Here is a 57,671-nt window from a genome sequence, read left to right as displayed (position 1 = left end):
CAAAGGAAAAGCCCCACTTGTCAAACCGTTATTCGATCATTATTACTACGGATATTATAAAGACGCCCTACCACATTTAAAGGGCAGCCCCTTCCATGACACAATGCCAATACTCGCTTTACTTGATAACTCTATGTTTACCTATCACAAATCACCTATCGTTGTCATGACAGAATCTTATGCACAGGGGGCAAGCATTGGAGAATTTCGCTCTTTAGGAGAACCTAAACCATTTATTGATTGGCCGAGTCATCAAATAGCAATTGATTTTGATTATAACCGCTTCTTCAAACATTTCATGTCACTTATGACAGGTGAACAATTTTAACATAAAAAAACAGACCGTGATTTCTCACGGTCTGTCGTTTATTTTCTACAATTATCGTTTGATGTTATAGAAAGATTTGATACCATCGTAAACAGCGATTTCGCCTAGTTCGTCTTCGATGCGTAATAATTGGTTGTACTTAGCAATACGGTCAGTACGGCTCATAGAACCAGTTTTGATTTGGCCAGCGTTAGTTGCAACTGCGATGTCAGCGATTGTAGCATCTTCAGTTTCACCAGAACGGTGAGATACAACTGCTGTGTAACCAGCACGTTTAGCCATTTCGATAGCTTCGAAAGTCTCAGTTAAAGTACCGATTTGGTTAACTTTAATTAAGATTGAGTTAGAGATACCTTTTTCGATACCTTCAGCAAGTTTTTGAGTGTTAGTTACGAATAAATCGTCACCAACTAATTGTACTTTATCACCGATACGCTCAGTTAATAATTTGTGACCATCCCAGTCGTTTTCGTCTAAACCATCTTCGATAGAGATGATTGGGAAGTCTTTGCAAAGCTCTTCGTAGAAATCAACCATTTCTGCAGAAGTTAAGCCAGTACGGCCTTCGCCTGCAAGGTCATATTTACCAGTTTCTTTGTTGTAGAACTCAGAAGAAGCAACGTCCATTCCTAAGAATACGTTCTCGCCAGCTTTGTAACCAGCTTTTTCGATAGCTTCGATGATTACTTCTAGAGCTTCACGGTTAGAACCAAGGTTTGGAGCGAATCCACCTTCGTCACCTACTGCAGTGTTAAGACCTTTGTCATGTAATACAGCTTTAAGTGCATGGAATACTTCAGCACCCATACGGATTGATTCTTTGAATGTTGGAGCACCAACTGGTAAGATCATGAACTCTTGGAAGTCAACGTTGTTATCAGCGTGAGAACCACCGTTGATGATGTTCATCATTGGAGTTGGTAATTGTTTTGCATTGAATCCACCAAGGTAACGGTATAATGGAAGACCTACGAAGTCAGCTGCTGCGTGAGCTACTGCCATAGATACACCAAGGATAGCGTTAGCGCCTAGTTTACCTTTGTTTGGAGTGCCATCTAATTCGATCATAGCACGGTCGATACCAGCTTGGTCAGTTACATCGAAACCAGCGATTTCTGGAGCGATAATTTCGTTAACGTTGTTTACTGCGTTAACAACACCTTTACCAAGGTAACGAGATTTGTCACCGTCACGTAATTCTACTGCTTCGTGCTCACCAGTAGATGCACCACTTGGTACGATAGCGCGTCCGAAAGCGCCGCTTTCTGTGTAAACTTCTACTTCTACAGTTGGGTTACCACGAGAGTCAAGGACTTCGCGAGCATAAACATCAATAATTGTTGACATAATAAATTCTCTCCTTTTTATATAAGCAAATTATTTAATAATTGTTTTACCTGTCATTTCTTTCGGTTGTTCCACATTTAAAAGTGTAAGCATTGTTGGAGCGATATCTCCTAAAATACCACCTTCACGAAGCTCTACATCATTTTTTGTAACGATGAAAGGAACCGGGTTAGTTGTATGAGCTGTCATAGGACCGCCATCAGCAGTTAACTCCTGATCAGCATTACCATGGTCAGCAGTAATAAGTGCTACACCATCTTTTGCAAGAATTGCTTCTACAACTTTTCCTAAACATTCGTCAGTTGCTTCTACTGCTTTAATTGTTGGTTCCATCATCCCAGAATGGCCAACCATATCACAGTTCGCAAAGTTAAGAATGATAACATCATGTTTATCATTTTCGATTTCATTTACTAAAGCGTCCGTTACTTCGTAAATGCTCATTTCAGGTTTCAAGTCATACGTTGCAACCTTTGGTGAGTTAATTAAGATACGCTCTTCTCCTGGGAATTCAGCCTCACGACCACCGCTAAAGAAGAATGTAACGTGCGGATACTTTTCAGTTTCCGCGATGCGAAGTTGCTTTAATCCCGCTTGCGCAACAACTTCACCTAAAGTGTTATCAAGGTTCATTGGCTTGAATGCCACGTAACCATCTACAGTTTCACTGAAGTGTGTCATACATACGAATTCTGGAATGTGAGGTACTTTTTCACCACGATCGAACTCACGGAAGTCTTCGTTTGTAAATACACGAGCAATTTGAATTGCACGGTCTGGACGGAAGTTATAGAAGATAACTGCATCATCATCATTGATTGTTGCAACTGGCGTGTTATCTTCGTTAACAATTACAGACGGCAATACGAATTCATCATAGATACCGTTCGCATAAGAGTCTTCTACACACTCTTCTGCTGATTTATAAGTAGGGCCTTCACCATTCACCATAGCACTGTAACATTTTTCTACGCGATCCCAACGCTTGTCACGGTCCATAGAGTAATAACGACCAGAGATAGTCGCGAATTGTCCTACTCCTGTTTCTTTAATTACTTCATTCGTTGCATCGATATAACCTTTTGCTGTTTGTGGTCCAACATCGCGGCCGTCTAAGAATGCATGGATATAAACTTTCTCCACGCCTTCTTTTGCTGCTAAGCGAAGAAGAGCAAACATATGGTTCATGTGACTGTGCACACCACCGTCAGAAAGTAAACCGAATAAATGAAGTGCAGTACCTTTTTCTTTTACGCTTTTAATTGCATTTTGGAAAGTTTCGTTCTTATCGAACTCACCTTCACGAATTGCAACGTTAACGCGTGTTAAGCTTTGATATACTACGCGGCCAGCACCGATATTTAAGTGACCAACCTCAGAGTTACCCATTTGACCTTCTGGAAGACCTACCGCCTCACCACAAGCTGTAAGCGTTGTATGAGGGAATTTGTTCCAGTAACCATCAAAATTAGGTTTCTTAGCTTGTGCTACAGCATTCCCGTAAGTTTCTTCACGAAGTCCGAAACCGTCAAGAATGATTAAAGCTGTTGGCTTTCTCATTTTACCGCCCCCAGAAGACCTAAGAACGAAGCAGGCTCTAAGCTAGCACCGCCAACTAAAGCGCCGTCGATGTCAGATTGTGCCATATACTCTTTAATGTTTTCTGGTTTTACGCTACCGCCGTATTGGATACGAACAGCTTCTGCAGCTTCTGGAGAAACAGCTTCTGCAACAACTTTACGGATGTGCGCACATACTTCGTTTGCGTCTGCAGAAGAAGAAGATTTACCTGTACCGATAGCCCAGATTGGCTCATAAGCGATAACAGTTGCTTTAACTTGCTCTTCTGTTAAACCTGCAAGTGCTTTTGTCACTTGACCTGCTACTAGATCAAATGTTTTTCCGCTTTCGCGCTCTTCTAAAGTCTCACCACAACATACGATTGGTGTTAAACCATGTTCAAATGCTGCGATAGTCTTTTTGTTTACTGATTCGTCTGTTTCAGCAAACATTTCACGACGCTCAGAGTGGCCAAGTACTACATAGCCAACTTTTAAGTCGCTAAGTGCTACTGGGCTAATTTCGCCAGTGAATGCACCATTTTTTTCGAAGTGCATGTTTTGTGCACCTACTTGTAAGTCAGTTCCTTCAGTTGCTGCTACAAGGCGCTCTAAGAATAGAGCTGGAGAGCAAACTACTGCATCAACAGCTGAAGCTGCTGGGATTTGACCTTTAACTTCCTCTACGAAGCTAACTGCTTCAGATAGAGTTTTATTCATTTTCCAGTTACCTGCGATAATTGGTTTACGCATGCTTTGCACCGTCCTTTTTCTTTGGCTGCTACTTATTTGTCGTTAAGACAAACTACACCTGGAAGCTCTTTACCTTCCATGAATTCTAATGACGCACCGCCGCCAGTAGAAATGTGGCTCATTTTATCAGCCATACCGAATTTTTCAACAGCTGCTGCAGAGTCACCACCGCCGATAACAGAGTATGTATCTTCTGCATCTGCTAATGCTTGTCCTACTGCTTTTGTACCTTCTGCGAATGGAGTCATTTCGAATACACCCATTGGTCCATTCCATACAACAAGCTTAGAATTTTTAATTACATCTGCATAAATTTCACGTGTTTTAGGACCGATGTCCACGCCTTCCCAGTTAGAAGGGATAGAGTCGATACCAACGATTTTAGTTGTTGCAGTTTCAGAGAATTCCTCAGTGATTACAACATCAACTGGCATGTAGAAGTTTACGCCTTTTTCTTTTGCAAGTTGCATAAATTCTTTAGCTAGTTCAATCTTGTCGTCTTCACATAGAGATAGACCAATTTCATGACCTAAAGCTTTAACGAATGTGTAAGCAAGTCCGCCACCGATGATTAAGTTATCTACTTTGTCTAATAGATGACGAATTACACCGATTTTATCTTTTACTTTCGCACCACCGATGATAGCTGTAAATGGACGTTCTGGGTTAGAAAGTGCTTTACCAAGTACATCTAACTCTTTTTCCATTAATAGACCAGATACTGCTGGTAGGTAGTCTGCGATACCTGCTGTAGAAGCATGAGCACGGTGAGCTGCACCGAATGCATCGTTTACGAAGATGTCAGCAAGTGCTGCAAATTCTTTCGCAAGTTCTGCATCGTTCTTTTCTTCGCCCGCATAGAAACGTACGTTTTCAAGAACTAATACGTCGCCTTCGTTCATTGCTGCAACCATTTCTTGTGCAACTGGTCCGAATGCTTCGTCCGTTTTTTTAACATCTTTACCAAGAAGCTCGCCTAAACGTGCTGCTACTGGAGTAAGACGTAATTCTTCTACTGCTTGACCTTTTGGACGGCCTAAGTGGCTTGCTAAAATAACTTTCGCACCTTGCTCTACTAAATATTGAATTGTAGGAAGAGCTGCACGGATACGAGTTTCATCTGTAATTTTGCCTTCTTTCATAGGTACGTTGAAATCAACGCGGCAAAATACACGCTTACCTTTTAAATCTACGTCACGAATTGATTTTTTGTTCATTGGATTTCCCTCCGACTACTAGTTAGGATTGACAAAACCCATTCAAAAGCTTAACACATTTGCTTTTAAAACGAAAGAAGAGAGAGAGGGAACAAACCCTCTCCCTCGTTTTGTCATTGATAACTTATATAATTAAGAATTAAAGACCTTTTGAAGTCATGTAAGCTGCTAAGTCTACTACGCGGTTAGAGTAACCAGTTTCGTTATCGTACCAAGAAAGTACTTTAACCATGTTACCTTCCATTACCATTGTAGATAATGCATCGATTGTAGAAGAAGCTGTACATCCGTTATAGTCGATAGATACTAATGGCTCTTCGCTGTATCCAAGGATACCTTTTAATTCGCCTTCAGCTGCTGCTTTGAATGCTGCGTTTACATCTTCAACTGTTACTTCTTTGTCAAGTTCAACAACTAAGTCAACAAGAGAAACGTTAGCAGTTGGAACACGTACAGCGCCACCGTTTAATTTACCTTTAAGTTCTGGTAATACTAATGCTACAGCTTTAGCTGCACCAGTAGATGTTGGGATCATGTTTTCAGCTGCTGCACGAGCACGACGTAAATCTTTGTGTGGTAAGTCTAAGATTTGTTGGTCGTTAGTGTAAGAGTGAATTGTTGTCATCATTCCGCGTTTTACGCCGAATTTTTCGTTTAATACTTTAGCGAATGGAGCTAGACAGTTTGTAGTACAAGAAGCGTTAGATACTACGTTGTGGTTAGCTGCATCGTATTGTTCATGGTTAACACCCATAACTACAGTGATATCTTCGTCAGAAGCTGGAGCTGAGATGATAACTTTCTTAACTGATCCACCTAAGTGTTTTTCAGCGTCTGATTTTTTAGTGAAACGGCCAGTAGATTCTACTACTACTTCTACTCCGTAGTCGCTCCATGGTAATTGAGCTGGGTCACGCTCAGCGATAACTTTAATTTCTTTACCGTTAACAACGATGCTGTTTTCGTTAGCAGATACTTCTGCATTTAAAGTTCCGTGAACTGTGTCATATTTTAAAAGGTGAGCTAATGTTTTAGCATCTGTTAAGTCGTTGATTGCTACTACTTCTACCTCAGAGTTGTTAAGAGCTGCGCGGAATACGTTACGTCCGATACGTCCAAATCCATTAATACCAATTTTAGTCATTTGAATTTCCTCCTTGGGGGATTATATTAAAGGGTAAAACCCTTTGTTAATTGTTTTGCTGCACCTTCATCTGTAATTAGAATTGAAGTGTGCCCTTGCTTTATTACAGCCTGTATTGCTTTTGCCTTTGAAGAACCTCCAGCGACTGCAACAACGTGAGATACATTTTGTAAATCCTCAAGTTGCATACCAACTGTTCTTACTTTATGAACAACATTTCCTTCTTCATTAAAGTAGTAACCGAAAGCTTCGCCAACTGCTTCGCTTGCCTGAATCTTTAACCAATCTGCTTCTGAAGTACTTCTGCGACGTGCCATTGTTAACGCATCACCTATTCCATGAATGACGATATTGGAAGATCGAATCAACTCAAGAACTTCTTTCACGGAAGGCTCTGTCACAATAGACGCATATGCTTCGCTACTAACATGGTCTGGAACATACAATAAGCGATAATTACTCATCGTATTTTGCGCCATCTTGGCACAAATGGTATTGGCTTCTAATTCAACACCTTCTCCAATTCCACCACGTGCTGGGACAAATAGCATATGTAAATCTTTGCAATCAAGTTGCATCATGTCCGCAGCAGCAGCTAGCGTAGTTCCTCCAGCCACAGCAACGATATTATTCGCTGTCAGACGGTCTTTTATACAAGTCACACAAGCACGGCCCATCTCCAGTTTGACCCAAGGTGATTCATCACTATCACCAGGGACAACGAAAACTTCATCCAAGTCTAATGTTTCCTTAAGTTGCTTTTCTAAAACCTTTAACCCGGAAATTTCTTTCATAAAGTCTTCCAAAGCAAGAACTAAAGCTGTTCCTTCTTCTGTCAAAGTCATTCCAGAAGAAGCGACGTGAACTAAGTTTTGTTCTTTCAAAACTTGAACTTCACTTCGCAATACTCGTTCTGTCATACCGAGGCTTGCTGATAAGTTTCTTCTTCCAATCGGCTGCATGAGCCTAATGTATTGAAGAATTTGCATTCTCGTTTGCATAACAGGTAGCAGATCAGGTAATAATTTTTTTGTGTTCTGAATCCATGAGCGCATATCTTTTCTCCTCACTACATCGGTTCATTTTTCCTTCGTGGTCACTTTACGTCCCGTAGTGACATTTTGTGTCCCACATAGGTTAAAAAAATAATCCCTGCTACGTGTATTATTGTAACAGGAGATAGAAACTTATTCAACTCTTAACTGCATTCTTTATATAGTTTATTATGACACCTTTGTGAATGTTACCATATTCTACTTGTTTTCCGTCCATTTCTACAACTGGAATCATTAAGTGATATTTTTCTAAAAGGTCATTATCTTCATATATATCTATTTCCTCGATTTGAAAAGAATATTCACATTGTACTTCCTGTAAAACTTGTTTCGCCTTCACACAAAGGCCACAATCTTTTTTAGTATACAGTACAACTTTCATCTTCTTCACCTATCCGATCGTTTTTCGTAATGACGAAGCTGGGATATGCATTTGTTCTCTATACTTCGCCACTGTTCTTCGAGAAATAACAATTTCATGCTCTTCTTCTAATAATTTTGAAATCTTTTGATCTGAAAGTGGCTTTTTCTTATCCTCTGCCCCAATTAGCGTTTGAATAAATTGTTTTACACGTTTTGTAGAAACTGCTTCATCTTCAGTCGTCGAAACGGCATTGCTAAAGAACGATTTCATCTCAAATAAACCGTGTGGTGTTTGCACATATTTATTTCGCGTCGCACGACTAATTGTTGATTCATGCACACTTAACTCTTCCGCTACCTCTTTTAAAGCGAGAGGTCTTAAATACTCTGGACCTTTCCAGAAGAAATCACGTTGTTTTTCCATAATAATATTCATCACTTGCAGCAGCGTCTGTTTTCTCTGCTTCAAACTGCGCATAATCCACTGCACATGCTGATACTTTTCTGATACGTAAGATGCTACTTCACTTTCACTATTATTAAGAAGCGCACTATATTCAGAATGAATTTCAATTCTCGGCATATTTCTCTCATTCATTTGTAAAACGAGGCGATCGCCATCTTTTTTCACCGCCATATCAGGCACAATATAAAGTGGTTTATCTGAAGAAAACGCAAGACCTGGTTTTGGTTGTAATGACGTTATACAATTTACCGCACTCTGTAATTCCTCATTACTACATTTCAACACTTGAACGAGCTTTCGCCAATCTTTCTTCACAAAATAAGCGAAATGATCTTCTACAACCTCTTCTGCTAATCCATTCCGTCTTTGTAAGCGCTTCAATTGCAAGGTTAAACATTCCTGAATATTACGCGCCCCTACCCCTGCTGGTTCCAGTGATTGGACAAGCTCTACAGAGCGGTCGACTACATGAATATGCGCAGAAAGGAGCTCTGCTAACTCTTCATTCGTTTCTTGTAAATATCCATTTCCATCCATGTTCATAATAATGAAAGAAGCTACTTTTCGCTCTTCTTCATCTATTTTATAATACTGTATTTGATTTAATAAATGTTGCTGAATCGTTGTAGAATCCACACTGTAGATCTCCATCTGATTCTCGACTTGTTTGCTGGTACTTTTACTGTTGTTAGAGCTCCTTTTCTTCTCCCTCTCAAAACCACCTAACTCAATAAGGGGATTCTCTAACGATTGCTCATACAAAAACTCCGATAATTCTTGTACATTATACTGGAGCATTGTAATCGCTTGCCTTAACTCTTGTGTCATTGCCAAACGTAAGCTTTGTTCTTGTAAAAGACTTGCCTTCAAACTAATCTCCCCCTTGTTTCTATTGTACAATAAGTTTGGTAAAAGGAGAATGCTATCACAGACACCCATTCCAAAATATTATTAATTTATATGTATTAATGAGATTTACAACTTACAACCTAAATTTGAATAATATTGAAAGAAAATAATAAACTTAATTATTTGTTACCACATACTAATAGTAACCCTTAATTTTATATATAACAACATTAAATTTATCTCTGTTCAATTCCAAAATAAAAAGAGCAGTTTAGGTATAGTGACACTTCACTATGCCTAACTACTCTTTTACGATTCTTAATTAAGAAAGAAACCTCTTATTTAAAGCTAAGGAACTTTGATTCCTAATTACATAGGAATCATAGAGATAATCGTTCGATTCACTAGACGCTCCTTGAATTCCTCTCATCTCTTCCACAGACAACTCAACTATTTTTTTCACGCTTCTCTCGTTATTACTATCCATCATTTTTTGTTTTCTTTTCGAAAAAAATCCCATAATTTATTCCCCCCTGCAATTAATTATTTTTTAACAATTGAATGAATTTAAGGCTCTTACCACTTCTTAATACACCTTTCGGATAGACCTTCGCTGCAAACATAGCAATTAAGCTAATGCTAGCCAGTAATACAACCATAGATGTAATAATTTCTAAACTCCCAACGGATCCATTAATAATCCTAACTACCATACTAATTGGAGCTGTAAACGGAACATATGATGTCACCCTTGATACTAGCCCTTCAGGGTTATCAAGTACTACTAATAACTCCACCACTAAGCTTCCCATCAATATAAGAGTAATCGGCATCGTTGTTCCGGATAATTCTTCTGGCCTGCTTACCATAGAACCAAACACTGCGAAAAGTGCCGCATAAACGAAGTAACCGAGAACAAAATATAACAAGAAATATGCAGCATGCTCACCTGTAATCATATTTACATCAATATTCACTCCAAAAAACGAATCCGATACCTTGAAAATTCCAGATTTAATATATAGCGCCATACTAAGGAAGAAAATAAATAACTGTGTCAAACTAGCAAGACCGACTCCTAATATCTTCCCAAAGACCATGTGAACAGGCGACACCTTCGTTACCATCACTTCCATAACACGCGACGCCTTCTCTGACGCTACCGCTGTAGCAATCGCATTTCCATACGAAGTAATTGCTAAGTACATAATCGCTACTAATAAATACACCAGTAAGAATGAGCTTGTTTCTTCGTTATTTAAGTTTTGCTTTTTCGCTTGCACGTTCATCGTCAGTGATTTCACAGCCTCTTCTGATAACTGTTGTTTAACTACCGCACTTTGAAAATACTGATTTTGTACAAATACCTGCGCACTTTGAATCAACTTAGGATTATCCACCTTCATAAAGTAATCTAATACTGGTTCAGCACCCGCACCCTCTTTTAATATAAAGAGCGCTTCGACTTTCTTATCTAACAAATCTTGCTTATATTGATTTAATTTTGTTTTATCACCTAAAGACCAATCCCATTCTGGAAGAGCTTTACTAAGATTAGATTGATCCAAAGTAACATTAGGTGCTTCGGAAATAAATACAACTTTTGCTTTTTCTTTCTCTCCAGAAAACTTTTGTACTAAAGTTGGAAAGGAGAATAAGAATATCCCTCCCCCTATTAATAACAATGTCATCCCAATAAATATTTTCGTCCTCACACGATCCCAATACGTTTGCCCTAAAACAATCCAGAAATTCCTCATTACTTATGCACCCGCCTTTTCAACAAAGATTTGATGTAAAGAAGGTTCTTTAATAGAAACATCTCGGATATATTGTTTAGTTTTAATGTCTTCAAGCAGCGAAAATGCATCCTCTCCATCATTAACTTTAATCATGAACGTACGATTAACTTTTTCAAAATTGAAATTTTTATTCTTAAGAATAGGTTCAATATCCCCTTCCGTTTGCAACGTCATATATTTGTATTGATAACTTTTCTTAATATCTGACAAGGCACCCGATAATACAAGTTGACCATTTTTCATAATACAAATTTCCTCACAGAACGTTTCTACACTGTCCATTTGATGACTACAGAAGATAATCGTTTTTCTTTGCGCGATTAACTCGAGCACAACATTTTTTAACATCTCTGCATTTACAGGATCCAATCCACTAAATGGTTCATCTAGTATGATGAATTCCGGATTATGCAATATCGCTGAAATCAATTGAATTTTTTGTTGATTTCCCTTTGACAATTCCTCTGTTTTCTTCTTTAAATGTGGTGTCATTTCTAATTTTTCTAGCCACTGTAACGCATGCCTTTTTGCAAGATTAGCTGGCATTCCTTCTAACTTGCCGAAATACACCAATTGCTCCACTACATTCATTTTCGGGTATAATCCACGCTCTTCTGGTAAATAGCCAATAGATAGGTCTTTCTTTGAAAAAGGGCGATTATTCCATAGAATTTGGCCGCTATCCGGTTTGATTAAATCTAAGATCATACGAATCGTTGTCGTCTTACCAGCACCATTTCGGCCCAGCATCCCTAAAATTCCACCTTCTTCTACACGTATATTTAAATCATTAACGGCCTTATATTCACCAAATGTTTTATTTAATCCTTGAATTTCAAATGCCATCCATAACAGCTCCTTTTAGCTTTTTACGAAATAAATAACCGCCATTCCTAATACAATCCCGCCTATCATCAAAAAAAACTTTTTCATCACTATTGCCTCCTTCAGTTACTTGTTAAGTTGTATCTTTATCATAGACTTCTTTCTGATGCTATTGTCCGCAATCCGTACTGTATTTACCGTAAAAAAGGCGAACCACTCTTATGTGGTTCACCGCAATTTCAACAGATGACATTGATTGTATGAAAACTTCTTAAATGTTATTATAAAAATATTCAGAAATTAAGCGATATACCTACAAAGAGAGGTGTCTAAACCGTTGCAGATACAACGTAACTTCGTTTTCATTTTATGTGTAACTATCCTGTATTTTTGTTTACAAGGCTATATCTTATATAAAATAAACCAACCATATAGTGGAGTTCTTATTTCTAAAACAGACTCAACTACATACACAATAGCAAAAATTAAATCCTCCGGTTGGGCTTTTCAGACGGACTTAAAAGAAGGAGATATAATCTATTCGATAAATAAAGAAAAGCCTCATTTAGGAATACTTCCTGGATATCAAAACCAATCACTAAATGCATCTGAAATACAAATTAAAAAAGACGATATCACCCAAACTTATAAAGGAACACAACATTTTATTGATTCTCGTGACAAAATTATTTCTGTATACTTTCCCTTCCTACTCGCTTTTATTTGTTTAGGGTTATCTATTTTTCTTTATACAAAGAAGCCTTTGAACCGGGAAACATTCTTTTTGATCACGTTTCTATTCATGACTTCCTCAAGTCTTCTAATCGCAGTTGAATCTGGTAAAGGTGATTTTATCGCTCTCATTATTTTAAGTATTGTATTTCAAGGTACACCTATGTCTCTCATTTTATTGTTGAATGAATTATTCAAGAAAAAGCAACTATACGTTATTTCTGTGAGATTTCTAAAAATCGATATTACAATCGGCATTATTTTACTATTACTCTCTAATTTAACGATGTTCATTCCATTTCCAATAGTTAATACCGATGGATTAGAACTAATTTACCTTTCAATAAATATTATCTTTTGTATATATTTTTTAATCCGTGCCTATATCAAATATCACAGTACAGTACATAAACCATTTTTAAAATTAATGCTCACGATTCATTCCATTGCCTTCTTTCCGTTCGTTACACTCTATGCTCTTCCAGATGCAATATTCAGAACACCGATTCTCTCAGCAGATATTGGCGCTATGTTCCTAATCGCTCTACCAATCGGTTATTTTTATTTAGTAGCGACGAAGCAGATTTTTGATATAGAGTTTGTATTTGATCGTTTACGGTATTACGCATTTCTGTCACTAATTCCAACTCTATTAATTGCAATCATTACGAGCTGGAGCATTTATTACAAAGACAATTTTCTCTCTCGACTACTGCAAAGTTTTATTATTATTTTTCCGTTAAATATTCTATTTCTCATATTAAAAGAAAGATTAGATTTTACATTCCGTAATCACCTCTTTCGGACTAAAACAAACTTATACGTAAACATTGAACAGTTTACCGCACAGCTATCATCTATTATGAAAACAGAAGAGTTAGAGAAAAAATTCACTAATGAAATCGTTTCGATGTTGAAACCTTCTTTTATTCAATTTGTTCAATATGATATGAAAGACAACACATATACACTCTGTAACGGATATGGACAAACGAAAGATTTCACACTTTCTAAAAAGAAAAAATGGAGTATGGCAGCATTACTAATTAATGATTTATTAGAGGATGATGGATGCATTGGCATTTACTTATACTCTACTAAACATATAAAACACTACATCTGGATTGGAAGAAAAGTGAATAATATTAAATATAATACGCATGAAAAATCATGGTTCATCACTGTCACGACATACGTCCGTCTTATTTACGAAAACTTGTATACCATTAATGAAATTATTCATTCTCTAGAGCAGGAGAGTTTAGAATCCAAAACAAATTCTGCAAGCTTATCACGCCTACTCTTTCAAATTTCTGAACAAGAAAGGCGCCGACTCGCTTCAGATTTACACGACTCTGCATTACAAGATCAAATCGTATGGTACCGCAAACTAGATTCTTTACTAAAAAACAAATCCGTTCCACTAGAATTAAAAAATGAACTAAAAAAAATCCATTTCGGTATGCACGATGTAATACAACAAATTCGCGACACATGTAATGAATTGCGTCCATCACTTTTATCAGATGCTGGTTTAATTGGTGCATTAAGAGAATTGCTAGCCCAAACACAATTGCGTGTGCAGTTTCAAATTCAATTTGATCATGAATCAATTCAAGAACATCATTACGATTTTGACAAAATTTTATCTTTATATCGTATCATTCAAGAACTACTAACAAACGCAGATAAACATTCCGAGGCAACCATCGTATCGATTTTTTTATGGGAAGAGAATAACTGTATTTTCCTAGACTACCGAGACAACGGCAAAGGTTTTAATATAGACACTCCCTACTCTCCTAATCAGCATATGGGGCTTTCCGGTATAAAAGGAAGGCTTCAATCAATTGGTGGAGAAATACATATAGTATCCGAAGCTAAAAAAGGACTTCAAATAAACATTACAGTTCCGAGGTGGTAAATAATGATTCGAGTATTAATCGTAGATGATCATCAAATTGTAGGCGAAGGAACAAAGAACATGATTGAATTAGAAGAAGATATGCAAGCAGAATATATTTTAAATGAACAGGAAGCACTTATAAAAAGTGACGCTACACCTTTTGACGTATACCTCTTAGATATGAATATGCCCAATTGTAGTGGTATTGAACTCGCCCAGAAAATATTACATATTCAAACAGATGCAAAAATCATTTTATATACAGGTTTTGAATACGTATCCCAATTCAATTTATTAATAAACTCTGGTATCAGCGGCATTATTAGTAAATCAGCTTCTCAACAAGAGCTATTAATGGCAATTCGTGCAGCTGTAAACGGATATACTTTACTTCCTATTTCGTTATTACGTCAACTACGTACAGATGATATAACGACTCAACAACTTGAAAATAAAACCGCTCTTCTTACACAAAAAGAATTAGAAATCTTAGAATCCGTCTCTAAAGGAAGTAGCAATAAACAAATTGCTGATGAACTGTACATGAGTTCAAGAGCTGTAGAATACAACCTAACAAAAATCTTCAAAAAATTAAAAGTAGGATCACGCTCCGAAGCTTTAACAGAAGCAATGAGACAAGGCATTTTGAAAGTACACATATAAAATGAGACTTCCATCAGTTTGTTTTGTTTAACCCTCAAATAATGAGATAAATAAAAAAGTCCTAACCTACAAAACGTAAGTTAGGACTTTTTGACGCGCCCAGAGGGATTCGAACCCCCGGCAGACGTGGTACCGGAAACCACCGCTCTATCCGACTGAGCTATGGGCGCATGATTATAGAAAACACTTCATTTTCTTCTCATAATAATAGCAATAAAATCCATCTAAATCAATAAAAATATCCCCGTAATACCTTATGCATCTTAGCTAAAAGCATATAAAATCTATTCCACCCCTAAATTTTCCAATCATAAATTCACCCCAACTCACAAATTATAATCTTTGAATTGATATTCCAAAGGGGGCTTCATTCAATGACTGTAATTACAAAATTAAAGCAAACTGTTTCTGGATTAAAAAGTGCACAAGCTAGCTTAGAGGGATTCGCTCTTGATACGGATAACCAACAAGCTAAGCAACTTTTCCAAACAGCTGCGCAGCAAACACAAACGATTATCGATTCTTTAAACCCACGCGTTGAAGAAGTCCAACAAGAAGAACCACAATACTCACAGCAATAACGAATCAGTCTTGCTGTGAAATAGAAAAAGGATGATATGCAGTCATCCTTTTTCTATCACATTACATATTGCAATAGAAATGGAATGATAATTATGCGAAAACTCGGCCTCATAACCGCATTATTTGCACTTCTATTTAGCTCTTTTACCGGATGTGATAATAGTCCTTTAGATAAAAAAGTGAAAGAAGAAGCAAAACGAACGGAGAAAGAAAAAGGTCCAAAGTTAACAAAGACGAGTACGGAATCCTTTAATCAATCTATATCACAAGGAGCGAAGAAAAGAGCTCTCGCTATGGATGAAATTATAAAAAGCACAGCAGTGAATTCAAATTTAGATCTCTACATAGCAGTTACACCTGAGCATCACGAAAGGTTTGGATTAAAACCTCTTCGTAAAAAGCTTCAAAAGCAGCTAAGTGATGAGCATCCTACTTTCGATGTTCGTGTCAGTACAGATAAAAAAATCTTTATGTTACTCGAAAAACTCGAAAGAAAAATTAAGGAAAAAGAAGTATCTAAAGATGAAATTAATAAACAATTAAAATTCATTGGTAAAAAAATGGAGTCTAACACTTAACGCTTTTTAAAAGAAAAGGAAGGATTGCAATGTCTAGTAAAGATAAAAACTTAACCCCTGTACAACAGGAGTATAAAAAATTCGAACAAGAACGCGAACCGAAACGACCTGTCTTAAAAAATTGTATAAAAGCCTTTTTCGTCGGTGGTTTTATTTGCTTCATCGGACAACTCATTTCTACTTTTTACATCACATATTTTGATTTCACTGAACGCTCAGCAGGAAATCCGACAGTCGCAACTCTTATTTTCATTTCTATGTTACTAACTGGATTTGGTATATACGATCGTTTTGGACAGTTTGCTGGTGCTGGTACAGCTGTACCTGTTACTGGATTTGGTAACTCTGTTATTGCCGCATGTATTGAGCATCGAACGGAAGGATTTGTCCTTGGCGTTGGCGGCAATATGTTTAAACTAGCTGGTTCTGTTATTTTATTTGGTGTATTTTCCGCTTTCGTCATCGCACTTATTAAAACGATTCTCGTTCAATGGGGAGGGCTATAAATGTTACAAGGACACCGAACGTGGGTATTTGAAAACAAACCAGTCATTATCTCAACAGGGGTTGTCGGTGGACCATTTGAAGCAAAGGGGAACATCCCAGAAGACTTCGATATCCTTCATGAAGATTTATGGCTCGGACAAGATTCCTATGAAAAAGCACATAAAATTTTATTCGAAGAAGCTTGTAGTCGTGCTACTGAAAAAGCAGAACTTCGTAAAGATGATATTCAATTTGTACTTGCAGGAGATTTAATCAATCAAATTACTCCAACAAGCTTTGCTTGCCGGACACTTGGCACTCCTTATCTCGGATTATTCGGGGCTTGTTCTACTTCTATGGAAGGTTTAGCACTTGGGGCAAGTATCGTAAATGCAAAAGGCGCAAAATATTTATTAACTGGTGCATCCAGTCATAATACAGCTGTAGAAAAACAATTCCGCTATCCTACCGAATACGGCGGACAAAAGCCACCTACTGCACAGTGGACAGTAACCGGAGCAGGAGCCGCCATTTTAAGCGATACTGGACATGGTCCAAGAGTAACCTCTGCAACGATTGGGCGAGTTATTGATATGGGATTAACAGACCCTTTTAATATGGGGGGCGCGATGGCTCCAGCTGCAGTTGATACAATCGAAGCCCATTTACGCGAACGACAAATCGATGCCTCTTACTATGACCTAATCGTGACTGGTGATCTTGGCCATGTCGGTCGCGAAATTGCTTACGATTTACTACATAAGCATGGAACCAAAGTAACGAGCGAACAGTTTCAAGATTGCGGAATTATCATTTATAGAGAAGGACAACCTGTCATAGCTGGTGCTAGCGGGCCTGGATGTTCCGCAACAGTCGTATACGGTCATTTATTAAACCGAATGAAAAGAGGAGAGTTCAAAAAAATACTTGTCGTTGCGACAGGCGCTTTACTATCTCCACTTACATTCCAACAAGAAGAAACGATTCCGTGTATCGCTCACGCCGTTTCGATTGAATTTGGAGGTGCAACGCAATGATTTTTTTCTGGGCTTTCGTCATCGGCGGACTCATATGCGTAATCGGACAACTTATGTTTGATGTCGGCAAGTTAACACCAGCTCATACAATGGCAACACTCGTTGTTGCCGGAGCAATATTAGATGGATTCAATTTGTATGAACCATTAATTGACTTCGCTGGGGCCGGGGCAACTGTACCTATTACAAGCTTTGGTAATGCCCTAGTTCATGGTGCAATGGAAGAAGCTGCAAAACATGGCATCGTTGGCGTTATTACTGGCATGTTTAAAGTAACGAGCGCCGGTGTATCAGCAGCTATTATTTTCGGCTTCATTGGAGCATTGTTATTCAAACCGAAAGGATAAGGTGTTCGTATGACAGTTATCGCTAGCGTTAAAACCTGCCTTGCCAGTGTAAGGGGCGCTCAAGCAAGTTTAAGCTCTCTTTCACTAAATTCACAGGATGAAGAATCAAAACGTATATTTCACGAATGTATGTTAGAAATGGACAGCATCATCGCTGATTTACAGAATAGAGTTTCAGTATTAGAACGTGAAGAACCTCAATATAAAGGGTTTTAAGTAGACTGGAGGAAATGACTATGTCTCACCTGCCGGAATGGACACTTGTCATTCTGCGCTCTGTATTCATATTAATTATTTTATTCGCTATTACGAAATGGTTAGGGAAAAGACAAATCTCTCAGCTATCCTTTTTTGAATACATAGCAGGAATGACAATTGGCGATATCGCCGCTCAGATAGCTACAGGGCTTGATCAAAAGTTTTTCCACGGTGTCTTTGCCATACTTATTTTCGCCTCAGTACCCTTCTTTGTCGGAATTCTCTCCCTAAAAAACAAAACGGCTAGAGATTTTTTTGAAGGGAAGTCTACAGTGTTAATAAAAGATGGCAAAGTACTTGAGGATAATTTAAAGAAAGAGAAATATACAAGTGATGAGTTACTTGAACTTCTTAGAGGAAATGGTGCATTCAGTATAGCTGAAGTCGAATTTGCTGTCTTAGAACCGAGTGGAGAATTAAATGTATTATTAAAGAAAGATTCTCAGCCACTTACAGCAAAAGATCTCGGTTTAAAAGTGCCAAATGAAAAAGAACCGCAAACTGTTATTATGGATGGAAATGTACTAGATGAACCTCTTTCAGCAAGCGGACATAACCGCGCTTGGCTACATTCAGAATTAGAAAAACTCGGTGTTGTTATTGAAAATGTCTTTCTCGGTCAAGTGGATTCATACGGACAACTTACTATCGACATTTACAATGACAAACTCCAAATGCCTTCTCCTCAAAACAAACCTTTATTATTAGCATCTTTAAAAAAATGTCATGCTGATCTTGAACTATTTTCCCTAGAAACAAAGTCGAAATCAGCAAGCGAAATGTATAGTAAAAACGCGAAACAAATCGAAAAGATTTTAAATAAAGTAACCTATCTTTTAAAAGACTAATTATCGAAAGAACGCTTCAGTTAAAAGGCGTTCTTTTCTTTTTCCTCCAGTTTTCGTAACGTTTAAATTTATGTAATTCGGTTATGATGTTGAAGATACATAAGCAGGGAATTTCGAAAACATAGCGAATATTTCATGGTACAACTACATATTTTTTTGATTTAAAGTGGTTTCGTTTGACCTTTATTGACCATAATTGTATTATAAGACTAAGAAAGCTTTATAAGGAGGAAATAACAGATGAATTTAATTCCTACAGTAATTGAACAAACAAATCGTGGAGAACGCGCTTACGATATTTACTCTCGACTACTAAAAGACCGCATCATTATGCTTGGTAGTGCAATTGATGACAACGTAGCTAACTCAATCGTTTCCCAGCTTTTATTCTTGGAATCTCAAGATCCAGAAAAAGATATTCACATCTACATCAACAGCCCTGGTGGTTCTATCACAGCGGGTATGGCAATCTATGATACAATGCAGTTTATTAAACCACAAGTATCAACAATCTGTATCGGTATGGCTGCATCTATGGGTGCATTCTTACTTGCAGCAGGTGAAAAAGGAAAACGTTATGCACTTCCAAACAGTGAAGTAATGATTCACCAACCACTTGGTGGAGCACAAGGTCAAGCGACTGAAATCGAAATCGCTGCAAAACGTATCCTATTCTTACGTGAAAAACTAAACCAAATTCTTGCTGACCGCACTGGTCAACCACTTGAAGTACTACAACGCGACACAGACCGCGACAACTTCATGACAGCTGAAAAAGCTTTAGAATACGGTTTAATCGATAAGATCTTTACAAATCGTTAATACTTAAAAGCGAAAGCGGCTCGTTTAGAATCGCAGGGCGATGGAGCCCCTTCATCCGAGGCGCTTTTTGCCTCGAATGAAGGGGCGAAACAACCGGAGATTCTAGCCGCTGGAGCTAGATATAACTAAAAGTGGAAGCGCCCTATAATTGGGCGCTTCTTTTATATATTGTTCCCCGCTCACATACCCCATCCAGTATCCCTCTAAATATATCAACGATTTTTCAATTATATCGAACAAAACTCAAATTATATCAACGATTTTTTTAATATATCAACGGTTCGACACAACATATCGATTTACCGACAATCTCCGACAAGGACAAACCAGCTAAATACCCCTCCCCGCTAATCCGCACAAACAACAAAACAAAAAAACTATCGCATATACGCGATAGCTCTTTATTGTACATATGCAGCTAATGCTTCTAAAGCCTCTTCTGCATCTGAACCTTCTGTTGTAATTGTTATCATGCTTCCAGTTCCAATTGCTAAGCTCATAATCCCCATTATGCTCTTTGCATTTACTGTCTTTCCATCTTTCTCAATAAAGATATCTGCATGAAAGCGATTTGCCTCTTGTACAAACAACGCAGCCGGACGTGCTTGTAAACCGTTTTTTAATGAAACCTGAACTCGTTTTTGAACCACAGCTCCATTTCCCCTTTAACCTCTTATTTTTTTGCTACCGTTTCCCCCGCGCGTAATTTCTCTGCAATTTCATCGATTTTACGCAAACGATGATTAATACCCGATTTACTAATTTTCCCCCCGGATACCATCTCACCTAACTCTTTCAATGTTACATCTTGATAATCTCTTCGTAGTTGCGCAATCTCTTGTAGTTTATCTGGCAATATATCAAGACCAACCGTCTCATCAATATAGCGGATATTTTCAATCTGCCTTAGCGCTGCACCAATTGTTTTATTTAAATTAGCTGTTTCGCAGTTCACTAAACGATTTACGGAATTACGCATATCACGTACGATTCGAATATCTTCAAACCTTAAAAGTGCATTATGAGCACCAATAATATTTAAAAATTCCGTAATTTTCTCCGCTTCTTTCAAATACGTAATGTACCCTTTTCTTCTTTCCAACGTCTTACTATTTAAATCAAATCCGTTCATCAGTTCACATATAGCATCATTATGTTCCTTATATAACGAAAAGATCTCTAAATGATAAGATGATGTTTCTGGGTTATTTACTGAACCACCTGCTAAAAATGCACCGCGTAAATACGATCGTTTACAACACTTCTTCTCAATCAATTCTTGTGATATATTTCGAATAAATGAAAAGTCATCTCGAACGATATGAAGATCGGCTAATATTTCGCGAGACTTTTCAACAAGCCTTACGATATATACATTATTTTTCTTCAATCGCATTTTTTTACGAACAAGTAATTCTACCGTCACGTCATATCCTTTTTTCAAAAGCGTATAAATCCTTCTTGCAATTGCCGCATTTTCCGTTTGAATATCGATAGATAAGCGACGGTTTGAAAAAGAAAGCGATCCGTTCATTCGAAGTAACGCCGATAATTCTGCTTTCTCACAGCATTCTTTCACTTCAAGATTCGTCAACTCTTTCTTTGTTTCTGATGCAAATGACACAGTCAACACCTCCTTATACGATTATTATGGAACAAAATTCTTGTCCTATATGAATGAGGAGCGCCACCTCAAACGAGGCAACGCACATTTATAACAATGAATATAAAATCGAAGCTAACTTTAACGTATCATGCCTTACAACACGATCATCATACTTCGCTAATCCCTCTTGAATAACATCAATATTATTTTCAGCAAAACGTTCTTCATCCACTACAACTGGTGTAGACATTTCTTCCTCATATAACTTACGTAATTCACAAGGAATCTCACGGTTATTTACAATTGCAGTATTAATAAATGGTTGCCCTAAATGATCGTGTAACGCCTGCACATGATCAAAAGCAGTATATCCCATCGTTTCACCCGCTTGTGTCATAACGTTACATACATATACCTTCTTCGCCTTTGCGGCAAGAACAGCGTCCCCAATTTTGTTAACAACTAAGTTGGGTAATATACTCGTATACAAACTTCCTGGGCCGAAAACAAGTAAATCAGCTCGTTTAATCTCAGCCAACGTTTCATGCAATGGCTCTACATCTTCTGGAGTTAAAAAGACACGATTAATCTTCTTTCCGTAATAAGGAATCTTTGATTCACCTGTTACAATTTCCCCATCTTCAAGTTCCGCATGAAGTACCGCACTTTGATTCGCTGCTGGTAATACACGTCCTCTGACATTTAATACTTTACTTGTTTCCGTAATTGCATGGAAAAAGTCTCCTGTAATCGAGGTCATACCTGCCAACAATAGATTTCCTAACGCATGACCTTTCAGTCCGTCTCCTGTTGTGAAACGGTGCTGAAATAAAGCTTCCACCAGTGGCTCTACATCCGATAACGCAACAAGTACGTTACGGATGTCACCTGGAGGTGGAATTTCTAGCTCATCACGTAATCGACCCGAACTGCCACCATCATCAGCGATTGTAACAACTGCTGTAATATCAACAGGATATTGCTTTAATCCTCTTAATAAAACAGAGAGTCCTGTTCCGCCTCCCATGATGACAATTTTAGGCTTTCTCTCTTTTTTCATCCCTTAATGGCCCTTTCTCTTCTCCACATCACGATGAGATACATGAACACTATACTCTGGTTTCAAATGTTTCCCAAGGTATTCTGTAAGCGTAACAGAACGATGCTGTCCACCTGTACATCCAATTGCAATTACAAGTTGACTTTTGCCTTCTCTTTTATAATGAGGCAGCATGAAAGTAATCAGATCCGTCAACTTCTCTAAAAACTTATGTGTCTCATTAAATTTCAGTACATACGAAGAAACTTCTTCATCTAGTCCTGTTAATGGCTTCATATGTGGAATGTAATATGGATTTGGTAAAAAACGAACATCAAATACTAAATCAGCATCAATTGGAATACCGTACTTAAATCCAAATGACATAACATTTACACGAAATGCTTGCTCAGTTTCTGTTGAGAACAAGTGAACAATTTTTTCACGTAATTCTTTCGGTTTTAAATCCGATGTATCAAGCACAATATTTGCCCGTGCCTTCATATCTGTTAATAAATTGCGCTCTGCTTCGATTCCCTTTAACGGCAAACCAGTTGGTGCAAGTGGATGCGAACGTCTCGTTTCTTTATAACGAGTTACAAGCGTACTATCTTTCGCATCTAAAAATAAAATATGAGGAATAATCCATGTACGTTCTGATAAATCATCAAGTGCTCCCCATAAATGTTCGAAAAACTCGCGGCCACGTAAATCAATACCAAGTGCCACTTTATTCATTTTCCCTTTTGAATCCGCCATAAGCTCAATAAACTTTGGCAATAACATCGGTGGTAAATTATCTACACAAAAATATCCTAAATCTTCAAAACTTTGTAAAGCTACTGTTTTTCCAGCTCCAGACATCCCTGTAATAATTACCATTTTTATATCATTATTCTCTGTCATCGTATCCTCTCCTTGACGGTTTAACTCGGATCTAATCGATATGAAAGCAACTCAAAATCTGGGGTATATACAAATGTACCGTAGATTATGCCATTTCCTTTAATTAAATAATCAATAATGTGATAATCTCCTGGCGCCATTGCTAAATCATCAATTTTATCAAATGTATGCCAACCAATGATGCCTTCTTCGCTCTCTAGTTTGTTTTCTCCTGCAAAATCTGTCGCTAAAAAGGAGAACATCATCCATTCAGAAACAACTTTATCACCTTCTTGGATGACAAAGGTGAAGACCCCCTTTAACGCTGGGTTTTTCAAATAAATACCTGTTTCTTCGCGATATTCGCGAACAACGGAATCTCTTACAGTCTCACCACGCTCCATTTTCCCGCCTGGTGCAACCCACCAATTTCGGCGAGGTTTTTGGAGTAAGAGTACTTCATTATCTCTAATTAACACACAGTTTGTCACTCTTTGCATGTTTCTTCACCTCAGCTACTTGCAGTAAAATTCCTCACTGCATACTTCTTTCATTATACTATCAAAAACAGTTTGCTACAACGAAGGAGCCAGTCCTCTTTCGCTAAGCATATGCTACTCAACAATTTTAAAAAAGCTTTCCATAACAAGCAATGTAAATGCTTAGACTTTTAATGAATAGCATGAAAAATCCCCTTAACGATTTTTATCACCAAGGGGATTAAAGCCCTTATTTCTTACCGAAATAAGTAACAATCGCAAATCCTAAAATAAAGGTAATAATTGAACTTATAATTGAAAATCCGCCGGTTGGAATACCAGGGAACACAATTACAATCGAACCGATAACTAGTCCAATAATTGCCGCAAATGTCATACTTTTATAACGATCTAATAAAAAACTAATGCCTTTACTACTTACAACAAATCCAACCATAACACCAGCACCGATAACCACGATTAAAGGTAAGTTAAGTGTAGTTAAAGCGTTAATTGCTGTTGGATACACACCAATAATTAATAAAATAAACGATCCACTAATCCCAGGAAGTAGCATAGCCATACTAGCCATCCATCCTGCGAAAAATAAACCAATTGCATTTAAAATTGTTAACGTCGTAATTGGATCTGCTGCCTTATCTGGTTTAAAGAAAGCTGTGATCGCAACAAGAATTGCTGCAACTATTAATAAAACAATGTGCTTACCTTTAAACGACGACTTTGCATCAGCTTCTCTCATTAACATCGGTAATATACTAATAATTAAACCGAGGAAGAAAAATTGAGTCGGTTCATAATGATTTGCAAGTAAATATTTAATAACATGACTTAACGTTAAAAACGCTGCTGCCACACCAGCTGCAAGTGGAATTAAAAACCCTAAATGTTTTTTCCATTCACGACTAAAGAATCCACTAATTGCCGCAAGCAATTGTTCATAAATCCCTAACACAACAGCGATTGTACCGCCGCTCACACCAGGAATTAAATCACTAACGCCCATACAAAATCCACGATATATATTACGCCATTCCATACTGAATAAATTCCTCATTTCTTATAGTGATTTTTTCCGTAAAGTCCAGTATATCAATAAGAAAGCTTATAATCCCAATATTTTTTGACAAAACTTTGACATTTTTACACAAAAAAAGAAGAAAGCTCCTGTCGGTAGCTTTCTTCTCACAAGGTATATTATCCCTTATTTTTCTGATACAGTTTTTAATTCCTCTAATAATTCTTCTACGTAATGTTGTGCACTTTGTGCTGCAATACTACCGTCACCTGTTGCAGTTACAATTTGACGAAGCATTTTTTCACGAACATCACCAGCTGCGAAAATACCAGGAATTTTCGTTTCCATACGTTCGTTCGTTTCAAGGTAACCATTTTCATTTGTAATACCTAGTTCAACAAATGGTTTTGATAATGGTAACATACCGATGTATACGAATACGCCGTCAGTTTTGACTTCTTTCTCTTCTCCACTGTTTACGTCTACAAGTGTTACACTTCCTACTTTACCGCTTGCTTCGTTAATTTCTTTTATAGTGTGGTTCCAAATGAAATCTACTTTTTCGTTTTGGAAAGCACGGTCTTGTAAAATTTTCTGCGCACGAAGCGTGTCACGACGGTGAACGATCGTTACTTTTGATGCGAAGCGTGTTAAGAACACACCCTCTTCAACAGCAGAATCTCCGCCGCCAATTACGATAAGTTCTTTTCCTTTAAAGAATGCCCCGTCACATACTGCACAATATGATACACCTCGGCCGCCAAGTTCTGTTTCACCCGGTACACCAATTTTTTTATACTCTGCACCACTTGCAACGATAATTGCACGTGCTTTATATTCTTTTTTACCAGCAATAATTGTTTTGTATTCTTTACCATCGATGACTTCTTTCACATCACCGTATGCATATTCAGCACCAAATTTCTTCGCATGCTCGAACATTTTATTTGATAAGTCTGGTCCTAAAATAGACTCATAACCTGGGTAGTTTTCTACATCTTCCGTGTTTGCCATTTGGCCACCTGGAATACCACGCTCAAGCATTAATGTGCTTAAATTTGCACGAGATGTATATACTGCAGCTGTCATACCAGCTGGTCCTGCACCAATAATAACGACATCATAAATTTTTTCTTCTGACACACTATTCACTCCTATCCATTCCTACACAATTAAGTTACCCTCATTATACTGTTAGCATCATTTTTTTCCCAATGATTTGCTTATCTTATGTGTGCGTACGCTTAACAGCTTGCACATACTTTCGGACAGTCGCTACAGATACATTATATACATCTCCAAGCTCCGACTGTGTCATTTTATTTCCTTGTTCGCCGCGTACAATGTATTCAATCGCAGCTGACCAGCCGTACACATTTGTAAATATGTCTCCAGATGTATATAAACGTATGAACGTACAAAACCAAAAGTGTAAACACTCTTCAATTAATTCATCATCTTTTTTCGTATAATTGTATAAGGCATCCGCGATTCTCGCGCACTGCTCAAATTGTTGTAAATCAGCTGGAATACTCTTATGACTATTAAGTAAAAAGAAGTACTTTGCAAGTTGCGATACGATGGGAACACCGTTCTTCGCTTGCGTTATATCAAAGAAGAATCCAACCTTCTCCGGCGTTGACAATTCATTCATTAAATATAAAGCTAGCATTTGTTCTTCTAGCGTCGCACTTTGCTGAAATGATTTTCGTAATTCTTCAAATAACACGTTTTGTCCTTCATCTGCTAAATTCAGCGCATTCCACGGTTCTTTTCCCTTTTTATCAGGATGCAATTCCACGACATGTTGCCACATTTTTTCAGCTAGTTGCTGATCTTTCACCATATACGCAGAATATGCAAACCAATAATAAAAACTAACGTCTCCTTCGTATCCTTGACGCTTTAATAGTTTGAACCATTTATATGCATGCTCGAAATAACCAATTGTTGCAAGTGTAGTTCCCAGTTTCAAACGATGTTCAAATGAAATCGGATATACCGAAACTAGCTGTCCCGCTAACGCTTCTACTTGTTTATGCTCTCCAATTGAATATAAAAAAATAAGCGTATTACAAAGCGCATGTATATTACCAGGATTTTTCTCTAAAATCATTTCTGTTAACTTCAGTGCTTTGTCTACATTACCCGATTGAAAATGTGCAATGGCTAAATTATTATGACCTGACCAAAATTCCGGATAATCTTTCGTAACAATTTCTAATGTAGCAATTGCTTCTTCCAATTGTCCATTACGAATATAACGATTCGCTTCTTCCTGCATAACAATTAAATCATCTTCATCTTCAATCTCTTCCGCACCCATTGCTTCTTCTTCCATAATCTCAAGAAGTTCTAATGTATCTTCTACGAATTCCTTCTCTTTTGCAACTTCTAAATAACGATCCGCATATTTCTTCGCCTGTTGAAATAACCCCATATATGCATAATTATTTGCAATAAAATAATAGCACTGTTCAAGTTCTGGATTAGATCTAACTAACTTTAAGAAGATTTGGTTCGACTCTTGATATTCACCAGCCTCAGATAATACTGTTGCTAATTGACATAAAATAAACGGCTCCTTCTCACTTTGTGCCGCTCTTCGAAAATATTTAATTGCATCTTGCAATTTTTGCCCTTTGTAAGCTCTCATCCCTTTTTTATAAAAGAAGTCCGCTAATTGATTAAAAGAGATAACTTGTCCGTTCTCCTTATATATCCTTTGATTTTTCCCCATATATCCTCCAGTTTTTTGTTTTCTTCGCTCACACATTCTTCTATCTATAAGTATAAACGATTCCGTAAAAAACAAAACAGTATATTATACTCAATTATTTCCTTTTTATTCATAAAAAAAGAGGAGAAATGTTACATTTTCACCATGAACCTTCTCTTGCGGTCATTTGCTCTTTCGTATAAATAATACGCATTGGATTTCCACCTACGAAAGCACCGCTCGGTACATCTCTATGAACAAGTGTGCCAGCTGAGACAGTCGCACCGTCTCCAATTTTCACACCTGGTAATATTGTTACATTCGCTCCAATCATCACTTCATTTCCAATGACGATTTCCCCAAGTCGATATTCACGAATTAAATATTCATGCGCTAAAAGCGTTGTATTATAGCCAATAATCGAATTCTCTCCCACAGTTATCTTTTCCGGGAACATAATATCCGGCATTACCATAAGCGCAAATGATGTTTTCTTTCCTACTTTCATCCGTAAAAAAGTACGGTACAACCAATTCTTCACAGATAAAAATGGCGTGTAACGCGCAATTTGGATAATAATAAAGTTTTTCATTACCTTCCAAAAAGACACTGTTTTATACACATTCCATAATGAATTTTCTCCTGAAACAGGATAGCGCGTTGTCCGTCGCACTTAGCTCGCTCCTCTACTAACTTACTTGGACCTTTATGAACGGTTCATATTAGACAAAATCGGTAGCAAATCACTCATTTTATCTAACATAAAGTCCGGCTTATAAGCCTCTAAATATGCTCTACCTTTCAACGTCCATGAAACCGCAGCTGTTTTCGTCCCCGCATTTTGACCACCGACAATATCATGATGATTATCTCCAACCATCAATGCCTCTTCTGGTTTTGCATCTAATAATTCAAGCGCTTTTTGAAGTGGCTCTGGATGTGGTTTCACATGCTCTACATCATCAATTGTCACGACAACATCAAAAAATTCATCCAGCTTTGACAACTTTAATCCCATCTCAACGGTTTGTCTCGCTTTCGTTGTAACAATACCAACTTTATAACCTTGCTTTTTCAACTCTCGAACCGTTTCATATACAGTTTCATATTCTTCTACTAATTCATCATGATGATCATGGTTAAATTCGCGATAACTTGTAATCATCTCTTCAACCTTACTTTCATCAATCTTACTGAAAGTATCATGCAAAGATGGACCGATAAATGGCAACACATCTTCACGCTTATATTGATTTGGATAATACGTATTTAAAGTATGTAAAAAAGAAGAAATAATAAGTTCGTTTGTATTAATTAAAGTTCCATCTAAATCAAATAACACCGTATTTATTCTCATTGCCTTAGTCCTTTCGCCTTCCTGAATATGAAAGAAGCAGCATCTTATAATAAGATGCTACTTTTCTCTAATTTTCCGAATATCTTTTATCAGCTTGCCCCATTTTTCGTCTCACAATAATGAAAATAATAGAAATAACAACAAGTCCAATTGACATTACTTGTGCAATACGAAGTGGTCCTAGCATTAAACTATCTGTACGTAAGCCTTCTACGAAGAAGCGTCCTACTGAATACCAAATTAAATATGTGAAGAATAATTCCCCGCGGCGTAAATTCACTTTTCTTAATGCAAGTAGTAAAATTACACCTGCAAAATTCCATAATGATTCATATAAAAACGTCGGATGATAGTACACACCCTCAATATACATTTGATTAATAATGAAATCTGGTAAATGAAGACCTTCTAAAAACTGTCTCGTTACTTCATCACCATGCGCCTCTTGGTTCATAAAGTTTCCCCATCGGCCAATTGCTTGTCCTAGTAAAATACTTGGTGCAGCAATATCCGCCAACTTCCAGAATGAAACCCCGCGTCGCTTTGCAAAAAGAATCCCTGTAATAACCGCTCCGATTAAACCACCATGAATCGCCAAGCCACCTTGACGAATATTAATAATTTGACTCGGGTTTTGCGCGTAATATTCCCATTCAAAAATAACATAGTACATTCTCGCAAATAGAATAGCGATCGGTACTGCAATTAATACAAGGTCAACAAATGTATCTTTTGGAATACCTAGCCTTTCTCCCTCGCGAGTTGCTAGCCAAAGACCTAATAGCACACCTGTACCGATAATAATCCCGTACCAATAAACAGGAAACGGCCCAAGTTGGACAGCTACGCGGTCAAGCTGCGGTACAGAACCTAACAGCATATGTATGACCTCCCTCTCCAATGTTTACTCCTGATTCCCTAACTCAATCGCACTCATTAATCGTTCTGAGAACTGCTGTGCTGCATTGACTCCCATACGTTTTAAACGGAAGTTCATCGCTGCTACTTCAATAATAACAGCCAAGTTTCGACCAGGACGAACTGGAAGTGTAATCTTCGTAAGTTCTGTATCAATAATTTTCATCTTCTCTTCATCAAGACCTAAGCGATCATAGTTTTTCTTTTGATCCCAAATTTCAAGATTAATAACAAGTGTAATACGCTTATAATTTCGCACTGCCCCTGCACCGAATAACGTCATAACGTTAATGATACCTAGACCACGAATTTCTAATAAATGCTCAATTAAATCTGGTGAGCTTCCTACTAATGTGTCTTCATCTTCTTGGCGAATTTCTACACTATCATCCGCAACAAGGCGGTGACCACGCTTCACAAGTTCAAGAGCTGTCTCACTTTTACCAACACCACTTTGACCTGTAATTAAAACACCAACACCGTAAATATCTACTAATACACCATGAACAGCAGTTGTTGGTGCTAGCTTACCTTCTAAATAATTAGTTAAACGACTTGATAATCTCGTTGTCGTTTGAGAAGAACGTAATAAAGGCATGCCTGATTCACGTGATGCTTGTAATAACTCATCTGGTACATCTTGATTACGAGTTATAATAATACATGGCGTCTCCTCGGTACAAAGCGCTTTCATTCTCTCTTGTTTTTGCTCTGTTGTTAACGTATCAAAGAACGTAAGCTCCGTTTTTCCAAGAAGCTGCACGCGATCAGCTGGATAATATGTAAAGAATCCTGCCATTTCAATTCCAGGTCGTGATAAATCACTTGTATCAATCGGACGATGAATTCCTTCCTCACCACTTATTAACTCCAATTGAAATTGTTCAATTAAATCTTTTGTCCTTACTTTTGGCATATGTATAAACCTCCACTCCGCTGCGGGTTCAGTCTCGTTTGATGTAAAATTCCATTCTACCGGATATTGTACCATTTTTTTCTGGAAACAAGAAATACGGTTTCTAATAAATAGAAAAAAACATTTCATACGAATAATGAAATGTTTTTCTTTTTGTCATTTTCTCTTTTTTTCATATAGAGGTTCCACAATTGCCTTCTCAATAATCATATTAAAAATTGAAATACAAATTGCCGCAACAATCGCTACACCAAATCCTGATATATTAAAAGCATCTCCTAATAATGAATCTGCTATTTTTAACGTAATCGCATTAATAACAATTAAGAAGAAGCCGAAAGTTACAACAGTAATTGGTAGCGTAATTAAAATTAAAAACGGCTTTACGAATACATTTAAAACCGCCAATATAATACTCGCAATAATTGCAGTTTGTATATTTGCTACGTAAAATGCATCTGGTGCAATCCCTTTTAAAAGCCCCGATACAGCGATTAACACAACGCTATTTACAAGAAGTGATACAATCCATCTCATTTTCTTACACATCCTTTTGACATATATATTTCATCATACGCTAATAGACAATAAACGCAAGTATCATACAAACACTTATATCAACTTATTCTACCCTTTATGCTTGTATATCTACTAACACTTCCTTGCGAAATAAGGACCACCCCACCTATGTTCATGAGTTTTCACAAAGGTCCAAGTGAAATCTTTATCTACAATATAGATATCACCTTTATACGCATCGTCTGTCTCACACAATATATCATCCATATGTAACAAACTCGCATCCTTTATTAGCAATACATCATCACAGTGTTGGTAGAAAATGTAGCACTCCTTTTTCACTTCATTATGAAACACGTTTTCCGCTTCTTTACCCTCTAAACACTTCTTTTTCTCATAACTAAATATGTGCCATAGATAACCACATGCATACTTATCTCCATAAAGAAAAATATCTTCTTTTTCTTCATCACTTAAATGATTTACAAAATGATCCTCCCAGCGTTTCCGAAAATATACACCCCACTTTTGGAACTCTCTTACCTTCATATTTTTCTTTCGCAACACCTCTAAAAACTCCATCTTCTCCCCCTATACAATAAAAACCGAGCGTCATTTCCACTCGGTTTTCATCAATAAACTTATTGCGATAACTCTACTTCTTTTATTCTCTCTTTCATTCTTGCTTTATCACGAGTTAAAATCTCTTTTAAATACTTACCAGTGTACGAGCGCTCTTCTTTTACTACTTGCTCTGGCGTTCCCGAAGCGACGATTTGTCCACCTTTGTCCCCGCCTTCTGGTCCAAGATCAACAATATAATCAGCTGTTTTAATCACATCTAAATTATGTTCAATTACAAGTACCGTCTCACCACTCTCAACAAGACGTTGCAGCACTTCTAGAAGACGTGCAATATCATGCGCATGCAACCCAGTCGTTGGCTCATCTAAAATATATAACGTACGACCTGTAGAACGACGGTGTAATTCAGAAGCTAATTTCACACGCTGTGCTTCCCCACCAGATAATGTTGTTGCTGGTTGACCTAATTTCATATAACCAAGCCCAACATCTACAAGCGTTTGAAGTTTACGCTTAATTTTAGGAATATTGGCGAAGAATTCTACTCCATCTTCAATTGTCATCCCTAACACTTCAGAAATATTCTTATCTTTATATTTCACTTCTAACGTTTCACGATTATATCGTTTACCGTGACAAACTTCACACGGAACATACACATCTGGTAAGAAATGCATTTCGATTTTAATAATTCCATCACCACGGCACGCTTCACAACGGCCACCTTTTACGTTAAAGCTGAAACGTCCTTTTTGATATCCGCGCACTTTAGCTTCGTTCGTTTGTGCAAACACATCACGAATATCATCGAATACACCTGTGTACGTCGCTGGATTAGAACGTGGTGTACGACCAATTGGCGATTGATCAATATCAATTACTTTATCTAAATGTTCAAGACCTTTAATCTCTTTATGAGTACCTGGCTTCGCTTTCGCTTTATATAACTTTTGCGCTAACGATTTATATAGTACTTCATTAATCATCGTACTTTTACCTGATCCAGATACACCTGTTACCGCTACAAACGTACCGAGTGGGAATGACATTTTTGCATTCTTTAAGTTATTCTCTTTTGCGCCGACAATCTCCACTTTACGTCCGTCACCTTTACGTCTTTCAAGTGGAACTGGAATAAACTCTTTACCGCTTAAATATTTTCCTGTTAACGAATTATCATCTTGCATCACTTCAGCTGGTGTCCCTGCCGATACAACTTGCCCACCGTGAATACCTGCACCCGGTCCGATATCAAGTAAATAATCAGCAGCCATCATTGTATCTTCATCATGCTCAACAACGATTAATGTATTACCTAAATCGCGCATTTCTTGCAATGTACGAATAAGACGATCGTTATCGCGCTGGTGTAAACCAATTGAAGGCTCATCAAGAATATAAAGTACGCCAGTTAGACGAGAACCAATTTGCGTCGCTAAGCGAATACGCTGCGCCTCACCACCTGATAACGTACCAGCCGCACGACTTAGCGTTAAATAATCTAAACCAACGTTCACTAAGAATCCAACGCGCTCCTGAATTTCTCTTAAAATTAAATGAGCTATTTTTTGTTGCTTCTCCGTTAGCTCTACATTCGAGAAGAATTCTTGTACTTCTTGAACTGAATACTTCGTTACGTCAGCAATCGTTTTATCACCAACAAAAACAGCTAAACTTTCAGGCTTTAAGCGGCCGCCTTTACACTTCGGACAAGCTTGTTCTGCCATATACTTTTCCATTTGCTCACGAATGTAATCGGAACTCGTTTCACGATAACGACGTTCAATGTTTGGAATAACACCTTCAAATAAAATCTCATTTTCCTTTACTTGACCGAATTCATTTACATAGCGGAAATAAACCTTCTCTTCCCCGCTTCCATACAATACTTTATCAAATAAATCTTTCGGTATATCTTTCACAGGCATATCCATATCAACGCCGTAATGATTACATACAGATTGTAAAAGTTGTGGATAGTATTGTGAACTTGTCGGTTCCCAAGGTGCAATCGCATGTTCATTTAATGATAAATCCCAGTTCGGGATAACAAGCTCTAAATCTACCTCTAGCTTTGAACCAAGTCCATCACAAGAAGGACACGCTCCGAACGGACTGTTGAATGAGAACATACGCGGCTCTAATTCTCCGATTGAAAAACCACAATGTGGACAAGCATGATGTTCACTAAATAGAAGTTCCTCTTCTCCCATTACATCGATTAAAACTCGACCTCCGCCAAGCTTTAATGCACTTTCAAGTGAATCAGCAAGACGGCTTGCGATTCCTTCTTTTACAACAATACGGTCAATTACAACTTCAATGGAATGCTTCTTATTTTTATCTAACGTAATCTCTTCAGACACATCGAGCATTTCACCATCAACACGTACACGAACATATCCTTGCTTCTTAATATCTTCAAGCACTTTCACATGTGCACCTTTACGACCAGAAACGATAGGAGCTAACACTTGTAATTTCGTACGTTCAGGATATTCAAGAACACGGTCTACCATCTGCTCTACTGTTTGTGATGTAATTTCAATCCCATGATTTGGACAAATTGGCGTACCAATTCGCGCAAATAATAAACGTAAATAATCATAAATCTCCGTTACCGTTCCGACAGTTGAACGTGGATTACGACTCGTCGTTTTTTGATCGATTGAAATCGCTGGTGACAATCCTTCAATCGTATCTACATCCGGTTTATCCATTTGTCCTAAAAACTGACGCGCATACGCAGATAACGATTCTACGTATCTGCGCTGCCCTTCTGCATAAATCGTATCAAATGCTAATGATGATTTCCCCGAACCAGACAATCCCGTTACAACGACAAGCTGATTTCTCGGAATGGTTACATCAATATTTTTTAAGTTATGTGCTCTAGCACCTTTTACAACGATAAAATCCTTGCTCTTACTCACTTTTTTCACCCTTCCGCTTTTAATTCTAATAGTAAATCTCTTAGTTCAGCTGCACGCTCGAAGTCTAACGCTTTTGCTGCTTCTTTCATCTCTGCTTCCATCTTCGCAATTGTCTTTTCGCGCTCTTTTTTCGTCATTTTCTTAGCAGGAGTTGCTTCGTATGTTTCTGTCTCTTCAGCAGTTGTCGTTGCACGGATTACATCACGTACGCCTTTTTGAATCGTTTTCGGCGTAATACCATGCTCTTTATTGTAGGCTTCTTGTATAGTACGACGACGCTGCGTTTCTTCAATTGCAATTCCCATTGATCTTGTTATACGATCTGCGTACATAATAACGCGGCCGTTTTCATTACGCGCGGCACGACCAATTGTTTGAATTAATGAGCGCTCTGAACGTAAGAACCCTTCCTTATCAGCATCTAAAATCGCTACAAGTGATACTTCTGGAATATCTAATCCTTCTCGTAATAAGTTAATACCGACCAGTACATCAAACTTACCGAGGCGAAGATCGCGGATAATTTCAATACGTTCTAACGTTTTAATTTCAGAGTGAAGATAGTTCACTTTAATTCCTACATCTTTTAAGTAGTCCGTTAAATCCTCTGACATTTTCTTCGTTAAAGTCGTAATTAATACACGTTCATTTTTTGCAATACGATCTTGAATCTCTCCTAATAAATCGTCAATTTGTCCTTCAATAGGTCGTATATCGATTGGTGGATCTAAAAGCCCTGTTGGACGAATAATTTGTTCTATTACTTCTGGTGACTGCTCTAACTCGTACGGTCCTGGAGTCGCCGAAACGTAAATAACTTGATTTGTTTTCTCCTCAAACTCATCAAACATGAGCGGTCTATTATCTAAAGCTGATGGCAGACGGAATCCATGATCCACAAGTACTTGCTTACGTGCTTGGTCCCCGTTATACATCGCTCTTACTTGTGGCACTGATACGTGCGACTCATCCATAACAATTAAGAAATCTTCCGGGAAATAGTCCAATAACGTATACGGTGTTGCACCCGCTGGACGAAGTGTTAAATGACGGGAATAGTTTTCAATACCTGAACAAAAGCCCATCTCGCGCATCATTTCTAAATCATAACGTGTACGTTGCTCTATACGCTGTGCTTCTAGCAACTTACCGTTATCATTTAATTCCTTTAAACGCTCTTCTAATTCTTTTTCGATATTTTCAATAGCGACCTTCATTTTCTCTTCACGTGTAACGAAGTGAGATGCTGGGAAGATTGCTACATGATCACGTTCTGCTAATACTTCACCTGTTAACGCATTTACTTCACGAATACGATCAATTTCATCGCCGAAAAATTCAATTCGAATACAATGCTCATCAAGTGATGCTGGGAAGATTTCAACTACATCTCCGCGCACACGGAATGTACCACGCTTGAAATCAATATCATTACGTCCATACTGTACATCAACAAGTTCACGAAGCAATTGATTGCGGTCCTTCTCCATACCAACTCGAAGTGATACAACTAACTCGCGATATTCTTCAGGAGAACCTAAACCATATATACACGATACACTCGCAACGATAATTACATCGTCCCGTTCAAATAATGCAGACGTTGCCGAGTGACGCAATTTATCAATTTCATCATTAATCTGCGCGTCCTTTTCAATAAACGTATCTGTTTGTGGTACATACGCTTCCGGCTGATAATAATCGTAATAACTAACAAAATACTCAACTGCATTATTCGGGAAAAAGTCTTTCAACTCACTATATAACTGTCCTGCTAACGTTTTATTGTGAGCCATAACAAGTGTTGGCTTTTGCACTTCTTTAATGACATTTGAAATCGTAAATGTCTTACCCGTTCCTGTCGCTCCAAGCAACACTTGCTTTTTCTTTCCACTATTAATTCCCTCTACAAGCTTCTCTATAGCTACCGGCTGATCACCTTGCGGGGAATACGCTGATATAATTTCAAATTGATGTTCCAAGTAAAATCCGACCTCCTCATAAAAATCTGTATTATTATTTTACCACGAATGCCTATAAAAAACCTAAAAAAACGAACAGATATTCGGTAAAGTTTTCGACAATATACACATAGAAAAAGGAAGGAGTAAATACTTCCTTCCTCTACTAATTCTATTTTTCAGGTACATATACTAAGTCATATCCATTGCGCCCAGCTTCATTCATACAATCTATTAACCGATAAGTACTTTCTGATTCGCGCTGCTCTTTAACAATACTTTTACAACTATCTTTATGTAACCCTTTATCCTTCCCAGCAAATTTGTCTTTTCTATTATCTGACACATAAAATATATGGTTCCCACTATACTCTAACGTTTGAAAAATCGGGTCCCCTTCAAGGGTATACTGTACAATTCTTATTTTATCAACTTCCCTTTGTTCGACATTCAAAACGAAATTTTCAAATTTATCTAGATTGGAAATCCTGGTTCCCTTTACAATGACATCGTTCTTCTTATCAATTGTAGTGTTAGATGGTGAGCATGCTACTAAACTAAAGAGAAATAGACATATAAAGCTGGTTCTTTTTTCTATTGTCATCCTCTCCTATAAAAATTATTTGTATACCCAAAAGCTACTTTCAACTATGAAAGTAGCTTTTCTTTTCCTTTCTCCTTCTTCGGAAAAACCACATATGAAAATGAAATCGCTGTATCAACTAAAAATATAATTGCCCACACTTGGCTCACGCGACTTGCAGCTTTATTTAAAACGATTCCCGATTCTAACCAATTACCCCATTGTTCAAATGGAATAAATCCATACGCGAAGAAAAAGAATATGTGCACACCAACGAATAAAACAAGATGTAATACCCAATTTTTTATTTCCTGCTTTGCATAGGCCATACCTGTTAATTCTACCTGTTCCTCAATAATAGGCGCCGGTTCATTACGCCATTTCGCAACTAGCTTTTGCGCAAATATATCAAGCTTCTTCAAATCCTTTTTCCCGTAGAAAACTGCATACAGTAAAATAATTACAGTAATGATTTGAAAATTAGAGAACTTTCCTGTTTGATAATAGTCCACTGCCCCTAATGTTAAAATAAACACTTCATTTACGAGGAGTACAATCCCCATAATAAAGCTCGCCTTCTTCAAACGGAATCCGTAACGGAGTAAAAAGAAACCGATAGCCGATAACCAAAATACAATCTCTGCTCCAATTAAAAAATACCAACGATATTCTGCGAGTATGCTCATTTATCCTTCTCCCTTTCATCATAAATACGAAAAGCTTCATCCATATATAATAAAAACTCTTCTTCAATTGGATACATGCTCATTTTCTGTGAATCTTCCTTTGATTTTCTAACCTCCCATAACTTATCTAAAAACGCTTCGTCACCATTAGCCATTTCTAAACACTTCTGCATTAATCTCTTCATTACCCTTTGTACCTCATCATTAGCGGCTTCTTTACCCTCTTTCATAAAAATACGTAATTGCTTTAATAAATCTACCCATTCTAAAACATTCGGATCTTCCTCACTCATATTTGGCAAATTATGAAGCAACTTTTGTTCTTCCTTTGAAAATACTTCATTTTGAAATATTTCACGTATACGAGGAGACTGTTTTGAAAGCTGAATAAGTTCAAACATAACTTTCCAATCAAGTTCTCCCTCTACATCTACCGAATAAACAACCGCTTGTAAAACACGCTCCATTCGATTGAACTTCTTTTGCTCTTCTTGTACAAATCGAAGTTGGTTTTCAAGTGATTTTTTCAAATCCAGCTCACCTTTTACTAACATATTCGCAACTTCTTTTAATGAAAATCCCATTTCTTTTAAAAATAAAATTTGTTGCAAACGAATAACGTCAGCTTCACTATATAACCGATGCCCACCCTCTGTTTTTCCGCTCGGCTTTAATAAATCTATTTGATCATAATAACGTAGTGTACGTACTGTAACCCCTGTTTCTCTCGTCAATTCTTGTATTGAAATCACTACCATCACCTCTTCCCCCTCATTATAGAAGATGACGTTACGTAACTTTCAAGTATTTTGTAAAAAAAATACAAAAAGCTGTTTATACAAAGTGTATAAACAGCTTTTATGGAAATAACCCCTTTTGTATGGCGCGCCCACAAAATAAAATAAGTGCTCCAACAACAACACTCGTTGCCGTTTTATGATAATGGGCTAATAATAATAAATAATACGATAAACCTACAGTACCAATCATAATACAAATACTCGGCACTGGATTACGAGAAAAATTTTGCATTCCCCAAAGAAGCGCAAATATAGCTGTAGCGACACATAACACCGGTAATCCCATCCCAGTTCCCCTTTTTCTATCTATTATTCTTTGTTGCTAACACGCTCGTTGATACGATACTTATTAATACACCAAAAATAGTAATATATAATAGCTCAGTTACATGTACTGCTTGCCTATCTAAATACTTATTTACACAAAGATACATAATAAACAAGAAAACGAAGCTTGTAATACAAATCATAAAATATGACTTCATCTTGTTCACAACTCGCTCATCAATCGATGGTACTCCCTCTTCTTTCAAACGCTTCTGCTCTTTATATTCCGAAATTCCATATAAAATGACTAGCGCTACATTCGATATAAAAATAGTTCCCCACGAAATACTTAAAATCATTAAACTCGTATTTAAAAGAATTCCTGCTACAAGCAAACTCCCTACGAATCTCATGACCTCTCTCTTACTCATACATGATCAGCCTCTTTTCGATTTCTATATTTCCACTTCGGCCAATAGTTCACAAGAAAATACACCCACTGCCCTAGTACAAATAAAACAAACGGCATACCAGCATTTCCATCAACAATTAAATTATATAAACTCCATATCGCTAAACTAATCGTAAAAAATAACCCTACATATTTAAACGCTTTATCTGACTGAAATCTCTCAAACTCATCCTGCATTTTTTATTCCCCCTATCGCTATGCTCGTTTTCCTACCATTTCTCTCCCCTTACTCCAGCGTAAAGATTTCCTCCACCTTCACTCCAAAATACTTGGCGATTTTTAAAGATAACTCTAGACTCGGATTGTAATGATGATTTTCAATCGCCACTATCGTCTGCCGCGTCACCTGCATCGCCTTTGCCATTTCAACTTGTGTTATATGATTTTGCTTTCTTAACTCTTTTATTTTATTTTTCACACCCATAGGATCCACCTTCAAAAGTAAAGATATCTTTACTTAAATTATAAATATTTTCCAGTTACAAGTAAAGATATCTTTACAAATTTTAGAAAAACATTTCACTGCATATCTTCTCTAACAAAGTACAAGAGTAATTCAATTTATATCAGCGATTTTTTAAATATATCAGCGCAACTTAAAATATATCGGCGATTTTGCAAATATATCAGCGCAACTCCATTTATATCGGCGATTTCCCAAATATATCGACATCAGTAGCACCATAAGCATAAGAAAGAAGCTGCCCCAAAATATCTTTTGGAACAGCTTCTTCGTCCTACTTATATAAATCCTAATCCCCATACAAGAACGTATCCAAGAACCGATAAGCAAACCGAGCCAATCAGCCCTGCCACGAATGCTTTACTTCCTAATTTACGGAAAGTTTTAAACTCTACATTTAAACCGAGCCCTGCCATCGCCATTGCGATTAGCATATAAGCAATGACAACAATGTATCCCGCAACAACTTCTGGAATAATCCCAAGCGAATGCACTGCACTCATTGCTAAAAACCCGAAGATGAACCATGGAATTGGAAGGTCGCGCCATGATCTTTTTTCCTCGCTACCTTCACTCTTACCAAACCATAATCCGATTAAAATCGCTACTGGTACAAGCATTGCAACGCGCGTTAGTTTCACGATAACTGCGATATCTACAGCCGTGCTTCCTCCTGGCGCCGCAGCTGCGATGACATGAGCGATTTCATGAAGCGTCGCACCTGAGAATACACCATAACCGTACGGAGATAAACCAAGCACTGGATATAATAACGTATAAATAAGCGTAAATATGGTACCTAAAATCGCGATGATTGCTGCCCCAACTGCTGTTTCATCATCCTTCGCTTTCACTTGCGGTGCAATTGCCACGACCGCGGCTGCGCCGCAAATTGCCGTACCGCATGCCGTTAAAATCCCAAGTTTCTTTTCTACTTTAAATACTTTCGTTAGTCCGTATACAACAAAAATAGTAAATGTAATAACAACCGCCGCGATGACCAATACTTTCGGTCCCGCCTTCGCAATATCAACAAGATTTAATCGCATTCCAAGTAAGATGATCCCAAAGCGCAGCAACTTCTTACTCGCAAAGTTCGTTCCTGCTATCGCATCGTGAGGAACTCCAATTGCAGCGCGCCAAACCATCCCAATTAGAATAGCAATTACTAATTGTCCCATAATATTTAAAAATGGAAGCTCTGCTAAATATTTCGCGGCAATTGCGATTAATAATGTAATCCCAATTCCTTGCGAAAATCCAAAACGCTTCTTCTTTTGTATAACAAGTGTTTGTTCCATTTTGAACCACTCCAATAATCGTATTGGAACATGCATGTTCTTTCTACTTACATTATAAGAGAGTTTCTATAATAAGTTTAATACCAATACCAAATCTCTATCATCAGAAATACTTATGATAAGATGATAGAAAAAGAAAGGAGCCCATTATATGAACGTAGACATTTTAAAAATTTTTGTTACTGTCGTTGAACAGAAACACTTCTCCCGTGCAGCAGAATTATTAAACCTTTCACAGCCTGGAGTAAGTATGCATATACGCAACTTAGAAAACGAATTTGGCACTACGCTTATTCAACGCTCCCCGAAACACGTCCAAGTTACGGAAGCAGGAAACATATTATATATACATGCAAAGCAAATGCTCTCTCTTTACGAAGATGCTAAACAAGAAATTAATGAACTACATAACGTTGTAACAGGAACACTTCGCATTGGTGCTAGTTTTACAATTGGCGAATACTTACTTCCAAAAATACTCGCTAACTATGCGAATGAAAATCCACTCGTCGAAGTGCATACCTTTATCTCAAATACAGAAGAAGTTTTGCAAAGTCTTCGCTCTAATCAAATTGATATCGGCTTAGTGGAAGGGCAAGTCGTATACGCTGATGTTAACGTTGAAACATTTATGCAAGATGAAATGAAGCTCGTCGTTCCGCCAAATCATCCATTGCTCCGCACAAAGGAAATAAATGAAAGCACACTCCAAGACCAAGTATGGGTATTAAGAGAAAGTGGTTCTGGTACACGTGCTTATAGCGATCGATTTATTCATCAACACCATTTAAAAATGAAGCGATTCTTTACATTTAGCAGTATTCAAAGTGTGAAGGAAGCCGTCGCCGCCGGTCTTGGCATCGCTATACTTTCTGATTGGACTGTACGGAAAGAGCTACTAGCAAGAGAACTATTCCACGTCGAGGTTCCAAATGAACAACTAATCCGTCCGTTCTCCATCGTGCGCGGCAAATATTTCATTCCATCTAAAGCCATTCAAGTGTTCTTAAATCATGTAAATTCTTTTGCGAAAAAACAGCATTGACCTTCACATTAGTGTGAAGGTTTACAATACATGTAAAAGGAGTGAAACACATTGCGAATTGGAGAATTATCAAAAGAAACTGGCGTTAGTGAAAGATCACTAAGACATTACGAAGAAAAGGGATTACTCCCTTCTAAGCGCCTCGCAAATGGCTACCGTGATTTTGATGAAAGTGCCATCGGAAAAGTGGAGCTTATTCAAATGTACTTACAAATTGGCTTAAATTTAGAAGAGACGGCAAGGATGCTGCGCTGCCTTGAAATTGAACCGCACCTGTACGACAATCCGTGCAGCAGTATCCTTACGCTTTACGAAGATAAACTCAATGAAGTAACAAAGCAAATCACATTACTTTCCAACATCCAAACGAATTTGCAAAAACACGTTTCACTCCTAAAACAAGCAAAAGAAAAGGGATGATTACATGTTTGTTATACATGGCAGTTCAAGACAAAACGGAAATACGGAAGCTTTAACACATATGATGATTGATGGAATTGAAACAGAACAAATTTATTTACGTGATCACACAGTCTATCCTATTACAGATAAGCGTCATGATGCAGAAGGATTCCAACCTGTAAATGATGACTACGAGCAGTTAACGAAACGCATGTTAGAGCACGACACGATTATCTTTGCTACACCATTATATTGGTACGGAATGAGTGGACATATGAAAAACTTTGTTGATCGCTGGTCACAAAGCTTGCGCGATACATCTCTTCATTTCAAAGAGAAAATGAAAGATAAAAAGATGTATGTTGTCATCGTTGGCGGAGACAATCCAAAACTGAAGGCATTGCCGCTTATTGCTCAGTTTCAATACATCTTCGATTTTGTTGGTTCATCATTTGAAGGATATATCATTGGGGATGCGAATGGATTAGATGAAATCAAAAACGATGCTGAGGCGCTGGCAAAAGCACAAATTTATAATAGCGAATTCAAAAATAGCAAATAGAAATAAGTTTGACAAACTGTTTAGACTTAGCAACGCAAGAAGAATTAGAAACCATGTTACAAGAATATCCTGGCACAATACTTTTCATTAGCCATGACCGTGCCTTTATTCGCTCTGTTGCAGACCATATTCTACAAGTAGATGAGAGTGAACCAAGAGTATTCCACGGTAATTACGAGCAATACACAAAAAGAACCACCGGAGATTCTGTAAACGTTACTGAGCAAGAATTGTTACGATTACAAACAAAATTAACAGAAGTCATCGGCCGGATTTCCATTCCAAATCATCACGATGACATCACATCTCTCGAACAAGAATACGCAAAATTATTAACTCAAATTCAAAAATGTAAAGAAGCACTCTAATGTCTTCCCTATATATCGACGGGGCATTCCACATTTCCCAAGAAATATTGAATCTTCGACATAGAATACAAAAAGCCGTGCATCAGCACGGCTTTTCATTTTAGATACGGACAGCAGTCCCGCTCACAGCAACCATTAGCATTCCTTCGCGAACTACCTCGTAATCCACGTCGATACCAACAATTGCATTTGCATTTTTTTGTCTTGCGAAAGTTTTCATCTCTTCCATTGCAATGTCGCGCGCTTCTTTTAATTTACTTTCATAAGCACCCGCACGACCGCCGACAACGTCACGGACAGAAGCGAAGAGGTCACGAACGATATTCGCGCCCATAATCGCTTCTCCATTGACGATATCGATATACTCAATAATTTCTTTTCCTTGAATTGTAGACGTTGTTGTTACAATCATACTTTATAGCCTCCATATGAGATTTTTACCTACTTATGGTGCACTAATTCAGTACAAATTATATTTACGAACTAAACTGAGCTTCGTATAACCTACTGTATCCTCCGCCACGCTCAATTAATTCATCATGTGAACCTTGTTCTGCAATACCGTCTTTATTTACAACGACGATTCGATCTGCATTTTTAATCGTTGCAAGTCTGTGAGCGATAACTAACGTTGTACGACCAGCTGCTAATTCAGCAAGTGATTTTTGAATTGCAAGTTCCGTCTCAGTATCTAGTGCGGAAGTAGCTTCATCTAGTATTAAAATTGGCGGGTTTTTCAAGAACATACGAGCAATTGCTAGACGCTGCTTCTGTCCACCAGAAAGTTTTACACCACGCTCACCGATAACAGTATCTAAACCGTCTGGTTGTGAGTAAATTAAGTCTTCTAACTGCGCACGTTTTACTGCCTGCCAAATTTCAGCTTCTGACGCCTTTAAGTTCCCGTAAGCAATATTTTCACGAATTGTTCCTGAGAATAAGAACACATCTTGCTGCACAATTCCAATTTGCTTACGAAGTGAAGATAATGTCATATCTTTCGTATCAATACCATCAATTTGAATTGATCCAGATGATTGCTCATAAAAACGTGGTAATAGGCTACATAACGTCGTTTTCCCTGCTCCTGATGGTCCAACGAACGCAACCGTTTCACCTGCATGTATGTTCAAACTAATGTCATTTAAAATCGGTTCTTTATTTTCATATCCAAATGTAATGTTGTTATATTGAATATCACCATGTACCTGCTTAACTTCCATTGCATCTTTAGAGTCTACAATGTCAGGCTCTGTTTCAAGAAGCTCTACATACCTTTTAAAACCAGCGATTCCTTTCGGATAGCTTTCGATTACCGCGTTAATTTTTTCAATTGGACGGAAGAAAATATTCGTTAATAGAACGAATCCGATAAATCCACCGTATGTTAATTCTCCTTGCAGAACAAACCATGTACCGCATATTAATACGAAGAGCGTTACGAGACGCATGAGCATATAACTAATCGATGAATTTAAAGCCATAATTTTATACGCCATTAATTTCGTTGTACGGAAACGAGCGTTGTTCACAGCGAATTGCTCTTTCTCAAACTTTTCATTTCCGAATGCTTGTACAACGCGAATACCACCAACGTTGTTCTCAATACATGCATTGAAATCAGCAACGTCTGAGAATAAACGTCTAAATGTACCTGTCATTTTTTTATTGAAGTAAAGTGCTAACCATAATAGGAATGGAATGACGAAGAACGTTAATAACGCTAACTTCCAGTTGATCATCATCATAAATGAGAATGCCCCAACTAAAGTCATTACGGCGATAAATAAATCTTCTGGTCCATGGTGAGCAATTTCCCCAATTTCCATTAAATCGTTTGTAAGGCGCGAAATTAAATGACCTGTTTTATTATTATCAAAAAATCTGAATGATAGCTTTTGAATATGATCAAATAATTTCTGCCTCATATCTGTTTCAATATTAACACCAAGCATATGTCCCCAATATGTAACGACATATTGTAAGCCTGCATTTAACATATAAACTGCGAGTAAACCGAAACAAGCCCATAAAATAAGCGTCCAGTTTTGCCCTGGCAATAACTTATCAATAAATTGATTTACGATAAGCGGGAAGCCGAGTTCTAATAATCCTGCGACAACCGCACAAGAAAAGTCGAGTATAAATAAACCTTTATACGGTTTATAGTACGAGAAAAATTTACGCAGCATATCTTACCTCCATTTTCCAAAATTAAAAAGACTCCCTAAATGATAACCATTATCAAATAATTATTCAAGTTATCCGTCCATGAAACTGAAAATAAGCTTTGCGATAGCTGTCGTTTTTGGCCGGAAAGTCGATATATTCGAATAATCGCCGATATATTTCGAGTTACGCTGATATATTTGCAAAATCGCCGATATAAATTTCATTTACTAACTACCCTCCCCCAAAAAAACAAAAAAAGGTACCACCACAAGGTGATACCATTCCTTCTATTACATCGCTTCTGAATCCCACTCATGCTCCTGTTCAACGAATACAATACCTAATTCGTGATGTCCACCAGCATATAATGCAGTTTGTGCAAGACGAAGCTCACCATTTGTATCTAATACTTCTAATTTACAAAATGCTCCTGTCGTCTTCGTTTGAAGCGCATCATAAAATTCCTCGGCGCTTTTTGGAATGACTCCATTTACTTTCGTAATAATTTCTCCAGGCAGTAATTTCAGCTCTGCTCCAATTGTATTTGGAATTGTATCTAGTACAATGAGCCCATCATTGCGTGCAGCAAAATACGCTGGTCTTGTTTCATCGGCAATTTTCTCTTGCATCGAAATTGTGAAACGCCCAAGCATCGCGACTCCCATCGCGATAATTGCAAGTACGTGCCACCAGTAACTTGCGATTCCTAAAACGAGCACAAGTCCTGCTAATCCATAAACACGTCTTCCTGTAAATAATAAAGCTTCCGTCGGCTCATAACTTTTAATCTTTCTCATAAATCCAATTAAAAATGGAACGAGGAATAGAGAATATGTATTTGAACCTATTGAAACGACAGGCCACCATGAAATAAACTGCGTTACCGCATCACCCGGTACAAGAATAAAAATAGGAACGATCCATAAACGCTTTGATTCGTGTAAACCAATCTTTAATCCACGCTTCCCCTTCCTAATCTTCGGTGTAGAGTATCCTACCGCGTTTTTAGAAATCAATAAGCCTTCTACAATAAGCATAACACCTAGCAAAATAGCAAGGGATACGATGGTATTCTCTTCACCTTCTCGAAGCTGTAAGAAGGAAACTGGTAGCTTAGAAGATAATAGAACACATACAATCGCAATGCTAAATGTATAAGCTGCCGATAAATATCGATACATAGCCGTTAATCCAAATAGTAATGTCCAAATTAAAATAGCCCATAAGCTTGCTTTAGAAACAACAAGTCCAAGCCCAATCGTAATAATAGATACTACTAATCCGTATCCAATCCCTGCAAATAGAGAGGTTCGCAGTTCAAACCAAATATCATAAACTTTAAAAGAAAAATCTTTTCGTTCTCTTAACATACGTAAGTATCCAACGAAGATACTACTTATTACAAATATATAGACAGCAGGGTGTAAGAAAAAACGTCCAACTGCCCGCATTATTTCAAAAATCCACGCCTCCACGAACTCATTCACCACCATTTATATCATTCTTTCTTTTTATATTATCACAACTAAACAAACGTTTGTTTAACACAAAAAAATACAGGCAGCAAACTGCCTGTATTTCTTCTTATTTTGCCATTAACTTTAATGCTGACTGTAATTGTAAATCATTTTCTCCAGAACGGATTTTTTCGATAATTTTAGTTTGAATCGCTTCAGCTGTCTTTTTATCAAGCTGTCCTGTCGCTTCCATCTCATTCGCATTTTGGAATGCTTTCAGCGCCGATTCTGTCTCTTTACTAAAGTATCCATCTTCACGACCTGGTACATACCCTAAGCTCTTAAGCATTTCTTGAGCATGTTTTACTTGTACATCATTTGAATTGTATGAAAGTGTTTTTTCAATTTGAATTGGTGTCGCATGATAATAATTTGGTTGCTTCACTTCTACTGTTGGTGCGATTCCTTTTTTATGAATCCAGTTCCCATCCGGTGTTAACCATTTAAACATTGTTAATTTAATGTTGCTGCCGTCTTTAAATGGAACAGCTTGCTGGACAGTACCTTTACCAAATGTTTTTTCACCAATTAAATCGTATCCTTCTCCTTCTTTCAGCGCACCCGCTAAAATCTCTGAAGCAGAAGCACTTCCATTATCAATTAATACTGAAATTGGATATGGTTTTCTCTCTTTCAGTTCCGTAGAGAATTTCTTCTTCTCACCATTTCGCTGCTCTACTTGTAGCATTGGCTTTTTATTCGTCATAATTTCCCCTAGTATATCTTCTACACTATTTAAATAGCCACCAGGATTACCACGCACGTCAATAACTAAGCCTTTTATATTTTTCTTCTCTAACTCTTTTAACTGATCCTTAAATTCCTTCGCTGTATTCTCAGCAAAAGAAGTGATTTGCATATAACCGATATCTTTTCCACTCTCTTGCTTCACAGAACTAAACACTGTAAAGATTGGAATCTTTTCACGCTTAATTTTAAATACAATCGGATCAGTTACTCCCGCACGTTTAATTTCAATTGCGACAGTCGTTCCCTTTTTACCACGAATTTTTAATACCGCTTCTTCACGTGATAAGTCTTTCACACTGTTTCCATCTACAGATAAAATTTGGTCATTCGGTTTAATTCCTATCTTTTCTGCTGGTGAACCTTTAATTGGCGATACGATAATAAGCTTATCGTCCGTCTTGTTCACCTCAGCCCCAATCCCCTCTAATTCAGGATCAAGCGATTCACTAAACTGTTTGGCTGTTTCTTTATCCATATACGTGGAATAAGGGTCCTTCAGCGTAGACAACATACCTTGTATTGCACCTTCAACTAACTTTTCATCTTTCACGTCTTCCACATAACGTGAATCAATTAGTGCATACGCCTCATTAATTTTTGCCAAATTCCCTTGCGCAGTGCTAGCATTCCCACTCGAAATTGTTTGCGTTACTTCTGCTGGGGTAACCCCAAATACAGACATGCCTGCAAACATTCCGCCAGCACCAATTAAAAATGCAACAACCATTCCAATAATTGCAACTCTACGTTTCAATGCGGAATTCCCCTTTCCAAAACACACAGGTGGTGTAGCAAAAGGCATCACACAGTGTGTGATGCCTTTACCTATTTCTACTATATGATAAGCTTGTACGAATTATGTTTGCAACTTTTTATACTTTTAAGAAGCGACGAATTGACATTACACTTCCCCACATACCGATTAAAGCACCGATTAAAACTAGTAAACCAGCTAATTGGAATACGAAAGGACTGTATGGTAGAAGCTCGAAAATTGTTCCGCCAAGTTTTTCGTTAAACACACCTTGCAACGAATTATACGTAACTAGAATTAGGCCAATTGGAATAATTGATCCTAATACTCCTAAGAATAATCCCTCTAGCAAGAATGGCCAACGAATAAACCAGTTTGTTGCACCAACAAGTTTCATAATTTCAATTTCTGTACTACGAGCATAAATTGTAATTTTAATTGTATTAGAGATTAAGAACATCGCTGTGAATAAAAGACCAGCAATTAACGCAATCCCAATGTTACGACCAGTTTTTACAGTATCAAATAATCGTTCAACTTGCCCTTTTCCGTACTGAACATTACTGACAAACTGCATTTTTTCAACTTTCTTCGCGATTGTCGCTGTATCTGTTGGTTCTTTTGCTTTTACAACGAATACGTTTTTAAGTGGGTTATCTTGTTCAAATAACTCAAACGTTTTTCCACTATCACCTAAGCTTTTAATTAAACGTTTTAACTCTTCTTCTTTAGAAGAATATTTAATAGAATCTACTTTTGCAATCTTACTCATATCTTCTTCTAATTTCTTTTGATCCGCTTCTTTTGCAGCTGGATCAATGTGTACACGAATCTCTACATCTTGCTCTACTTTCGTCGCAAAATGGTTCATATTCATAATCGCTGTTAAAAAGACACCTACAAGTAATAATGTAACTGTTACTGCACTAACAGAAGCAAATGTCATCCATCCGTTACGTGATAGATTCTTTACACCTTCTCGCAAATGTCGACTAAGGGTCTTAGCCTTCATATCCGTATCCTCCCTCAATCTCATCTCGAACAATTTTTCCGCCTTCAATCGCGATTACACGATGACGGATTGTATTTACGATATCTGCATTATGCGTCGCCATAACGATCGTTGTGCCGCGCTCATTAATGCGAGTAAAAATATTCATAATATCAAGAGCTGTTTCAATATCTAAGTTACCTGTTGGCTCATCGGCAATTACAACCTTTGGTCTATTTACAATTGCTCTTGCAATAGCCACACGTTGTTGCTCCCCGCCCGAAAGCTCACTTGGAAGTGCATCTGCACGATCTTCAAGGCCTACAAGACCTAGAACTTCTGTTACACGCTCACGAATTGCATCCGGTTCTTCTTCAATTACTTCTAAAGCAAATGCAACATTCTCATATACCGTTAATTTAGGTAGCAATTTAAAATCTTGGAAAATCACGCCTAATTGACGACGAAAATACGGAACGTCTCTTTCTGCCAATGTTTCGATAGTAAGTCCATTTACATTAATAGATCCTGTAGATGGTTTCTCTTCACGATACATCATTTTAATAAATGTAGATTTTCCGGCTCCACTCGGTCCAACTACGTATACGAACTCACCTTGTTTAATGTTAACTGTGAGACCAGCAATGGCTTTCATACCATTCGGGTACTCCTTATAAACATTCGTCATTTTTATCATTATTTATCACCCAATACTTAATGATTTTTTTCGAAATACTTTTCTGTACATCTGAAAATAAAAGACACCCTTTATTTTCGCCTGGTCTTTCTTGTTGAAGGCAGTTTACTTACGCTTTTTCATAAGCAATACTACTCTATGTAATATATTTCAGCAAAATTCTACAAAACCCATTGTAACATCAAACGGTTTCCAATTTGGATACATTTTTGTTACAGTTATGTTACATTCCAGAAAAAGGAAAACGAGTTGAATATATTATCAACTCGTCCATTTCACCTTTTTTATTTATGTTCTGCTAACCATTCAGATACTTTTTTCGCATCTTCACCTTGAATAAGTCCTGGTGACATTGAACCGCGGCCTTTTTTAATAATCTCTTCGATATCTGCGGCGTCGTACTTACCGCCCACTTTTCTTAAATCAGGTCCAGTTGCCCCTGATAAATCTGTTGCGTGACATCCAGCACAACTTCTTTGGAAAATTTGTTCTGCGCTGTCTGTGCTTGCAGACTGTTTCGAAGACTTACTCTCTTCTTTATTTCCGCATGCTCCTAAAGTAAAAACAACCGATGTCCCTAGCGCAATAGCCAACAATTTCTTTTTCACTTCTATCGCTCCCCATTGTTGATATTCTTTTTATTCCTAACACACTCATTTTCATTATAAGCATTATCTTTATATAGAAAAACTAAGGTGTATTTCATATTCCTCAAAAATACAGTGAGAACCTTGATAAAATAAAGCTTTCATAAGTTGTTTCAATTCTGTGAACAACTTAAAAAACTTCTATAAAGAATCCTTTTTAAAAGGAAAATTAGAAAAGTTCTATATAAATCTTCACCCTATTACCGCTCTATTTTACTATTCTCTACTTTTTACAAAACAATATACAGCATTGTAATCTACATATAATCCCATCAAAAAGAGAAGTTGTCGTTTCCAACTTCTCTTCCTCTTTACTTCATCTATAAAAATAAAATCAAATGCCTTATATCCTCTATATCCTCAGCATGCGCCAACAATTTTGTTGGCTTTTTTTCGCTTATTAGATGCGAGAACGTAAGTAAGCATCAATAAATGGATCAATCTCTCCATCCATAACTGCTTGTACGTTACCAACCTCCGTATTTGTACGGTGGTCTTTTACAAGAGAATACGGGTGGAATACGTAAGAACGGATTTGGCTACCCCATCCGATTTCTTTTTGTTCCCCACGGATTTCATCTAATTGTGCCTGTTGCTCTTCTAGTTTCTTTTGATATAATTTCGCTTTTAACATCTTCATCGCATGCTCACGGTTTTTAATTTGTGAACGCTCTGACTGACACGTTACAACTGTATTTGTCGGTGTATGTGTAATACGAACTGCTGAATCTGTCGTATTTACGTGCTGCCCACCCGCTCCACTTGCGCGGTACGTATCAATTTTTAAATCTTCTGTACGTACTTCGATTTCAACTTCATCATTGAACTCTGGTACAACTTCACAAGATACAAACGATGTATGACGACGACCTGAAGAATCGAATGGTGAAATACGTACAAGACGATGTACACCTTTCTCTGCTTTTAAGTAACCGTAAGCGTTATGACCTTTAATTAATAAAGTTACACTCTTAATACCAGCTTCATCACCTGGTAAATAGTCAACCGTTTCTACTTTAAATCCACGTTTTTCAGCCCAACGTGTATACATACGTAATAACATAGAACCCCAGTCTTGTGACTCAGTTCCACCTGCACCTGGATGTAATTCTAAAATCGCATTATTTTTATCATAAGGATCACTTAATAGTAACTGAAGCTCATACTCATTCATTTCTTGAATTAAGCCTTTTACTTCTGATTCTAATTCCTCATGTAAATCTTCATCATATTCTTCTTTTAAAAGCTCATGCGTTACTTCTAAATTTTCGAACGTCTCATCTAACTGACGGAAACTTCCAACCATATCTTTTAACGCATTCGCTTCATTAATTACAACTTGTGCGCCTTGTTGATCATCCCAAAATCCTGCGCCCATCATTTTTTCTTCTAATTCTGCAATTTGGTTCTCCTTAGTAGGGAGGTCAAAGAGACCCCCTAAAAGCCGCTAATCGCTTAGCCATTTTCTCTAATTCCTGTCTAATTTCTACTAATTCCATTTCCTTCACCTCTATGTAATTGCTGTTACTTTCGTATGAAAACAAGGGAAACTCTCTCCACTTATTACGGAGAGAGTTTAATTCTTCTTAATTATACATTTTTGATATAAAAGTTTGCAAAGCAGCCAAAGCTACCGCCCTATATTACTGAACAATACCACAGCAGTTTTTATATTTTTTACCGCTACCACATTTACATAAATCGTTGCGGCCCACTTGGTCACCTTTTACAACTGGCTTTTTCTTCGCTTCTTCGCCATCGCTAGATGGATGAACAGCTTCACCTTGAACAACTTCTTGACGTTCTAAGTTTTGTTCAATTTCAGCTTTCATAATGTAACGAGAAATTTCCTCTTCAATAGAAGCAACCATTGACTCGAACATCGCGAATCCTTCCATTTGGTACTCACGAAGTGGATCAATTTGACCGTAAGCACGTAAATGAATACCTTCACGAAGGTGATCCATCGCATCAATATGCTCTGTCCATTTCGTATCTACAACGCGGAATACAACAACCTTCTCAAACTCACGCATTTGCTCTTCTGGCATAAGCTTTTCTTTGTCATTATAACGCTCTATTAATTTCGCGATAATCGGTTCGCTCATTTCCTCAGGAGCAAGGCGACGTAATTCTTCTTCTTTTATGTCTCCTTCTTGAAGAAGGTTTGTATTTAAGTAGTCAACAAGACCTTTGATGTTCCAATCCTCTTCAATTTCCTCTTGTGTATGAAGCGCAACAGCACGTTCTACTGTAGATTTCATCATACCTTCAATAATGCCACGTAAGTTTTCCGATTCCATTACTTCTTGACGTTGCTTATAAATAACTTCACGTTGCTGACGAAGTACATCATCGTATTGTAATAACTGCTTACGTGCATCATAGTTATTTCCTTCAACACGTTTTTGTGCAGACTCTACCGCACGAGAAACCATTTTACTTTCAATTGGCTGAGAATCATCCATACCAAGACGATCCATCATTGCTTTCATATTATCTGAACCAAATCGGCGCATTAATTCATCTTCCATTGATAAGTAGAACTGCGTCACACCAGGGTCCCCTTGACGACCAGCACGACCACGTAACTGATTATCAATACGACGGCTTTCATGACGTTCTGTACCGATAACTGCTAGACCGAAGATTTTCACATCATCTCCAAGCTTAATATCTGTACCACGACCAGCCATATTCGTTGCAATCGTTACAGCACCTTTCATACCAGCTTCTGCAATGATATCTGCTTCACGCGCATGGTTTTTCGCATTTAAAATGTTATGACGTACACCTTTACGTGTTAACATTTTTGAAATAAGCTCTGAAGTTTCAATTGCAACTGTACCTACAAGAATAGGTTGCCCTTGTTTATGACGATTCACAATATCCTCAACAACTGCATTGAACTTACCTTCCATTGATTTAAAGATTAAATCGGCACGATCATCACGAATAATCGGTTTGTTTGTTGGAATTACGATAACATTCATATTGTAAATACTACGGAATTCTTCTTCTTCCGTTTTCGCTGTACCAGTCATACCAGATAACTTTTCATACATACGGAAATAGTTCTGGAACGTAATTGTTGCAAGCGTCATACTTTCATTTTGAATTTCTACACCTTCTTTTGCTTCAATCGCTTGGTGCAAACCTTCGCTATAGCGACGACCTTTCATAAGACGACCAGTGAATTGGTCTACAATTACGATTTCGCCCTCTTGTACAACATAATCTGTATCACGATGCATAACAACGTGTGCACGAAGCGCCTGATTAATATGGTGAAGAAGTGCTACATGTTTTAAATCGAATAAGTTTTCAATATGGAAAGCTTTCTCTGCTTTCGTAATACCATCTTCTGTTAACATTACATTTTTCGTTTTCACATCAAATGAATACTCTTTTTCATTTTCTAACGTACGAACGAATGCATTTGCAAACATGTATAGCTCTGTTGATTTTTGAGCTTGTCCCGAAATAATAAGCGGCGTACGTGCTTCATCGACTAAAATAGAATCGACTTCATCGATAATAGCAAAGTGAAGTGGACGTTGAACGCACTGCTCTTTATATAAAACCATGTTGTCACGTAAGTAATCGAATCCAAGCTCATTATTTGTGCTATACGTAATATCAGCAGCATAAGCCTCTTGTTTCTCTTCACGTGACATACTGTTTAAGTTAATTCCTACCGTTAAGCCTAGGAACTCATGAAGTTGTCCCATTTCGCTAGCATCACGTTGTGCTAAGTATTCATTGACTGTAACAACGTGAACACCTTTTCCTGTTAAAGCATTTAAATATACAGGTAATGTAGAGGTTAACGTTTTACCTTCACCCGTTTTCATCTCAGAAATATTCCCTTCATGTAAGGCAATACCACCCATTAACTGTACGCCATATGGACGCATTCCAAGAACACGAGTTGCCGCTTCGCGAACAACTGCAAAAGCTTCAGGTAGTAGATCATCTACTGTTTCACCTTTTGTTAGACGTTCTTTAAATTCAAGCGTCTTTCCTTTTAATTGTTCATCAGTTAGTGGCTTAATAGATGACTCTAATGCATCAATTTGCTCAACTGTCTTTTGCATACGTTTAATTTGGCGTTGGTTTACATCAAACACCTTTTTTAAAATACCGATCATAGGAAATACGCTCCTCTTTTATTAAAATAAAACTTCCGATTGTTTTTCTTTTTCTCTATTACAATCAGTCGTTGTAAAAATCAAATGTATGTTATGCCAATTTTTCTCCTAATTAAAAAAACTAAAATGTATATACCTAATGATAATTGTAACACTTGTCTTATAACTATGACAACAATCGGCCGAATGTCAGGCCTTATATTCAAAAAAAGTTTTTATTTCATTTGTTCCAGCAAACTAACATGTCTTTTCTCGATCCCTCTATTGCACATTTTGTATTAAATATCCCCCTTTAAAAGGGATACTGTTATGTTGCAAGATTTACTCTACCACAACACAAAAAAACACCCTTAAAATACATCTGTATCAATCATAAATTTTATTAATTTATTGGTATTTCTAATTCATGATATTTCCCTTGCTGATCCTTTACAAAAGAAATGAATTTCACTTTAGTTGATTCATTTGAAAAGTTTTTATAATTTTTATAAGGGTCATCCCCTATAAAATAATTTGTCCCTATATATCCTCGTACTGTTTTACCAGCAGGTATTACAGAATCAAACTTATATTCTTCAGGTAACTCTATTGAATAAGGAATTAAATTATAAAATCCCCCTATTTTAGAATAAAACATTGTATTAGAAATAGACTTATTACTAAGCAAATCAATATCATGATTTGTTGTATTTGTAATATCTAAAGGTAAAATATAAGTCTCTACTTCACGATCTTCATACGCATCATACGTTTTTATAGGTTCAAGAGGCATAAGTGCATTAAACTTAACTCCTTGTCCATCTTCAAAAGTTCTATTAGATAAAAACTTATCCTTCAGTACTTTATAAGATTCATTATTTTGATTTAATGTTTTAAATCTAAAAAAACTAGCAAATATACATAGCACCAACACACACAATCCAATTATTATTAATACACGTTTTCTTTTCACCCTTAATCTACCAACTTCCCATTACTAACATGTACAATACGATCTACTATTTCATTATCTAGAACATGCACATCATGACTGGCTACAATAATAGTCGTTCCCTTGGATTTTTCTACTTTCAAAATATCCAAAACATCCTTTATCCCATCACTATCTAAAGCATTAGTTGGTTCGTCTAATAACAATAGTTTTGGTTGTTCCATTAAGGCTTGTGCTATCCCTAAACGTTGTTTCATACCTAAAGAGTATCTTTTATACTTTCTCTTATCTGTTTTATCAAGTCCAACTCTTTGAATAATATTATAAATTTCCTCATCAGAAATTTTATTGTTAATTGATGATAAAAATTTCAGATTCTGAAAACCAGTATATCCTGGAATAAAGCTTGGATATTCAATCAATATTCCCATAGAATCAGGAAATTGCTTTTGTTTTCCAATTATTTCATTATCTACATAAACAACTCCCGAATTCAACCGCATTAACCCTGATATAGCTCGTAAAATCATCGTTTTACCAGAGCCATTATGACCCTTCAAAACTAAAAACTCTCCTTTTTTTACTGACAAACTAATATTATCTAAAACAATATTTCCCTTTAATCTTTTCATCATACATTCACATTTAATATAATTATCCATAAATTATTCACCTATCACATCTAGTTTTTTAAAACAAAAACTACCTAATAAAATCATTACAACAACAATTACTACTCCTATTAAAACTAAATCATTACATTGAATAGATTGATAATAACCTAAAGTCAATTGAATTGAACTATGATCAACAAAATACCAACGATTTGGCATAACAAAAGAACCTAAAAGATAAGTACTATGGAAGAAAATAGACAAAAACAGATACATAAATATCAATAAAAAGGCGATAGTTATTGATATATAAAACGTTAAAAATTCAAAGACTAAAGTTAATAAAAAACTTATAATTATTTGAATTAACATAGTACCTAGCATCTTATAAGAAAACTGACTATATAAATCATAAAAAGAATACTCATCAAACAAACATAGAAAATAAACAGTAAACCAAATAAAATACATAACACTCCAAACAAATAATGCCCTACTACCATCCACATACTCCAATCAAAAATCATAAGCAATAACCAAAGTGATATATTCATAGCAGCAAATAATAAATATAAAAT

The 57,671-nt window shown here is 37.2% G+C and carries 64 protein-coding genes and 1 tRNA gene (1 of these 65 running past the window's edge); 15 read left to right on the top strand and 50 right to left on the bottom strand.

All coding sequences use genetic code 11. The features are described 5' to 3' along the window. Window positions 1-328, top strand: partial view of a nucleoside hydrolase gene (locus tag ACO6VI_RS11430; RefSeq protein ID WP_098033355.1) — the final stretch only. It extends 623 nt beyond the left edge of the window; 328 of the gene's 951 nt are visible here — the last part of the coding sequence; its start codon lies off the left edge, out of view; the stop codon is at window positions 326-328. A gap of 51 nt (window positions 329-379) precedes the next feature. Here the strand turns inward: ACO6VI_RS11430 and eno are convergent, their stop codons facing one another. From eno to ACO6VI_RS11375, 11 genes are all read right to left on the bottom strand, one after another. Next, window positions 380-1,675 carry a phosphopyruvate hydratase gene (gene eno, locus ACO6VI_RS11425; RefSeq protein ID WP_000103951.1) on the bottom strand — a complete coding sequence of 432 codons (1,296 nt, stop codon included), beginning with the start codon at window positions 1,673-1,675 and terminating at the stop codon, window positions 380-382. A gap of 30 nt (window positions 1,676-1,705) precedes the next feature. Further along, window positions 1,706-3,235 carry a 2,3-bisphosphoglycerate-independent phosphoglycerate mutase gene (gene gpmI / locus ACO6VI_RS11420; protein ID WP_001231158.1) on the bottom strand — a complete coding sequence of 510 codons (1,530 nt, stop codon included), beginning with the start codon at window positions 3,233-3,235 and terminating at the stop codon, window positions 1,706-1,708. Continuing rightward, on the bottom strand, window positions 3,232-3,987 hold the full coding sequence (tpiA, locus tag ACO6VI_RS11415; protein ID WP_001231038.1) for a triose-phosphate isomerase: 756 nt from the start codon (window positions 3,985-3,987) through the stop codon (window positions 3,232-3,234). The genes gpmI and tpiA overlap by 4 nt, the downstream gene beginning before the upstream one ends. Before the next feature lie 32 nt (window positions 3,988-4,019). Beyond that, window positions 4,020-5,204: a phosphoglycerate kinase gene (locus ACO6VI_RS11410; protein WP_161520117.1), complete on the bottom strand. Its 1,185-nt coding sequence runs from the start codon at window positions 5,202-5,204 to the stop codon at window positions 4,020-4,022. A gap of 139 nt (window positions 5,205-5,343) precedes the next feature. Next, a complete protein-coding gene (gap, locus tag ACO6VI_RS11405) occupies window positions 5,344-6,348 on the bottom strand; it encodes a type I glyceraldehyde-3-phosphate dehydrogenase (RefSeq protein WP_000161234.1) in 1,005 nt (334 codons plus the stop codon). A 26-nt stretch (window positions 6,349-6,374) separates the two neighbouring features. Continuing rightward, entirely contained in the window at window positions 6,375-7,403 is a 1,029-nt protein-coding gene (cggR, locus tag ACO6VI_RS11400) for a gapA transcriptional regulator CggR (RefSeq protein ID WP_001258185.1), read from the bottom strand. Window positions 7,404-7,539: 136 nt separating this feature from the next. Further along, a complete protein-coding gene (locus ACO6VI_RS11395; RefSeq protein WP_000869730.1) occupies window positions 7,540-7,785 on the bottom strand; it encodes a glutaredoxin family protein in 246 nt (81 codons plus the stop codon). Window positions 7,786-7,794: 9 nt separating this feature from the next. Continuing rightward, window positions 7,795-9,102 (bottom strand): RNA polymerase factor sigma-54, encoded by a 1,308-nt coding sequence (gene rpoN / locus ACO6VI_RS11390; protein WP_422423352.1) that lies wholly within the window; start codon window positions 9,100-9,102, stop codon window positions 7,795-7,797. A 301-nt stretch (window positions 9,103-9,403) separates the two neighbouring features. After that, window positions 9,404-9,601 (bottom strand): hypothetical protein, encoded by a 198-nt coding sequence (locus ACO6VI_RS11385; RefSeq protein WP_000505575.1) that lies wholly within the window; start codon window positions 9,599-9,601, stop codon window positions 9,404-9,406. 19 nt (window positions 9,602-9,620) lie between these two features. After that, window positions 9,621-10,841 (bottom strand): ABC transporter permease, encoded by a 1,221-nt coding sequence (locus tag ACO6VI_RS11380; RefSeq protein ID WP_001243601.1) that lies wholly within the window; start codon window positions 10,839-10,841, stop codon window positions 9,621-9,623. Between the two features lie 3 nt (window positions 10,842-10,844). Next, on the bottom strand, window positions 10,845-11,729 hold the full coding sequence (locus tag ACO6VI_RS11375; protein WP_000863495.1) for an ABC transporter ATP-binding protein: 885 nt from the start codon (window positions 11,727-11,729) through the stop codon (window positions 10,845-10,847). Between the two features lie 316 nt (window positions 11,730-12,045). On the opposite strand from ACO6VI_RS11375, the gene ACO6VI_RS11370 reads away from it, so the two are divergent. Beyond that, entirely contained in the window at window positions 12,046-14,364 is a 2,319-nt protein-coding gene (locus ACO6VI_RS11370; protein ID WP_023523428.1) for a sensor histidine kinase, read from the top strand. 3 nt (window positions 14,365-14,367) lie between these two features. Continuing rightward, window positions 14,368-15,009, top strand: a complete 642-nt coding sequence (locus ACO6VI_RS11365) for a response regulator (RefSeq protein WP_000621763.1) — start codon at window positions 14,368-14,370, stop codon at window positions 15,007-15,009. A 94-nt stretch (window positions 15,010-15,103) separates the two neighbouring features. Here ACO6VI_RS11365 and ACO6VI_RS11360 read toward each other — a convergent pair. Continuing rightward, window positions 15,104-15,179: transfer RNA gene (locus tag ACO6VI_RS11360), tRNA-Arg, on the bottom strand. A 204-nt stretch (window positions 15,180-15,383) separates the two neighbouring features. On the opposite strand from ACO6VI_RS11360, the gene ACO6VI_RS11355 reads away from it, so the two are divergent. The 8 genes from ACO6VI_RS11355 to clpP all read left to right on the top strand — a co-directional run bounded on the left by ACO6VI_RS11355 (window position 15,384) and on the right by clpP (window position 19,967). Further along, window positions 15,384-15,590: a DUF1657 domain-containing protein gene (locus ACO6VI_RS11355; protein ID WP_000216166.1), complete on the top strand. Its 207-nt coding sequence runs from the start codon at window positions 15,384-15,386 to the stop codon at window positions 15,588-15,590. A 93-nt stretch (window positions 15,591-15,683) separates the two neighbouring features. Then, window positions 15,684-16,169 (top strand): YhcN/YlaJ family sporulation lipoprotein, encoded by a 486-nt coding sequence (locus ACO6VI_RS11350; protein WP_001228545.1) that lies wholly within the window; start codon window positions 15,684-15,686, stop codon window positions 16,167-16,169. A 29-nt stretch (window positions 16,170-16,198) separates the two neighbouring features. Further along, complete coding sequence (gene spoVAC, locus ACO6VI_RS11345) at window positions 16,199-16,675, top strand: stage V sporulation protein AC (RefSeq protein WP_000095399.1); 477 nt, start codon at window positions 16,199-16,201, stop codon at window positions 16,673-16,675. Next, a complete protein-coding gene (gene spoVAD, locus ACO6VI_RS11340; protein WP_000938970.1) occupies window positions 16,676-17,692 on the top strand; it encodes a stage V sporulation protein AD in 1,017 nt (338 codons plus the stop codon). After that, window positions 17,689-18,039 carry a stage V sporulation protein AE gene (gene spoVAE / locus ACO6VI_RS11335; protein ID WP_000575919.1) on the top strand — a complete coding sequence of 117 codons (351 nt, stop codon included), beginning with the start codon at window positions 17,689-17,691 and terminating at the stop codon, window positions 18,037-18,039. The genes spoVAD and spoVAE overlap by 4 nt, the downstream gene beginning before the upstream one ends. A 9-nt stretch (window positions 18,040-18,048) precedes the next feature. Next, a complete protein-coding gene (locus tag ACO6VI_RS11330) occupies window positions 18,049-18,255 on the top strand; it encodes a DUF1657 domain-containing protein (RefSeq protein WP_000215906.1) in 207 nt (68 codons plus the stop codon). Between the two features lie 20 nt (window positions 18,256-18,275). After that, entirely contained in the window at window positions 18,276-19,145 is an 870-nt protein-coding gene (locus ACO6VI_RS11325; RefSeq protein WP_088020058.1) for a DUF421 domain-containing protein, read from the top strand. 240 nt (window positions 19,146-19,385) lie between these two features. Next, window positions 19,386-19,967 (top strand): ATP-dependent Clp endopeptidase proteolytic subunit ClpP, encoded by a 582-nt coding sequence (clpP, locus tag ACO6VI_RS11320; RefSeq protein ID WP_001049162.1) that lies wholly within the window; start codon window positions 19,386-19,388, stop codon window positions 19,965-19,967. Between the two features lie 401 nt (window positions 19,968-20,368). Here clpP and ACO6VI_RS11315 read toward each other — a convergent pair whose 3' ends face one another. From ACO6VI_RS11315 to ACO6VI_RS11200, 24 genes are all read right to left on the bottom strand, one after another. Beyond that, window positions 20,369-20,617 (bottom strand): HPr family phosphocarrier protein, encoded by a 249-nt coding sequence (locus tag ACO6VI_RS11315; protein ID WP_000250307.1) that lies wholly within the window; start codon window positions 20,615-20,617, stop codon window positions 20,369-20,371. Between the two features lie 23 nt (window positions 20,618-20,640). Further along, entirely contained in the window at window positions 20,641-21,591 is a 951-nt protein-coding gene (whiA, locus tag ACO6VI_RS11310) for a DNA-binding protein WhiA (RefSeq protein WP_000006566.1), read from the bottom strand. 88 nt (window positions 21,592-21,679) lie between these two features. Then, entirely contained in the window at window positions 21,680-22,633 is a 954-nt protein-coding gene (locus ACO6VI_RS11305) for a gluconeogenesis factor YvcK family protein (protein ID WP_000712187.1), read from the bottom strand. 3 nt (window positions 22,634-22,636) lie between these two features. Beyond that, a complete protein-coding gene (rapZ, locus tag ACO6VI_RS11300) occupies window positions 22,637-23,518 on the bottom strand; it encodes an RNase adapter RapZ (protein WP_000138459.1) in 882 nt (293 codons plus the stop codon). Between the two features lie 20 nt (window positions 23,519-23,538). Continuing rightward, window positions 23,539-23,997, bottom strand: a complete 459-nt coding sequence (locus ACO6VI_RS11295; RefSeq protein WP_001190080.1) for an NUDIX hydrolase — start codon at window positions 23,995-23,997, stop codon at window positions 23,539-23,541. A 229-nt stretch (window positions 23,998-24,226) separates the two neighbouring features. After that, window positions 24,227-25,033, bottom strand: a complete 807-nt coding sequence (locus tag ACO6VI_RS11290) for a DUF368 domain-containing protein (protein WP_000455196.1) — start codon at window positions 25,031-25,033, stop codon at window positions 24,227-24,229. A gap of 165 nt (window positions 25,034-25,198) precedes the next feature. Continuing rightward, window positions 25,199-26,155 (bottom strand): thioredoxin-disulfide reductase, encoded by a 957-nt coding sequence (trxB, locus tag ACO6VI_RS11285; RefSeq protein WP_001288078.1) that lies wholly within the window; start codon window positions 26,153-26,155, stop codon window positions 25,199-25,201. 85 nt (window positions 26,156-26,240) lie between these two features. Next, window positions 26,241-27,752 carry a tetratricopeptide repeat protein gene (locus ACO6VI_RS11280; RefSeq protein WP_000517723.1) on the bottom strand — a complete coding sequence of 504 codons (1,512 nt, stop codon included), beginning with the start codon at window positions 27,750-27,752 and terminating at the stop codon, window positions 26,241-26,243. A gap of 139 nt (window positions 27,753-27,891) precedes the next feature. Beyond that, complete coding sequence (locus tag ACO6VI_RS11275) at window positions 27,892-28,404, bottom strand: acyltransferase (protein WP_001255070.1); 513 nt, start codon at window positions 28,402-28,404, stop codon at window positions 27,892-27,894. A gap of 33 nt (window positions 28,405-28,437) precedes the next feature. Beyond that, complete coding sequence (ppaX, locus tag ACO6VI_RS11270; RefSeq protein ID WP_086422433.1) at window positions 28,438-29,088, bottom strand: pyrophosphatase PpaX; 651 nt, start codon at window positions 29,086-29,088, stop codon at window positions 28,438-28,440. Between the two features lie 67 nt (window positions 29,089-29,155). Then, entirely contained in the window at window positions 29,156-29,968 is an 813-nt protein-coding gene (gene lgt, locus ACO6VI_RS11265) for a prolipoprotein diacylglyceryl transferase (RefSeq protein WP_000924240.1), read from the bottom strand. A 24-nt stretch (window positions 29,969-29,992) separates the two neighbouring features. After that, window positions 29,993-30,922, bottom strand: coding sequence for an HPr(Ser) kinase/phosphatase (gene hprK / locus ACO6VI_RS11260; RefSeq protein ID WP_001127251.1), 930 nt, complete (start codon window positions 30,920-30,922; stop codon window positions 29,993-29,995). Window positions 30,923-31,078: 156 nt separating this feature from the next. Then, window positions 31,079-31,459 (bottom strand): phage holin family protein, encoded by a 381-nt coding sequence (locus tag ACO6VI_RS11255; protein ID WP_001267308.1) that lies wholly within the window; start codon window positions 31,457-31,459, stop codon window positions 31,079-31,081. Window positions 31,460-31,573: 114 nt separating this feature from the next. Then, window positions 31,574-32,023 carry a DUF4275 family protein gene (locus ACO6VI_RS11250; RefSeq protein ID WP_088020055.1) on the bottom strand — a complete coding sequence of 150 codons (450 nt, stop codon included), beginning with the start codon at window positions 32,021-32,023 and terminating at the stop codon, window positions 31,574-31,576. 59 nt (window positions 32,024-32,082) lie between these two features. Further along, window positions 32,083-34,959, bottom strand: coding sequence for an excinuclease ABC subunit UvrA (gene uvrA, locus ACO6VI_RS11245; RefSeq protein WP_088020053.1), 2,877 nt, complete (start codon window positions 34,957-34,959; stop codon window positions 32,083-32,085). A gap of 5 nt (window positions 34,960-34,964) precedes the next feature. Continuing rightward, the gene (gene uvrB / locus ACO6VI_RS11240; RefSeq protein ID WP_000400989.1) at window positions 34,965-36,941 is read right to left on the bottom strand and encodes an excinuclease ABC subunit B; all 1,977 of its coding nucleotides are present in this window, start codon (window positions 36,939-36,941) and stop codon (window positions 34,965-34,967) included. A 151-nt stretch (window positions 36,942-37,092) separates the two neighbouring features. Beyond that, window positions 37,093-37,524 (bottom strand): DUF4362 domain-containing protein, encoded by a 432-nt coding sequence (locus ACO6VI_RS11235; protein WP_098840345.1) that lies wholly within the window; start codon window positions 37,522-37,524, stop codon window positions 37,093-37,095. A gap of 44 nt (window positions 37,525-37,568) precedes the next feature. Then, the gene (locus ACO6VI_RS11230; protein ID WP_000025200.1) at window positions 37,569-38,189 is read right to left on the bottom strand and encodes a hypothetical protein; all 621 of its coding nucleotides are present in this window, start codon (window positions 38,187-38,189) and stop codon (window positions 37,569-37,571) included. Then, on the bottom strand, window positions 38,186-38,947 hold the full coding sequence (locus ACO6VI_RS11225) for a MerR family transcriptional regulator (RefSeq protein WP_000260341.1): 762 nt from the start codon (window positions 38,945-38,947) through the stop codon (window positions 38,186-38,188). Before ACO6VI_RS11225 ends, ACO6VI_RS11230 begins: the two co-directional genes overlap by 4 nt. 100 nt (window positions 38,948-39,047) lie before the next feature. Next, window positions 39,048-39,275 carry a hypothetical protein gene (locus tag ACO6VI_RS11220; protein ID WP_000524131.1) on the bottom strand — a complete coding sequence of 76 codons (228 nt, stop codon included), beginning with the start codon at window positions 39,273-39,275 and terminating at the stop codon, window positions 39,048-39,050. A gap of 16 nt (window positions 39,276-39,291) precedes the next feature. Next, a complete protein-coding gene (locus tag ACO6VI_RS11215) occupies window positions 39,292-39,687 on the bottom strand; it encodes an ATPase (RefSeq protein ID WP_097821404.1) in 396 nt (131 codons plus the stop codon). Next, on the bottom strand, window positions 39,684-39,905 hold the full coding sequence (locus ACO6VI_RS11210; protein WP_001150199.1) for a hypothetical protein: 222 nt from the start codon (window positions 39,903-39,905) through the stop codon (window positions 39,684-39,686). The genes ACO6VI_RS11215 and ACO6VI_RS11210 overlap by 4 nt, the downstream gene beginning before the upstream one ends. Window positions 39,906-39,954: 49 nt before the next feature. After that, the gene (locus ACO6VI_RS11205) at window positions 39,955-40,152 is read right to left on the bottom strand and encodes a helix-turn-helix transcriptional regulator (protein ID WP_000538364.1); all 198 of its coding nucleotides are present in this window, start codon (window positions 40,150-40,152) and stop codon (window positions 39,955-39,957) included. Window positions 40,153-40,469: 317 nt separating this feature from the next. Continuing rightward, the gene (locus ACO6VI_RS11200; RefSeq protein ID WP_023523453.1) at window positions 40,470-41,492 is read right to left on the bottom strand and encodes a YeiH family protein; all 1,023 of its coding nucleotides are present in this window, start codon (window positions 41,490-41,492) and stop codon (window positions 40,470-40,472) included. 151 nt (window positions 41,493-41,643) lie between these two features. Between ACO6VI_RS11200 and ACO6VI_RS11195 the strand changes: the two genes are divergently transcribed. From ACO6VI_RS11195 to ACO6VI_RS11180, 4 genes are read left to right on the top strand one after another with little or no spacing between them, the layout of a single operon-like run. Further along, a complete protein-coding gene (locus tag ACO6VI_RS11195; protein WP_088020049.1) occupies window positions 41,644-42,537 on the top strand; it encodes a LysR family transcriptional regulator in 894 nt (297 codons plus the stop codon). 51 nt (window positions 42,538-42,588) lie between these two features. Next, window positions 42,589-42,957, top strand: coding sequence for a MerR family transcriptional regulator (locus ACO6VI_RS11190; RefSeq protein ID WP_001219209.1), 369 nt, complete (start codon window positions 42,589-42,591; stop codon window positions 42,955-42,957). A 4-nt stretch (window positions 42,958-42,961) separates the two neighbouring features. After that, the gene (locus ACO6VI_RS11185) at window positions 42,962-43,501 is read left to right on the top strand and encodes a flavodoxin family protein (protein ID WP_000497599.1); all 540 of its coding nucleotides are present in this window, start codon (window positions 42,962-42,964) and stop codon (window positions 43,499-43,501) included. An 8-nt stretch (window positions 43,502-43,509) separates the two neighbouring features. Continuing rightward, window positions 43,510-43,869 (top strand): macrolide efflux pump, encoded by a 360-nt coding sequence (locus tag ACO6VI_RS11180; protein WP_023523456.1) that lies wholly within the window; start codon window positions 43,510-43,512, stop codon window positions 43,867-43,869. 100 nt (window positions 43,870-43,969) lie between these two features. On the opposite strand, the gene ACO6VI_RS11175 is transcribed toward ACO6VI_RS11180, so the two are convergent. From ACO6VI_RS11175 to ACO6VI_RS11110, 14 genes are all read right to left on the bottom strand, one after another. Continuing rightward, window positions 43,970-44,281 carry a heavy metal-binding domain-containing protein gene (locus ACO6VI_RS11175; RefSeq protein ID WP_000637523.1) on the bottom strand — a complete coding sequence of 104 codons (312 nt, stop codon included), beginning with the start codon at window positions 44,279-44,281 and terminating at the stop codon, window positions 43,970-43,972. Between the two features lie 64 nt (window positions 44,282-44,345). Next, the gene (locus ACO6VI_RS11170; RefSeq protein ID WP_000944629.1) at window positions 44,346-46,061 is read right to left on the bottom strand and encodes an ABC transporter ATP-binding protein; all 1,716 of its coding nucleotides are present in this window, start codon (window positions 46,059-46,061) and stop codon (window positions 44,346-44,348) included. Between the two features lie 69 nt (window positions 46,062-46,130). Then, window positions 46,131-46,265 carry a hypothetical protein gene (locus tag ACO6VI_RS11165; protein WP_254916249.1) on the bottom strand — a complete coding sequence of 45 codons (135 nt, stop codon included), beginning with the start codon at window positions 46,263-46,265 and terminating at the stop codon, window positions 46,131-46,133. Between the two features lie 66 nt (window positions 46,266-46,331). Then, complete coding sequence (locus ACO6VI_RS11160) at window positions 46,332-47,534, bottom strand: PDZ domain-containing protein (RefSeq protein ID WP_000261251.1); 1,203 nt, start codon at window positions 47,532-47,534, stop codon at window positions 46,332-46,334. Between the two features lie 91 nt (window positions 47,535-47,625). Beyond that, window positions 47,626-49,110 (bottom strand): S41 family peptidase, encoded by a 1,485-nt coding sequence (locus tag ACO6VI_RS11155; RefSeq protein WP_002094199.1) that lies wholly within the window; start codon window positions 49,108-49,110, stop codon window positions 47,626-47,628. Between the two features lie 70 nt (window positions 49,111-49,180). Further along, window positions 49,181-50,074, bottom strand: coding sequence for a permease-like cell division protein FtsX (gene ftsX, locus ACO6VI_RS11150; RefSeq protein ID WP_000645028.1), 894 nt, complete (start codon window positions 50,072-50,074; stop codon window positions 49,181-49,183). After that, on the bottom strand, window positions 50,064-50,750 hold the full coding sequence (gene ftsE, locus ACO6VI_RS11145; RefSeq protein WP_000594319.1) for a cell division ATP-binding protein FtsE: 687 nt from the start codon (window positions 50,748-50,750) through the stop codon (window positions 50,064-50,066). Before ftsE ends, ftsX begins: the two co-directional genes overlap by 11 nt. A 284-nt stretch (window positions 50,751-51,034) precedes the next feature. Further along, window positions 51,035-51,358, bottom strand: a complete 324-nt coding sequence (cccB, locus tag ACO6VI_RS11140) for a cytochrome c551 (protein ID WP_000727975.1) — start codon at window positions 51,356-51,358, stop codon at window positions 51,035-51,037. A 439-nt stretch (window positions 51,359-51,797) separates the two neighbouring features. After that, window positions 51,798-52,896, bottom strand: a protein-coding gene (gene prfB / locus ACO6VI_RS11135; RefSeq protein ID WP_096001455.1) for a peptide chain release factor 2 whose coding sequence is annotated in 2 segments (ribosomal slippage) — window positions 51,798-52,823 and window positions 52,825-52,896 — 1,098 coding nt in all. Because the reading frame shifts where the segments join, the coding sequence is not laid out codon by codon here. Between the two features lie 144 nt (window positions 52,897-53,040). Beyond that, window positions 53,041-55,548, bottom strand: coding sequence for a preprotein translocase subunit SecA (gene secA / locus ACO6VI_RS11130; protein ID WP_088020045.1), 2,508 nt, complete (start codon window positions 55,546-55,548; stop codon window positions 53,041-53,043). 382 nt (window positions 55,549-55,930) lie between these two features. Continuing rightward, a complete protein-coding gene (locus tag ACO6VI_RS11125; protein ID WP_098033399.1) occupies window positions 55,931-56,458 on the bottom strand; it encodes a hypothetical protein in 528 nt (175 codons plus the stop codon). A gap of 44 nt (window positions 56,459-56,502) precedes the next feature. Beyond that, window positions 56,503-57,141, bottom strand: a complete 639-nt coding sequence (locus ACO6VI_RS11120; RefSeq protein ID WP_048558324.1) for an ATP-binding cassette domain-containing protein — start codon at window positions 57,139-57,141, stop codon at window positions 56,503-56,505. Window positions 57,142-57,144: 3 nt separating this feature from the next. Next, complete coding sequence (locus ACO6VI_RS11115; protein ID WP_422423342.1) at window positions 57,145-57,312, bottom strand: hypothetical protein; 168 nt, start codon at window positions 57,310-57,312, stop codon at window positions 57,145-57,147. A 158-nt stretch (window positions 57,313-57,470) separates the two neighbouring features. Then, a partial coding sequence (locus tag ACO6VI_RS11110; RefSeq protein WP_422423341.1) for a hypothetical protein occupies window positions 57,471-57,671 on the bottom strand: 201 nt, incomplete at its 5' end.

It is taken from the genome of Bacillus sp. PSXD-155 (assembly GCF_049310765.1).
In the GTDB taxonomy this organism is placed as follows: domain Bacteria; phylum Bacillota; class Bacilli; order Bacillales; family Bacillaceae_G; genus Bacillus_A; species Bacillus_A cereus.
The sequence above is the reverse complement of the archived record's forward strand: the minus strand, read 5'-3'. Positions and strand labels throughout refer to the sequence as shown.

Coding starts and splice junctions, on each gene's coding strand:
- ACO6VI_RS11200 (WP_023523453.1), bottom strand. CDS start 41,492: ATGGAACAAACACTTGTTATACAAAAGAAGAAGCGTTTTGGATTTTCG.
- ACO6VI_RS11195 (WP_088020049.1), top strand. CDS start 41,644: ATGAACGTAGACATTTTAAAAATTTTTGTTACTGTCGTTGAACAGAAA.
- ACO6VI_RS11170 (WP_000944629.1), bottom strand. CDS start 46,061: ATGCTGCGTAAATTTTTCTCGTACTATAAACCGTATAAAGGTTTATTT.
- rapZ (WP_000138459.1), bottom strand. CDS start 23,518: ATGACAGAGAATAATGATATAAAAATGGTAATTATTACAGGGATGTCT.
- ACO6VI_RS11255 (WP_001267308.1), bottom strand. CDS start 31,459: ATGAGATGGATTGTATCACTTCTTGTAAATAGCGTTGTGTTAATCGCT.
- ACO6VI_RS11155 (WP_002094199.1), bottom strand. CDS start 49,110: ATGCCTTTTGCTACACCACCTGTGTGTTTTGGAAAGGGGAATTCCGCA.
- clpP (WP_001049162.1), top strand. CDS start 19,386: ATGAATTTAATTCCTACAGTAATTGAACAAACAAATCGTGGAGAACGC.
- ACO6VI_RS11350 (WP_001228545.1), top strand. CDS start 15,684: ATGCGAAAACTCGGCCTCATAACCGCATTATTTGCACTTCTATTTAGC.
- ppaX (WP_086422433.1), bottom strand. CDS start 29,088: ATGAGAATAAATACGGTGTTATTTGATTTAGATGGAACTTTAATTAAT.
- ACO6VI_RS11365 (WP_000621763.1), top strand. CDS start 14,368: ATGATTCGAGTATTAATCGTAGATGATCATCAAATTGTAGGCGAAGGA.
- ACO6VI_RS11160 (WP_000261251.1), bottom strand. CDS start 47,534: ATGGTGGTGAATGAGTTCGTGGAGGCGTGGATTTTTGAAATAATGCGG.
- ACO6VI_RS11235 (WP_098840345.1), bottom strand. CDS start 37,524: ATGACAATAGAAAAAAGAACCAGCTTTATATGTCTATTTCTCTTTAGT.
- ACO6VI_RS11375 (WP_000863495.1), bottom strand. CDS start 11,729: ATGGCATTTGAAATTCAAGGATTAAATAAAACATTTGGTGAATATAAG.
- ACO6VI_RS11215 (WP_097821404.1), bottom strand. CDS start 39,687: ATGAGTAAGAGAGAGGTCATGAGATTCGTAGGGAGTTTGCTTGTAGCA.
- ACO6VI_RS11280 (WP_000517723.1), bottom strand. CDS start 27,752: ATGGGGAAAAATCAAAGGATATATAAGGAGAACGGACAAGTTATCTCT.
- ACO6VI_RS11380 (WP_001243601.1), bottom strand. CDS start 10,841: ATGAGGAATTTCTGGATTGTTTTAGGGCAAACGTATTGGGATCGTGTG.
- tpiA (WP_001231038.1), bottom strand. CDS start 3,987: ATGCGTAAACCAATTATCGCAGGTAACTGGAAAATGAATAAAACTCTA.
- ftsE (WP_000594319.1), bottom strand. CDS start 50,750: ATGATAAAAATGACGAATGTTTATAAGGAGTACCCGAATGGTATGAAA.
- gpmI (WP_001231158.1), bottom strand. CDS start 3,235: ATGAGAAAGCCAACAGCTTTAATCATTCTTGACGGTTTCGGACTTCGT.
- spoVAD (WP_000938970.1), top strand. CDS start 16,676: ATGTTACAAGGACACCGAACGTGGGTATTTGAAAACAAACCAGTCATT.
- ACO6VI_RS11205 (WP_000538364.1), bottom strand. CDS start 40,152: ATGGGTGTGAAAAATAAAATAAAAGAGTTAAGAAAGCAAAATCATATA.
- ACO6VI_RS11225 (WP_000260341.1), bottom strand. CDS start 38,947: ATGGTAGTGATTTCAATACAAGAATTGACGAGAGAAACAGGGGTTACA.
- ACO6VI_RS11220 (WP_000524131.1), bottom strand. CDS start 39,275: ATGGGATTACCGGTGTTATGTGTCGCTACAGCTATATTTGCGCTTCTT.
- ACO6VI_RS11395 (WP_000869730.1), bottom strand. CDS start 7,785: ATGAAAGTTGTACTGTATACTAAAAAAGATTGTGGCCTTTGTGTGAAG.
- ACO6VI_RS11305 (WP_000712187.1), bottom strand. CDS start 22,633: ATGAAAAAAGAGAGAAAGCCTAAAATTGTCATCATGGGAGGCGGAACA.
- ftsX (WP_000645028.1), bottom strand. CDS start 50,074: ATGAAGGCTAAGACCCTTAGTCGACATTTGCGAGAAGGTGTAAAGAAT.
- gap (WP_000161234.1), bottom strand. CDS start 6,348: ATGACTAAAATTGGTATTAATGGATTTGGACGTATCGGACGTAACGTA.
- ACO6VI_RS11325 (WP_088020058.1), top strand. CDS start 18,276: ATGTCTCACCTGCCGGAATGGACACTTGTCATTCTGCGCTCTGTATTC.
- eno (WP_000103951.1), bottom strand. CDS start 1,675: ATGTCAACAATTATTGATGTTTATGCTCGCGAAGTCCTTGACTCTCGT.
- ACO6VI_RS11165 (WP_254916249.1), bottom strand. CDS start 46,265: ATGAAATTTATATCGGCGATTTTGCAAATATATCAGCGTAACTCGAAA.
- hprK (WP_001127251.1), bottom strand. CDS start 30,922: ATGCCAAAAGTAAGGACAAAAGATTTAATTGAACAATTTCAATTGGAG.
- ACO6VI_RS11410 (WP_161520117.1), bottom strand. CDS start 5,204: ATGAACAAAAAATCAATTCGTGACGTAGATTTAAAAGGTAAGCGTGTA.
- ACO6VI_RS11290 (WP_000455196.1), bottom strand. CDS start 25,033: ATGGAATGGCGTAATATATATCGTGGATTTTGTATGGGCGTTAGTGAT.
- secA (WP_088020045.1), bottom strand. CDS start 55,548: ATGATCGGTATTTTAAAAAAGGTGTTTGATGTAAACCAACGCCAAATT.
- ACO6VI_RS11185 (WP_000497599.1), top strand. CDS start 42,962: ATGTTTGTTATACATGGCAGTTCAAGACAAAACGGAAATACGGAAGCT.
- spoVAE (WP_000575919.1), top strand. CDS start 17,689: ATGATTTTTTTCTGGGCTTTCGTCATCGGCGGACTCATATGCGTAATC.
- lgt (WP_000924240.1), bottom strand. CDS start 29,968: ATGCTGTTAGGTTCTGTACCGCAGCTTGACCGCGTAGCTGTCCAACTT.
- ACO6VI_RS11295 (WP_001190080.1), bottom strand. CDS start 23,997: ATGCAAAGAGTGACAAACTGTGTGTTAATTAGAGATAATGAAGTACTC.
- ACO6VI_RS11355 (WP_000216166.1), top strand. CDS start 15,384: ATGACTGTAATTACAAAATTAAAGCAAACTGTTTCTGGATTAAAAAGT.
- ACO6VI_RS11250 (WP_088020055.1), bottom strand. CDS start 32,023: ATGGAGTTTTTAGAGGTGTTGCGAAAGAAAAATATGAAGGTAAGAGAG.
- ACO6VI_RS11115 (WP_422423342.1), bottom strand. CDS start 57,312: ATGCCAAATCGTTGGTATTTTGTTGATCATAGTTCAATTCAATTGACT.
- ACO6VI_RS11330 (WP_000215906.1), top strand. CDS start 18,049: ATGACAGTTATCGCTAGCGTTAAAACCTGCCTTGCCAGTGTAAGGGGC.
- ACO6VI_RS11385 (WP_000505575.1), bottom strand. CDS start 9,601: ATGGGATTTTTTTCGAAAAGAAAACAAAAAATGATGGATAGTAATAAC.
- ACO6VI_RS11230 (WP_000025200.1), bottom strand. CDS start 38,189: ATGAGCATACTCGCAGAATATCGTTGGTATTTTTTAATTGGAGCAGAG.
- ACO6VI_RS11175 (WP_000637523.1), bottom strand. CDS start 44,281: ATGATTGTAACAACAACGTCTACAATTCAAGGAAAAGAAATTATTGAG.
- ACO6VI_RS11210 (WP_001150199.1), bottom strand. CDS start 39,905: ATGCAGGATGAGTTTGAGAGATTTCAGTCAGATAAAGCGTTTAAATAT.
- spoVAC (WP_000095399.1), top strand. CDS start 16,199: ATGTCTAGTAAAGATAAAAACTTAACCCCTGTACAACAGGAGTATAAA.
- cggR (WP_001258185.1), bottom strand. CDS start 7,403: ATGCGCTCATGGATTCAGAACACAAAAAAATTATTACCTGATCTGCTA.
- ACO6VI_RS11120 (WP_048558324.1), bottom strand. CDS start 57,141: ATGGATAATTATATTAAATGTGAATGTATGATGAAAAGATTAAAGGGA.